This window comes from Nocardia rhamnosiphila NBRC 108938 (genome assembly GCF_000720425.1).
GTDB lineage: Bacteria > Actinomycetota > Actinomycetes > Mycobacteriales > Mycobacteriaceae > Nocardia > Nocardia rhamnosiphila.
Genome location: NZ_JOAJ01000004.1, coordinates 112,393 through 168,188, shown reverse-complemented (window position 1 = coordinate 168,188; position 55,796 = coordinate 112,393). Strand labels below are relative to the sequence as shown.

Sequence of the window (55,796 nt, the reverse complement as noted above, 5' to 3'; positions counted from 1 at the left end):
TCGCCACCGCTGCCGGATTGCGCCGCCTGGTTGCGCAATTCCTCTTCCTCCTCCGGGGTCAGCGACGGCGGGGGCATCACCAGCGCGCCGAGCAGGGCGCCACCGGCGACGCCGGCGAGGATCGTGCCGAGTCTGCCGCCGAAGGACGAGCGGTTGACCGTCAGCACGTTGTCGCTCCACAGGGTCCGGCCGTAACCGGATTCGCGTCCGTAGCGGACCGAACCGTCGCGCAGTGTGCGCTTGACGATCCTTCGGCCCAACGGCTCGTCGACCCCGGAACCACCCCTATCGTCCTGCCAGGTGACCGTGGCGCCCGGGCCGCGGCGCCGCCACTCCTGCCTCCCGTCGGCGTAGCGCCGATGGACGGTGTCGTCGGCGAGCAGCTCATCGGTATAGGCGAGCTGCTGGTATCGGGACACAGTGGCCTCCTCTCGTGCGGCCGGTGCTCAGGCGGCGGGCCAGGTCAGGAACCCGCTGCGGCGGGCGTGCCGCAGCTGGGCCAACGGCGGTGGCGGGGTGCGTACTCCGCGGACCAGACGATGCACCGAGCGCAGCAGTACGGCGGGAGGGACCGCCTCGAGTTCGACGACCCGGCCGCGACGCAGCCAGGCTTGTTCCCGCTCGTCCAGGAAACCGGGGCCCGGCTCGTCGCCCGGGCGATCCTCGGCGAGCAGCCGGGCCGGCGATGCTACGCCGGTCACTTCCGGCGGTGTGATCACCTCCGGACCTCGCCGCACCGATTTGCGGCCATCGAATACCGGGCCCGGCGCATCCGGCGCCGAGTGTGCCTTCGGTGGTCGTCCCGGATCGACGGCGGGGCCGTCGATGTGAAAGAGATGCAGTCCCATGGCCTGCCGGGGCCGCAGGCCCAACGGCACCACGCGCAGATCCGGGGGAATCCCGGTGAGTTCGGCCGGCCGGGCGGGAAACGCGACGCCTGTGGCGCTCGCTTCGTGCAGTACGTAGACCTCAGCCCCGCCGCGGTCGAGCATCGCCGTCACACCGGGGTGTAGCGGCAGTTCGGCCGCGCCGAGCACCGGTGTCGCCGATTCCATCGGGAGACCGTTGGCGCGCAGCATATGCGCGACGGTGTGCGATTCGCAGATCAGCAGGCGCGGTAGGCCGTAGTCGAACAGGTCGGGTTCGGGAGTGTGCGCTCCCGGGGGCGCGGTCCGGGGCGGTGCCGGTGTGAGCAGGCCGGGAATCTCGGCGTGCCGGGCGAGGGTGGCTTGAAAGGTGGCGAAGGACAGCGGTGCCGGGACGGTGAACGCGATCCGGCGCGGCAGCCGGGGGGCCGGGGCGAGCAGCCGGCAGAGTTCGTAGTAGAGCTGGCGTTCGGTGAACCGGATCCCGCCCGGCGCGGCGGCCCGGGACGCCGCGACCGGTAGCAGCCGATCGAATACCCGCTGTGTCCACCGGGCCGGTGTCAACTGCTCGGCCACGTCAGGAAACCCATCTCGCGGGCGCGCTGCCGGTCCGGGTCGGCGGCCTCCTGGACTCGTTCGATACCGCGCACCACCACGCCGAGCAGCGCCGCGGGCGGCAGCGCCCCGACCGGTGACCACCAGCCGTCGGCCAGCCAGTCGCGCTCGGCCGCGGACCCGGCGGCCCATTCCGGTACGGGTGGCGCCGCCGGGTCCGGCAGCTCCCGTAATCGCACCGCCGAGCGGGCCGTGAGCGCCGATTTCGCGGACAGTCCGATCAGGATTGCCCGGGAGCCCAACGCGTCCCGGGCGCGCGCTCCGAATACGACGCCGCGCAGACCGGCGTCGTGCAGGACGAGGACCGGCACCTCCGGTGGCAGCCGGCCCACTCGATCCGCCAGTGCCAGCTCCCATACCTCGGCGGCCTTGTTCGCGGCGAGGCAGGCGAGTACCGAACGATCTGCGCACAGTAGGGCCGCCCGCGGTTGCCGCACCGCGGGCAGCGGAATGTCCTCGGCCACCATTCCGGACGGTGGCCCGCCGTAGATCTGCGTCCAGCGGTCGAACACCCCGGTGCGGAATTCTCGCGGTGTCACCGGTATCCGCACCGTCGTCCGCTGCCGGAACCACGGTTTGGCCAAGACCAGCAGCAGCGGGACAACGACCAGCAAGAGCAGCCCCGTGCCGATGCCCGGTAACACCGGAACGAAACCGCTGACCACACAGATGAACCCCACCACCACGATGATCCCGCACGTCCAGCCGAGCGCCGCGTGGTAACCGCGGTCCACACTCGGCACATCCCGGCGTGTGGCCGCGTACCACAGCTGGGTGGGGGTGTAGCGCAGATTGCCTTCATCGCTCAGTTTTTCGGCCAGGCGACGCATCCGCAGGTCGTGCATCCGCGCCGGGCTCTCCTTCGGCTCCAGCGCGAACTCACGCCGGCACGCCGGACACCGCCGTCCGGTGCGCTCGCGGCGCAGCAGACTTTTCGCGCAGTGCGGGCAGATCACCTGTCCAATGGTCGTCGATCGGCCGGGATCGCGCGAGTGGTATGCGCTTTCGCATCCGGATGACCTCGGTGTTCGGTGCCGCCGGTGCGCCGAATTCACCGACCGTCAACTCGGCGGTTCGACGATGGTCGCCGAGCCCGGCCGCACGCCGGCGGATCGATCCTCGTCGTTCGAAGCCGGCACATCCGGCTTCACCCCACCCAGGGGGCGCGGGAGGCAAGGGAAACACCGGGACACGGTGGCAGGCCGGCCGGATCGCCGATCCGATCGTGGGGCCATGGGTACTTCCGGTTCTAGGCTGTATCCCGAATCCGAGAGGCAGGAGACCGAGGTGACCCCCACGACGCCGACCGAGACGACCGTGGCCGAGGTGCTGGCCGAACTGGCAGACCTCGAGGACCCGAAGACCCGCGCGGTGAACGAGAAGCACGGTGACGATCACGGCGTGAACCTCACCCGGCTGCGCGCGGTCGCGAAACGGCTGAAAACCCGGCACGAACTCGCGCGCGGACTGTGGGAGACCGGCGATACCTCGGCGCGCCTGCTGGCGCTGTTGATCTGCCGCCCGAAAGCGTTCGGACGCGACGAGCTGGACGCCATGCTGCGCGACGCGCGGACGCCCAAGGTGCACGACTGGCTGGTGAGCTATGTGGTGAAGAAGAGCCCGCATACCGAAGAACTGCGCCTGGCCTGGTTCGACGATCCGGACCCGGTGGTGGCGAGCGCCGGGTGGGGGTTGACCGCCGAACGGGTGGCGAAGAAGCCCGAGGGGCTCGATCTGTCCGGGTTGCTCGACACGATCGAAGCGGAGATGAAGGACGCCCCGGACCGCCTGCAATGGGCGATGAACACCTGCCTGGCCCAGATCGGCATCGAGCACCCCGGGTATCGCGACCGGGCGATCGATATTGGTAAACGCCTGCGGGTGCTCGAGGACTACCCGACCTCCCCGGGCTGCACCTCCCCGTTCGCACCCATCTGGATCGCCGAGATGGTGCGTCGGCAGCAGGAAGAACCGGGTGTCCGTTAGCTCTCGGCCATCTGGACCAGAGTTTTGCCGTGGGGTAGCCGGATCACGTTGTGCACGAGAAACGCTGTATCGCCGAGGAACGGTGTCGGCCCACCGTTGCTCGACGGGCCGAAATCTACTGCGGATCCTCACCGACACGACGGACGGGCTCGGCCATCCGGATCGGACGGCCGAGCCCGTGTCCGAGACCACGAAGTCCCGGCCCGCGCGGCCGGGACGCCGCAACTCAGCTCAGGCGCTCGATGATCATCGCCATACCCTGCCCGCCACCGACGCACATGGTCTCCAGGCCGAACTGCTTGTCGTGGGTCTGGAGGTTGTTGAGGAGGGTGGCGGTGATGCGGGCGCCGGTCATCCCGAACGGGTGGCCCAGCGCGATGGCGCCGCCGGACACGTTCAGTTTGTCCAGGTCCATGCCGAGTTCCCGGGCCGAACCGAGCACCTGCACCGCGAAGGCCTCGTTGATCTCGTAGAGGTCGATATCGCCGATGGTCTTGCCGGCCAGCTTCAGCGCCTTGCGCACCGCTTCGATCGGGCCCAGACCCATGATCTCGGGGGAGAGGCCGGAGACCCCGGTGGACACGATCCGGGCCAGCGGGGTCAGGCCCAGTTCCTTGGCCTTGGTATCGCTCATGACGACCAGGGCGGCGGCGCCGTCGTTGAGCGGGCAGGCGTTACCCGCGGTGACCGTGCCGTCCGGGCGGAAGACCGGCTTGAGCTGGGAGATCTTCTCGTAGGTGGTGCCGGCGCGGGGGCCGTCGTCGGTGGAGACGACGGTGCCGTCGGGCAGGGTCACCGGGGTGATCTCGCGTTCGAAGAAACCGGCCTTGATGGCCTCTTCGGCGCGGTTCTGCGACCGCACGCCCCAGTGGTCCTGGTCTTCCCGGGAGATCCCGGTGAACGAGGCGACGTTCTCCGCGGTCTGGCCCATGGCGATGTAGATATCGGGGATGTTGTCGTCCTCGCGCGGGTCGCGCCAGCTCACGCCGCCCTGCGCGGTGGTGGCGGTGCGTTCCTCGGCGGTGGCGAATTGCGGGTTGTGGGTGTCGGGCCAGCCGTCGGCGGTGCCCTTCGGGAAGCGGGAGACGGTTTCCACGCCGGCGGAGATGAACGCGTGGCCCTCGCCGGCCTTGATGGCGTGGAACGCCATCCGGGTGGTCTGCAGCGAGGAGGAACAGTAGCGGTTCACGGTGGTGCCGGGCATGTAGTCGTAACCCAGCTGGGTGGCGACGACCTTGGCCATGTTGAACCCGGATTCGCCGGCGGGCTGGCCGCAGCCGAGCATCAGATCGTCGATATCGGCGGGTGACAGGGCGGGGACCTTGTCCAGTGCGGCGCGCACCATCTGCGCGGCCAGGTCGTCGGGCCGCATGCTCACCAGCGACCCCTTGTTGGCCCGGCCGATGGGGGAGCGAGCAACGGAAACGATGACGGCCTCTGGCATGAGGACTCCTTTGTCGGGGAGTGTGCACGGCCGGGCCGAACACTACTCGCGGGTACGATCCCTTCGAATCTACGTCGCGCCCGGCTACTAGGAAATATCCGCCGTGGCCATATCCCGTTCAGCGAGCGCTCTCATCAATTCGGGCAGCAGATGGGTGGCCGCCAGCGCGTAACCATCGGCGGAGGGGTGGAAACCGTCGGCGGAGAACAACTGCTCCGGGGCGGCCCGGAAATCCTTGCTCAGCAGGTCACCCATGGCGACGGCGCGGCCGCCCGCCGCCCGGGTGGCCGCCGTCTGGGCCCGTGCCAGCCGGACGCTCCACCGGTGCACCACCGAGCGCAGCGGTTCCGGGATGGCGGTAACGCTGCCCAGGTCCGGGCAGGTGCCGACCACGACGACGCTGCCCGCCCCGTGCAACCTGCCGACCGCCGCGCCGAGGCGTTCGGCGGACCGGCCGATCGAATGTTTCTTGGTGACATCGTTCGCGCCGACCAGCACCACCGCCGCGTCCGGCGGCGGGCCCGCCACGAACATGGCGTCCACCTGCCCGGCCAGCCCCTTGGAGGTGGCACCGGAGATCGCCTTGGTACTCAACCGGATGCGCTGCCCGGTGGTATCGGCCAGACCGTGCGCGATGCGGACCCCGGGCACTTCGGCGGCGCTGTGGCAGCCCAGACCTGCGGCGGTGGAGTCACCGAAGATCATGAGGTGCAGGTCGGCGTGTTTACCGGTGCGCCAGAGTTCGTATCCCAGCGGGGAGTAGATACCGTCGGCTTCCGGGGGTTTGGAGGTGTCGCGGCCGATCATGCCGCGGGCCGTGCCCGCCTGGGTGGTGAGCAGCCGATAGGCCGCCCAGGACGCGGTACCGGCCCCGGAGCCGACCAGAACCGTGGCGGCGCCGGCCACCGCGGCCGTCCGCCATCCGATCCGAGTTTCGCCCATGTGCCGGGAGTTTACGAGCGGTGATGATCTCGTGCGACCGTGCGCCGGGACCGGTCGCGCACGGGTAGACATCAGGCCGGGACGACGAAACTGCCGTACGCCGGGATACTCGCGTGGTTCGTGGTCACCACGACCTCCACCCGGCCGGGGCCGGTGTCCTGGAACAGCGAGTACTGGATACTGCCGTAGATGCCGGTCACCACATTGTTGATGTAGGTGCCGGTGGCCCCGGTGTCGAGGTTGCGCCAGGCCACCGTGGTCAGTACCTCACACAGTGGCGCCAGCGGGTAGTCGCCCGGCCCGATGCCGGCGACCGGGTTGGCCCGGACGTTCAGTACCGCGCGGCCCGGCCACTGCGGACTGGTATCGGCCCAGGTGCGGATGCTCGTCCCGCACAGTCCGCCGTAGGTCAGTGTCGGGACATCGGCGAACGCGATGGTGGCGGCGCCGGCCGTGGCCCCGGACGCGGCGACCAGCGCGAAGGCGGACCCGGCCAGGAGCACGGTGACACGTGCGAGCTTCGGCAGCCTCATAGGTCCCAGATCCTAAAGGCTCGGCAGCCAGGGCGTCGGATTTGCGCGGTGGGGTGGCGGACCACACGGAGCCCTCCGGCAACGTCTCTGCAACGATGGGGGTATGCGCATTGCGGATCATGTCGTGGACCTCATCGGCAACACCCCGCTGGTCCGGTTGAACTCGGTGGTGCCCTCGGGCGCCGGGCTGGTGGCCGCCAAGATCGAGTATCTGAACCCCGGCGGCAGCTCCAAGGACCGGATCGCGGTGAAGATGATCGAGGCCGCGGAGAAGTCCGGGAAGCTGGCTCCCGGCGGGACCATCGTCGAACCGACCTCGGGCAATACCGGTGTCGGCCTGGCTCTGGTGGCCCAGCAGCGTGGCTACCACTGTGTCTTCGTCTGCCCGGACAAGGTGAGCGAGGACAAGCGCAATGTGCTGCGTGCCTACGGGGCCGAAGTGGTGGTCTGCCCGACCGCGGTGCCGCCGGAGCACCCCGACAGCTACTACAGTGTCTCCGACCGCCTGGTCGAGGAGATCGAGGGCGCCTGGAAGCCGAACCAGTACTCCAATCCCGGCGGTCCGGACAGCCACTACGAGACCACCGGGCCGGAGATCTGGCGCGATACCGAGGGCACGGTGACCCATTTCGTCGCCGGTGTCGGCACCGGCGGCACCATCACCGGCGTGGGCCGCTACCTCAAGGAAGTATCGGGCGGCAAGGTGAAGGTGATCGGCGCCGATCCGGAGGGATCGGTGTATTCCGGCGGTACCGGGCGCCCGTATCTGGTCGAAGGGGTCGGCGAGGATTTCTGGCCCTCGGCCTACGACCCGGCGATCCCGGACGAGATCATCGCCGTCTCCGACGCGGATTCCTTCGATATGACCCGGCGCCTGGCCCGGGAGGAGGGGCTGCTGGTCGGCGGTTCGTGCGGGATGGCCGTGGTGGCGGCGCTCGAGGTGGCCCGGCGCGACCCGGATGCCGTCGTGGTGGTGCTGCTTCCGGACGGCGGGCGCGGCTATCTGTCCAAGATCTTCAACGACCGGTGGATGAGCTCCTACGGCTTCCTGCGCACCCCGCTCGACGGGTCGACCGCGGAAACGCTGGTCGGCGATGTGCTGCGCGGTAAGTCCGGCGAACTGCCGGATCTGGTGCACACCCATCCCTCGGAGACCCTGCGCGACGCCATCGAGATCCTCCGGGAATACGGCGTGTCGCAGATGCCGGTGGTCGGCGCGGAACCGCCGGTGATGGCCGGTGAGGTGGCCGGCAGTGTCTCCGAACGGGATCTGCTCTCGGCGGTGTTCACCGGTCGCGCGAACCTCACCGATTCGGTGGCCCAGCATATGAGCCCGTCGTTCCCGCTGATCGGGTCGGGCGAGCCGATCTCCGCGGCCACCAAAGCGCTGTCGGATACCGATGCGCTGATGGTGGTCGAGGACGGGAAACCGGTCGGCGTGATCACCCGGCACGATCTGCTGGCATTCGTCAGCACGGATCGCGTGGCGCATTAGCAATTATTCCGCAATCGCAGGTTCAACCTGCTCTACCGGGGTATAACGTGGTGTAGTGCCGTTCGTGGCAAACGCTGCGTCCGATCGGAGAGCGAAGGGAAGGGCTTGTGCAAACCTCAAGTTTGGCAATCGATTTCCAGCAGGGTTTCTCTGATGCGTGGAGTTCGATCGCGACATTCGTACCCAAGCTCATCGGCTTCCTGGTCATCCTGGTCGTCGGCTGGATCATCGCCAAGGTGGTCGAGAAGATCGTCGACAAAGTGCTCGAGCGGGTGGGTTTCGATCGGCTCGTCGAGCGGGGCGGAATCCAGCGGATGCTCGAGCGGAGTAAGTACGATGCGTCGGATCTTCTCGGAAGGCTGGCCTTCTACGCGATCCTGCTGATCGCCTTGCAGATGGGTTTCGGGGTCTTCGGGCCCAACCCGGTCAGCAACCTGATCAACGGGATCGTCGCCTGGCTGCCCCGCGCGGCGGTGGCCATCCTGATCGTGGTGGTCGCGGGCGCCATCGCGCACGCGGTGAGCGATCTGGTGCGCAACGCGCTCGGCGGGCTGAGTTACGGCCCGATGATCGGCCGGATCGCGGCGGTGTTCATCTGGGGTATCGGTATCGTCGCCGCCCTGAATCAGATCGGTGTGGCGACCACGGTCACCACACCGGTGCTGATCGCGGTTCTCGCCACCCTGGGCGGCATCCTGGTCGTCGGTGTCGGCGGTGGTCTGGTGCGGCCGATGCAGCAGCGCTGGGAGGGCTGGCTGAGCGGGCTCGAAGAGGAGATGCCGTCCGTGCGCGGTCATGCCGAGGCGTATCAGCGCGGCCGGGAAGACGCCTCGCGGGAGCGGGAGCGGATGGGTGCCGAGCAGGCGGGACGCGGTGCCACGGCCGCCGGACGTGACCCGGAGCAGTGGGACGAGCCGCAGCCGGCCCACGGTGGCGGTTTCCGGCGGGAACCGGACGAGCCCGGTGGTGGTTACGGGCAGCAGATGTCCGGTGGCGAGTACCGGCAGTACGGCAACCCCTATCGCGGCGGGCAGGCGCCTTACGGCGGCGCGCAGACGCCTTACGGTGGCGGCGGTCAGCAGCCCTATGGTGGTGGTTACGACGAGGGTGGTCGGCCGCCCTACGACGGCGGTGAACCGCGCCACCTGCGCTGAGCGCCGCTTTCCCGACTCTCGTCCGCCGTGCACCGGAGCTCCGGTGCACGGCGGAAGTCGTTCATCGGGCCGAGTACCCGGCCTGCAGGCAGGCGCCGGCCAGCCGCAGGTGCAGCCATTCGGCGGTGGCCCAGTCGGCGGGTTCGGTGACCGGTGCGGTCCGATCCTCCAGTAGTCCCCGCATGTATCCGGCCAGCAGGACGGCCGGGGGTATCCGCCCGGCCGTATCGATCCCGAGGTCCAGAATGTCGCGGACGGCGGCAGCGTGCTGATCCAGCTGTGCGGACAGCCCCGGCAGTGCGGCGGCAGCCGCGAAGGCCGGCGCCCCGTGGGTCCGGTGGATACCCTCCAGATAGCGGCGGGCGGAGATCTCGAACACACGGGGACCCAGGGCGAACATAACCCAATGGTAACAACGCGCCGTCATTTATCGAATTGTGATCTGCCGCGCATTTCTGCAGGTGATAGGCCCCGGGGCGACTCAGGCCCGGCGCCGGACCGGCTGGGCCCCGGCCACCAGATCGGTCCATTCGTCGGCCAGTAGCGCCAGCCGGTACCAGGCCGCGTGCACTCGGTCGTCGGAGACACGTTCGGCGTGGTGCAGCAGATGGTTGGCGTGTACGTGGGCGGCCGCCATGCGGTCGATCGTGGCGCCGAAGGAATCGTCGCGCTGTCGCCGGACCTGCCGTCCGGGCGGCTCGGTGCCGATCCAGTGATCGATCAGCGCGACGAGTTCTGCTCGGCGGCAGTCTATTCCGGCAGTCGCCAGCGGGTCGCCGTGCCGGCGGCGATGCAGATCCGCGAGGCCGGTCGCCCAGGTGAGCAGGGGCTCACCGGTTTCGCGACCCTCGGCCTCGGTGAACGCGGCCACCAGCTCGCGTTGATCGGGTAATCGACAGGCGGTGGCGCGTTCGCGTGAATTCCGCGCGGCTTTCACGCCGGGGGCGGATCTGGCCGGGGTGGACGGTCGACGATTGCCCGGGCCGGGCGATTGCGAGTTCATGGCGCACCTCCCTGTACGGCACCCGGGCGTTTTCGGATCCGCGCCGGGCGCAAATATCAGAGTGCGCCGCCGGACCGGCTCATGGGTGACACCGAGATGGCTCGCCGATGACGGTTGGTAACAATGTCCTCCGCGCCTGCGGGATACATTGTGAGGCAATGTATTCGCCGGAAACGGAACGTTGCTGCGCGCGAAATGACAAGTGGCGCCTACCCACTCGTAACGTCAGCGGAACGCCGACGCATCGGTGAGCGCCTTGCCGAGCACCAGCTGGTGGACCTCCGCGGTGCCCTCGTAGGTGAGGACCGATTCGAGGTTGTTCGCGTGCCGCAGCACCGGGTAGTCGAGGGTGATGCCGTTGGCGCCCAATACGGTGCGGCACTCCCGGGCAATCGCGAGGGCCTCGCGGGTGCTGTTCAGTTTCCCCGCGCTCACCTGCTCCGGGGTCAGTTCGCCGCGATCCTTCAGGCGCCCCAGGTGCAGTGCCAGCAGCTGGCCCTTACCCAATTCCAATGCCATATCCGCCAATTTCGCCTGGGTGAGTTGGTAGGCGGCCAGCGGTTTATCGAAAACCTCGCGAGTGCGCGAATATTCGATGGTCGCACTCAAACAGTCGCGGGCGGCCCCGAGCGCGCCGAAGATTATTCCGAACCGTGCCTCACCCAGGCACGCCAGCGGGCCCGACAGACCGGACGCCCCCGGTAGTATCGCGTCGGCCGGCAGCCGTACCTCGTCGAGATCGAGTTCGGATGTGACCGAGGCACGTAGTGAGAGCTTCCCCTTCATTTCCCGGGCCGTGAACCCGGGCGTACCCGCGGGCACCAGGAAACCGTGCACGATATCCTTTCCGCCGGTCTCCGCCCGAGCCCACACCACGGCGATATCGGCCACCGACCCGTTGGTGATCCACATCTTCGATCCGTTGAGCACCCAGTCGCCGCCGTCGCGGCGCGCCCGCGTGCGCATTCCACCGGGGTTGGATCCGAAATCCGGTTCGGTCAGACCGAAACAGCCGATCGTGTGCCCGGCCGCCATATCCGGTAACCACTGTTGTTTCTGTTCCTCGGAGCCGTATTTGTGCAGGGCGGTCATCGCCAGCGATCCCTGGACCGACACCAGCGACCTGAGCCCGGAGTCGGCCGCTTCCAATTCCTGGCAGGCCAGCCCGTACGCGGTGGCAGGCAGGCCGGCGCAGCCGTAACCCTCCAGGTGCATCCCGAGTACGCCCAGCTTCCCGAGTTCCGGCGCGATATCGCGCACCGGGAATTCCCCGGCCTCGAACCACTCCGCGATATGCGGCCGGATATGCCGGTCGGTGAAGGCCGCGACCGTATCGCGGATTTCCCGTTCCTCCCCGGTCAGCAGTGAATCTGTGGCGAACAGTTCGGCGACGGTCCTCATGGCCTCAGGGTAATCGCCGACGGCTGTCGTGCGGACGGCTCGGACCAGGGCGCGAGCCTGCTCACACGTCGGCCGCCCGGCGTGCGGCTGTGCGGCGTAGGACCTTTATGGTGGGGGTATGAGCGAACTGGGATTCACCACCAGGGCTGTGCACGCCGGTTACGATCCCGACCCCCGGACCGGCGCGGTGAACGTGCCCATCTATGCCAGTTCCACCTTCGCCCAGGACGGGGTGGGTGGACTGCGGGACGGCTATGAATACGCGCGCACCGGCAACCCCACCCGGACGGTGCTGGAGGCCAATCTGGCGTCCCTCGAAGTCGGCCGCTACGGCCGGGCATTCGCCTCGGGGATGGCGGCCACCGACTGTGCGCTGCGGGCGATGTTGCGCCCCGGCGACCATATCGTCATCCCCGACGACGCCTACGGCGGCACCTTCCGGTTGATCGACAAGGTGTTCACCGAATGGGGAATCGAGCATTCCCCGGCCGCGATCACCGATATCGACGCGATGCGCGCCGCGATCCGCCCGAACACAAAACTCATCTGGGTGGAATCGCCCACCAATCCGCTGCTCAATATCGGCGATATCCCGGCACTTGCCGATATCGCGCACACTTCCGGCGCCAAATTGGTCGTCGACAACACGTTCGCCACCCCGTACCTGCAGCAGCCGCTGCTGCTCGGCGCCGATGTCGTGGTGCATTCGACGACGAAGTATCTGGGCGGGCACTCCGATGTCATCGGCGGCGCGCTCGTCACCGACGACGCCCAGCTCGACTCGGCCTTCGCCTTCCTGCAGAACGGCGCCGGCGCGGTACCGGGCCCCTTCGACGCCTACCTCACGATGCGCGGTACCAAGACGCTCGCCCTGCGGATGGACCGGCACTGCGACAACGCCGAGACCCTGGCCGAATTCCTGTCCCGGAATCCCGCGATCAGCCATGTGATCTACCCGGGGCTGCCCGAGCACCCCGGCCACGCCGTCGCCGACAAGCAGATGCGGCGGTTCGGCGGAATGATCTCGGTGCGGCTGGCCGGTGGCCCCGATGCCGCCCGCGATCTGTGCTCGCGGACGAAGGTGTTCACACTCGCCGAATCGCTGGGGGGAATCGAGTCGCTGATCGAGCATCCGGCGGCCATGACCCATGCCTCTACAGCAGGGTCGCTTTTGGAAGTGCCCGATGATCTGGTAAGGCTGTCAGTGGGAATCGAGGACATCAGCGATCTGCTGGCCGACCTCGAGCAAGCTCTGAGCTGAACCCGCCGGGGCACCACCGAGTATTCGGGAGACACGCAGGACATGAACGAGCGGCCGTATCCGGGAAAACGGATGCGGCCGCTCGCGTCGTCATGCGGTCCGGTGCCGGCGGAGTGCGCCGCGCCCGGACCGGTGGTCTCAGCTGTGGTACGGCTCGGCGCTGACCAGCGTCACCTTCATGAGGTTGCCGTTCGGCAGGGTGTATTCGCGGGTCTCACCGACCTTCGCATCGATAAGCGCCTTACCGAGCGGGGAACTGGGCGAGTAGGTCTCCAGGTCGGGATTGCCCAGGCCCTCTTCGCGGGTCGCGATGAGGAAGGTCTCGGTATCGGACTCGTCACCGTCGTAGTAGACCTTCACCACGGACCCGGGCAGCGCGACACCGGACTTGGTGGGCGCCACGCCGACCTTGGCATTGTTCAGCAGTTCCTGCAGCTGCCGGATCCGGGCCTCCTGCTGGCCCTGTTCCTCGCGCGCCGCGTGGTAGCCGCCGTTCTCCTTGAGGTCGCCTTCTTCGCGGCGCTCGTTGATCTCGGCGGCGATGACCGGACGATTGGCGATGAGCGCGTCGAGTTCGCTCTTGAGCCTGTCGTGCGACTCCGGGGTCAGCCAGGTCACTTGGGTCTCAGTCATCTCGATCACTCCCTAGTAGTTGTCCCCGGCAGGCCGGGATTCCTGATCACTGCGGCACGGCCCACCCGCAGGCAGGCATGCTTCAGCAGACGGCTATCGCGATCTGCGGGAAGTTCAAAACCCCGACAGTCCGACTCCGGGACCCTCCCCGGCATCGACCGCTCCGGCCGCCAATGCAGCAAACACGGCTCCGAGCCCCGGAACCGTGTGTGAAGCCATTTTAGCATGATTCACAAAGATGCAGGTCGGGCCAGTTTTTACCAGCGGGTCAACTTTGCTCGGCCTACTTCCACGACCCTTGCGATACCCAGGCGGGCCGGGTCCTAACCCGTGCTCACTCGGTTTTCAGGTAGCCGGGCACCTTGTCGGTGCAGGTGTAGATCGCCGCGGAAGCCGGGCGTTCGGAGGCCTCCACGACCGTGGAGAGCCGCACCGTCTTCTCGCCCGCCGTGGGCTGCACCAGCACCTCACGCCGGCCCACCTCGGTGAGGTCGCGGGACATGGCCCGCACCAGGCACACCACCGGTTTCGACGGGTCGGCCCGGGTGAGCCGGATCTGCACCTCCACCGAGGAATCGTCGAGCACGGTGTAGCCGAGTTCCTCCGATTCGATGTCCTTCGGACCGAACTTCGCCCAGCCCAGATAGGCGACCCCGACCCCGGCGAGCAGCACCACGGCCGTGAGTACCACGCCGATCAGGCGGCGATCCGGCCGCGCGGTGCGCCGGCCGTAGCGGTCGGCGTTGCGGTCCCGCGCGGAATCGGCGGCGTCCGGAGAAGCCGCCGCGGCAGAGCCGGGGGAGTCCGGGCGGCCGGGTTCCGGCGTGGGATCGGTCATGATTTCGTGCTCCCGGGGGGTAGGTCGGAACAGAATCGGTCCAGATGGAACTATAGGTAACGAAGTCCGAACACCCGCGACCGAGAGCGACGGTGAACGAGAAGTGAGTGGCCTTCGCCTCATGGCGGTGCACGCCCACCCCGACGACGAATCCAGCAAAGGCGGTGCGACCACCGCACGCTACGCCGACGAGGGACATGATGTCCTCGTCGTCACGCTGACCGGCGGGGAACGCGGCAGCATCCTCAACCCGGCCATGGACACACCCGGGGTGCTGGAGCGAATGGACGAGATCCGGCGCGAGGAGATGGCGGCCGCGGCCGCCGCGCTGGGCGTCCGGCAGACCTGGCTGGGTTTCATCGACTCGGGACTGCCCGAGGGCGACCCGCTGCCGCCGCTGCCGGAGGGTTCCTTCGCGCTGGTCCCGCTCGAAGAGGCCACCGAGGCGCTCGTCCGGGTGGTCCGCGAGTTCAAACCGCACGTCATGACCACCTACGACGAAATGGGTGGCTACCCGCACCCGGACCATATCCGGTGCCATGAGGTATCGGTGGCCGCGTTCGAGGCCGCCGGCGATCCGGAGAAGTTCCCCGACGCGGGCGAGCCGTGGACTCCGCTGAAGCTGTACTACGACCACGGCTTCACGATCAGGCGGATGGAGGTGTTCGCCGAAGAGTACGAGAAGCTGGGCGAACCGTTCCCCCTGCAGGAGTGGCTGGACCGGTCCCGCAAATACGCGGTGGAACGCGGCGACATCATGGCCCGGGTCACCACCCAGGTCGAATGCGGTAAGTACTTCCCGCGCCGCGACGACGCACTGCGTGCCCACGCCACCCAGGTCGATCCGAACGGCGCGTTCTTCGCCATTCCGCTGGAGATGCAGCAGCGGCTGTGGCCGACCGAGGAGTTCGAACTGGCGCGTACCCGGGTCAGCACCGATATCCCGGAGACCGACCTGTTCGCCGGTATCACCGACGAGTACCGCTGATGTGGGCCGCTGCTCTCCCGGTATCGGCGACCGTGCTGCTGGCACAGACGCCCGGTACGCCGACCGGCCCGGAATTCGGTAAGGCGTCCCCGCTCGGGCTGGCGATCGTGCTGATCCTGCTGGCAGGGACGTTCCTGCTGGTCCGTTCGATGAACAAACATCTGAAGAACCTGCCGGAGACCTTCGAACCCGAACATCCGGAACCCGATCAGGAAGCCGACGAGGGCACCGAGCCGGGCGTGCCGCGGCGGCCCGAGTCCGCATCGAACGGCGGCGCCGAGGACCGCGACCGTCCGATGTGACGTACTGCGACCGTGAGTGGTCGCGCGGGCTACCAGTCGACGAGGCCCAGCCGGTGCAGGTGCTCGAAAACGAGCAGTGAACCGGGCGCGACCTCGGGCATGGCAGCGTACTCCGCACCGGTGAAGTAGCGGAATTCGGCGATCTCACCGAGCGGGCTGGGTTCGGCGGTGACCTCGGCGAGGAAACAGGTCATATGCAGCCGTGTCCCGGCGGTGTGCCCGTAGGCGTCGGCCTCGAAGACGCCTAGTTCGCTCACCTCGGTGACGCCGACGCCGAGTTCCTCCCGGACCTCCCGGTGCAATGCCTGCAGCGGGCTCTCCCCCGAATCGATTTTCCCGCCGGCCATGTAGAAGACGGTCTTCCCGGTCGAACGGGTCTGGATCAGGCGACGGTCGCGGATATGGGCCAGGGCGGCGGTTCTGATCACGGCTCCACCGTAGAAGTGGGTGCGGACGCGGGGCTCGGCAGGGCGGCGGCAGGCGTGAGAGGGTGGAAGTGTGAATCGTCTGGGACGCGCGACCTCACCGTACCTGCGTCAGCACGCGGACAATCCCGTGCACTGGCGGGAGTGGGACGCCGACGCGCTGGCCGAAGCCGCCGCGCGTGATGTGCCGATCCTGCTGTCCATCGGGTACGCGTCCTGTCACTGGTGTCATGTGATGGCCTACGAATCGTTCGCCGACGAGGCCACCGCCGCGCAGATGAACGCCGAATTCGTGTGTATCAAAGTGGATCGGGAGGAACGCCCGGATCTGGACGCGGTGTACATGAACGCCACGGTCGCGATGACCGGTCAGGGCGGCTGGCCGATGACCTGCTTCCTCACCCCGGCGGGAGAACCGTTCTACTGCGGGACCTATTACCCGAAGGTGCCGCGCGGCGGGATGCCGTCGTTCACCCAGTTGCTCACCGCGATCACCGATACGTGGCGTAACCGCCGCGCCGATGTGGACACGGCGTCCGAGCAGGTGGCCGCGGCTTTGCGCGAGCAGGCGGGCGGGATCCCGAAATCCGAGCTCACCGTCACCACCGAACTGCTCGACCACGCCGTGGCCGCGGTGCTCCGCGATTTCGACGAAGCCCACGGCGGCTTCGGCGGCGCGCCGAAGTTCCCACCCTCCGCGCTGCTGGAGGGTCTGCTGCGCAGCTGGGAACGCACCGGCGACCCGGCGGTGCGGGCAGTGGTGGACCGCACCGCGGCGGCCATGGCCCGCGGCGGCATCTACGACCAGCTACGCGGTGGTTTCGCCCGCTATTCGGTGGACGCGGCCTGGGTGGTCCCGCATTTCGAGAAAATGCTCTACGACAATGCGCAATTGCTGCGGTTCTACGCGCATCTGGCGCGCCGGACTCCCGCGGATCCGCTGCCGCGCCGGATCACCGAAGAGATCGTGCAGTTCCTGCTGGACGATCTGTCCACCGCGCACGGTCTGGCCTCCGCCCTGGACGCCGACACCCACGTCGAAGCGGGCAAACCCGGTGTGGAGGGCGCGACCTACGTCTGGAATCCCGCCGAGCTCGTCGGCGAACTCGGGCCCATCGACGGCGCCTGGGCCGCGGAGGTTTTCGGGGTCACCACCGCCGGGAACTTCGAGCAGGGCTGTTCGGTGCTCACCCGAGGCGCCGATCCGGAGGACAGCGAGCGGCTCGAACGCGCCCGTACCGCGTTGCGCGCCGCCCGGCAGCGCCGCCCCCAGCCCGAACGCGACGACAAGGCGGTGACCGCCTGGAACTGCATGGCGATCACCGCGCTCTGCGAAGCCGCCCGCGCCCTCGACCGGCGCGACTGGTTCGACGCCGCCTACGACCTCGCGCGGGTGCTCTTGGACCTGCACGTGGTGGACGGCCGGGTGCTGCGCGCCTCGCTCGGTGGGGTCGCCGGTAGCGCGCCCGGCGTACTCGAGGACTACGCCTGGCTGGCCACCGCCCTGCTGGCGCTGCACCAGTATTCGGGTTCGGCCGGCTGGCTGCCGGATATCCATCGCGTCCTGGACGCCGCGATCGCGCATTTCGCCGACCCGGACGAGCCCGGTAGCTGGTTCGACACCGCGGACGACGCCGAAACTCTGATCGCCCGCCCGCGCGACCCCATCGACGGCGCCACCCCCGCGGGGGCGTCCGTGCTGGCCGAAGCGCTGCTGACCGCCTCCGCTGTCGTCGAGCCCGACCGCGGCGCACGCTACCGGGAACTGGCCGAACATACGCTCGCCCGCGGCGCGATGGTGCTGGCGAAAGCGCCGCGCTCGGCCGGCCAGTGGCTGACGGTGGCCGAGGCCGCGCTCCAGGGCCCGTTACAGATCGCCATCTCCACGACCGGCTACCAGCCGGTGGGCGATGCCGAACTGCTGGAGGTCGCGCGGGCCTACGCGCCCGGCGGTGCGGTCGTCGTCCGGGCGGAGGTGGACACCGTCCCACTGCTCACCGACCGGCCCTCGATCGACGGCACCGCGGCGGCCTATGTGTGCCGCGGATCGGTCTGCGACCTGCCGGTGACGACACCGGACGCCTTGCGCGCCGCCCTCACTGGGTCCGCGGCCTCCGCCCCGCGGTAGGAGACCCCGACGCCGCCTACCGGCGGCCGCGCGGAGGCGGCGATACCGGGCTCAGTCGACGGCGGTCCCCTCGAGCTCGACCAGTTGGCCGGGAATCGCCAGCCGGGTGACTCCGAGCATCGTGGTGGCCGGTGCCACGCCGGATGCACCCAGCCGCGAGACGAGTACGCCGTAGTGCTGGAACAGCAGGTCGACATCGGTGGTGTAGACGTTGAGCCTGACGAGGTTCACCAGGGACATACCGGCCTCGCCGAGCACTGCCGCCAAGTTGTCGAGGCTCAACGCCAGCTGGGCTGCCATATCACCGGCATGCTGCGGTCTACCGTCGCCGTTCATCGCGGTCTGCCCCGAGCAGTACAGGGTCCGGGTGTGACCGGAGACGAGTTCGCCCTGGTTGAAACCCATCTCCGTCGACCAAGCCACCGGGTTGACCGCTGTTCGTTTCACTGCCACATCTCGTTTCACTGCCACGTCGAGCTCCGTTCGATTCGGTGAAGTACGTACGCCCATCGGCGCGGTAGCCGCGGTCCGGGACGCCGTGGTGGCAAGCATGCCGACCAATCACGACATCCTGTGTCGTGTATTCGGGTTACAGTTCCCGGATGCGCGCGGACCGGTTGGTGTCACTGGTGCTGCTGCTGCGTCAGCGCGGCCGGCTGACCGCGACGGAGCTGGCCGGCGAGCTGGAGGTGTCCACCCGCACCGTGCTACGTGATATCGAGGCGCTGTCCGCGGCCGGTGTCCCGGTCTACGCCGAACGCGGTCGGCACGGCGGTTTCGCGTTGTTACCCGGGTTCCGGACCGAACTCACCGGGCTCAACCACGACGAGGCGCTCGCCCTGCTGGTCGCCGGATCGCGGCGCGGCGCGCAGGCATTCGGTCTCGGCTCGGCGCTCGCCTCGGCCATGCTCAAGGTGGTCGACGCGCTACCCGAAAGCCATCGGAACACCGCCGCCGACGTGGCGCAGCGACTGCTCATCGACCCGGAGATCGATCTGCTGGCGCGCCGGTCGGTCGCCGAGGAGGTGCCCGGCAACATATCGGCCGAGATCCGGCGTGCGGTGCTCGCCGGACATAAGCTGCGCATCCACTATGCGGCTGTCGACCGGACCCCGGCGTGGCGCACAGTGGACCCGATCGGCCTGGTCACCGTGCGCGACCAGAGCTATCTGCTGGCCACGAGATCCGGCGCGGAACGCACCTACCGGTTATCGCGGGTCTCGGCGGCAGAAGTACTTCCCGAACCGGCCGAGCGCTCGGACCGGGTCGATCTGAGCCGTGCCTGGCGGGAACGCAGTACCCGATTCCGCAACGGCGGTGACCGGATCGCCATCCTGGTACGGGTGAACCCGGCGCGGCGGGACGAGCTGGTGCGCACCGCGCTGACCGTCGGCACCGAGGAAGCCGACGCGGACGGCTGGTTGCGGCTGGAGGTGACCTTCCAGGATGCGCGGCACGCCGAATGGGCGCTGTGGCAGCTCACCACGGACGCGGAAGTACTGGCCCCGCCGTCGATGCGTACGTGCCTGCGCGACCGCGCCGCCGCCATCGCCATTCGCTACGGAGCGCCCTAGCCCAGCGCTCAGGGCGGCGCCTCGTGTTCGCGGTCGGTCCAGGACGGGGTCGGTGCGTCGATACCGCGCAACGCGACAGCTCCGTACTTCACCCACTCCGCGCGCTCGCCCGCCGCGGCGGCATCGACCACACTCTGGGAGACCAGGATGCGCCGCGGTACCTCCTTGGCGCGGCTGGTGAGCCGGGCCGCCGCGTTCACCGCGTCCCCGATCACCGTGTACTCCCGGCGGGTGTCGGTCCCGACGTCCCCGGCGAACACCCGGCCCCGGGCCACGCCGATACCGATATCGAGTTCGCCCGCCGCCAGGACCTCGTCGCGGATCCGGCGCGCGGCGCGCAGGGCCGGAGTCGCGTTGTCGGCCAGCGCGATCGGGGCACCGAAGATACACAGCGCCGCGTCACCTTCGAACTTGTTCACCAGCCCGTCGTTGTCCTCGGTCGCGGCGACCACGGTGGCCATGAGCCGGTTCAGTTTGGCCACGAACTCCTGCGGCGGGAGGCCGGTGGAGATCGCCACCGATCCGGTGACGTCCACGAACAGCGCCGAAACCTCCCGCACGTCACCGGTGAGATCGATACCCCCGGCGAGTGCCCGCTCGGCCACCTCCTCGCCGACGTGCCGGCCGAACACGTCCCGCATGCGCAACCGCTCGCGCAGGTTCGCCGACATCTCGTTCACCGAATGTTCCAACCGGCCGATCTCACTGGCGCTGCCCACCGACACCCGTACATCCAGATCGCCCCGGGTGATCCGGTCCACCGCTATCCGCAGCGTCCGCAGGGGCGAGGCCACGGCCCGGGTCAGCGCCCAGGTGGCCAGCACCCCGACGACCAGGCTGATCGCGGCGAGATAGATACCGGTCCGGATCCGGTGTTCCATGGAGGTGGCCGGATCGGCGAGCACCACGATCAGCGCGCTGAGCGGCATGGCGCCCGAGACCGCCCAGGCCAGCGCCACCCGGACGAACACCGACGAACTCCAGTGCATGGTCGCGCCGAGTACTCCGGCCACGATCGGCACCACCGGCCGGATGACCCGGTCCACGATCAGGTAGGTCAGGCCGGCCGATTCGAGTCCGCCGACGGTGAACATCGCGAGCAGGACGGTGAGGTCCTTCTCGGTGGTCAGGCCGGCCAGCAGGATCGCCGACAGCGCCACCCCGGGCGCCCACATCACCAGCGAGCGCAGAGTGATGGCGAGCGGCAGGTGCAGGATCCGCCGCGCTTCCTCGGGGGTTGGCTTGCGGGAACTGTCCAGCCAGGCGAAATAGCTCATCCGGTCGCGGACGGCCAGTGCGATTCCCAAGAGCGACGCGACGATGGGGTAGACGGTGACCAGCATCAGCCCGCTCAGCTGATCGGCGCCGACGCGACCGGGAAAGCCGATGAGCACCAGCTGGGTCACGATGACCGCGAGACCGCTGAGGTGGGCGGCGATGACGACCGACGCCAGTCCCCAGCGGGCGAGGACGGTCCACTGCATCAGCCGGGTGACCATCCCGGCCCGGGGCCGGGATCCGACACTGTAGGCCATCGGCGGGTTACCCGCGGTGGCCGCTGGAGCGCGGGCGGCCGGAATCGAAGGACACGACTCAGCAGCCTAATCGACGTACCTGGTCAGCGGTCCGGGAACGAGCTCGCTCAACCGAGCAGCACCAGCCAGACCGCCGCGTAGTGGCAGAGCGCGGCCACCACGGTGGCGGCGTGGAAGAACTCGTGGTGGCCGAAGGTGCTCGGCCACGGGTTGGGCCAGCGGGTGGCGTAGAGGACCGCGCCGATGCTGTAGGCCAGTCCACCGGCGACCAGCAGCAGTACCGCCGGCAGGCCGACCGAACGATAGAGTTCGCCGCCCACCGGCACCACCGCCCAGCCGAGCAGCAGGTACAACGGCACCCCCACCCACCGTGGCGCGAGTGGCCACAGCAGCTTCAGGGCGACGCCGGCCAGCGCGCCCGTCCACACCACGGCGAGCAGGATCTGCCCGGTCGGCTCGGGTAGGCCGAGCAGCGCGAACGGGGTGTAGGTGCCCGCGATGAACAGGAAGATCATCGAGTGGTCCGCGCGTTTCATCCGCGTCCGGGCCTGGACCGTCTGCCAGGTGATGCGGTGATAGACGGCGCTGATCCCGAACAGAGCGCAGATGGTGAGTCCGTAGATCAGGGTCGCCACGACCGCTGTCGCCGAGACGGTGGCCGCCGTCGCGACCAGCGCGATCACGGCCACCGCGGCGATGCCGGTGGCCCAGGTGTGGATCCAGCCGCGCATCCGTGGTTTGACCAGCGCGACCAGTGAGTCGGCGGGGTTGGGGAGCGGATCGTCGCTGTTCGGGCCGGTCCGTGGGTCGACCGCGGCACCGGCGAGGGGGCCGGTGGGATCGAGGTCGCCGGGATTCGGGGGACCGCCGGGGGACGGGTCGGACACGTTGCCTCCTGGCTCGAGTATGCGCTGCTCGCCTTCCGGCGGCAGCGCGACGGCCCGCCGCCGGTGCGGACCGCGGATGCCTCCGCGGCCCGCTCGCGGGGCGATACTTGACTCGTGGGTAACCTACGGCGGCGTAGGTTTCTCTCGTGGCTACTGTACCGGTTCACCCGCCGACAGGGGCTGTCTCCGCCGCGGCCGTGATCGCCATCGCATTCCGCCACAACTACGGACCCCGACCGGAAGAGGCGTACTGTTGGTCGTCGTGGAATTTCCGAGTCGGCTGCGGGGCTTTCCCTATCGCATCTACGAGGCCCGTCTGGCCAAGCAGCTTGCGGACAAACAGCATCCGCGCCATGTAGCGGTGGTGTGCGACGGCAACCGCCGCTGGGCCCGGGAGAACGGGTTCACCGATATCACCCACGGACACCGGGTCGGCGCCCTCAAGGTCGCCGAACTGGTCAGCTGGTGCGAAGCCGAGGGAATCGAGCTCGTCACCGTCTACCTGCTCTCCACCGAAAACCTCAGCCGCGGCCAGGAAGAACTGGAAACCCTCTTCGAAGTCATCACCGACGTCGTCGAGGAACTCGCCGCCCCCGAACAGAACTGGCGGGTCCGCATCGTCGGCACCCTGGACGGCCTGCCCGAGTTGGTCGCCAAACGAATGCGCACCGCCACCGAACGCACCCGCGAACGCACCGGCACCCACGTCAACGTCGCCATCGGCTACGGCGGCCGGCAAGAAATCGCCGACGCCGTCCGCCAACTGGTCCGCCAGGAGATATCGGCCGGCGAAACCGGCGAAGACCTGGTCCAGTCCATTACGGTCAGCGCCATCGGCCAGCACCTCTACACCTCGGGCCAACCCGACCCCGACCTGGTGATCCGCACCTCCGGCGAACAGCGGCTCTCCGGCTTCCTGCTCTGGCAGAGCGCCTACTCCGAGATCTGGTTCACCGAGGTCTACTGGCCCGAGTTCCGCCGCGTCGACTTCCTCCGCGCCTTACGCGACTACGCCGCCCGCCACCGCCGCTACGGTGTTTGATTTGCGTGCCTGCGGCGCGCGGGGTTGAGGCCCCCTTGGTCTCGCCGTTTCGGCCTCGAGACTCGAGCCTTCGGCGCATGCGCTTTCGAGGCCGAAACGGCGAGACGGGCCTCAACCCTTTGAGGTGTCTCGTAAGACTCGACGCACTGGGTTGCGTCGACATTCGATGTCCAGGTTCTTTGCTCGCCCGTCGACGTTGCCGGCCTTGCGCTCGCCTGTGCGCATAATCCCGGCCGCTACCCTCACAACTTCCGCAAGCGCAACCGGTTGATCGTATGGTCGGAGTCCTTGCGCAGGACCAGGGTCGCGCGGGGGCGGGTGGGCAGGATGTTCTCCACCAGATTCGGGCGGTTGGTGGAGTTCCAGATGTCCTTCGCGGCGGCCGTCGCCTCGGCGTCGGTGAACCTCGCGTAGTGATGGAAGTGGGCTTTGGGATCGGCGAAACCGGTGGCCCGCAGGCTCAGGAACCTTCGGACATACCAGTTTTCGATATCTTCGATCCGCGCGTCCACATAGATGGAGAAATCGAACAGATCCGAGACCATGAGCCGTGGCCCGGTCTGCAGAACGTTCAACCCTTCGACGATGAGGATATCCGGCTGGCGTACGCAGTGGAATTCGCCGGGGACGATGTCGTAGGAGATATGTGAATAGACCGGTGCGCACACTTCTTCGGCACCCGATTTCACTTCGGTGACGAAGCGAAGCAGTTTGCGGCGGTCGTAGCTCTCCGGGAAGCCTTTACGGTGCATGAGCCCGCGCCGGGTGAGTTCCGCCGTGGGGTAGAGGAATCCGTCGGTGGTCACCAGGTCGACGCGGGGATGGTGGTCCCAGCGGGCCAGCAGTGCCTGCAGTACGCGGGCCGTGGTGGATTTGCCGACCGCCACGCTGCCGGCCACACCGATCACGAAGGGGACCTGCTTGTCCGGATGTGATTCCCCGAGGAAGGTGGCGGTGGCCGCGAACAAGCGCTGTCTCGCCGCGACCTGCAGGTGGATCAACCGGGCCAGCGGCAGGTAGACCTCGGCGACTTCTTCCAGGTCGATCTGTTCACCCAGACCCCGCAGTCCGATCAGTTCCTCTTCGGTGAGCACCAGCGGAGTCGATTTGCGCAGTTCCCGCCACCGTTTCCGGTCGAATTCCACATACGGACTCGGCTCGCTCGCCTTGGCCATCTACTCAGCGCTCCACTCTGCCGGACACTCGTGCTCGCGGTGCCTTGCGCGTGGGATTCCGCCGCTGCGGCTGTCGCGACCCCGGCAGGTCCGGCGCTCTGGCTGTGCCCTCATGGCTGAATTCTGCCCCTCGGCGGGGAGCGGGGGGATCGGGGGGTCCATTAGGGTCCTCCCGTTAGGGTCGAGGCCATGGAAGCCCATCCCCTGGTGATCGAATACCTGCGGCTCGGTCTGGCATTCGACCGGATCGAAGAGGGGTTCGTCGACGCCTACACGGCCGACCCGCGGCTGCGGCAGGAGGTCGAGAACGCGCCGAAGCCCGAACCCCGGGACCTGGCCCGGACGGCCGCGCGCTTACGTGCGGAACTGCCGAACGCCGGTCTCACCGCGGAGCGGACCGAGTTCATCGATGTGCATCTGCGGGCGCTGGAATGCTCGGGCCGCAAGTTCGCCGGGGACGATATCGGTTTCGTCGATGAGGTCCGTGCCTATTTCGACGTCGAGATCGCGCCCGGTGACCCCGCCGACTACCAGGAGGCGCACCGCAGGATCGACGAGGTTCTGGCCGGATCGGGTCCGCTGACGGAGCGGATGGCGGCCCATCGCAAAGCCGATGAGATCCCGCCGGACAAGCTCGAGGCCTGCGTCGCGGCGTTCTCCGGCGCACTGCGCGAACTGGTCCGCGCCCGATACCCGCTGCCCGACCACGAACACGTCACCTACGAGGTGGTCGGTGACAAGCCGTGGTCCGGTTTCAACTATTACCTCGGCAACTACCGTTCGACGGTCGCCATCAATTCCGACCTGCGCCAGCATATGGCGAATCTGCCCCGGCTCATCTCGCACGAGTCCTACCCCGGGCACCACACCGAGCACTGCCGCAAAGAGGCCGGCCTGGTGGCCGCCGGGCAGGCCGAGCAGACGATCTTCCTGGTCAACACCCCGCAGTGCCTGATGGCCGAAGGGTTGGCGGATCTCGCGTTGCGCTCGATCGTCGGGCCCGGATGGGGCCGGTGGGCCCAGGAGATCTACGCCGACCTCGGACTGCGGTTCGACGGCGAACGTGCCGAGCGGCTCGCCGAGGCCTCCGGCCAACTCCTCGGGGTCCGGCAGGATGCCGCGCTCATGCTGCACGACCAGGGCAAGGACGCCGACGACGTGGCCGCCTTCCTGGAGCGCTGGTCGCTCACCACCCCCGATCGCGCCCGCCAGTCGCTGCGCTTCCTGTCCTCACCGCTATGGCGCGCGTACGTCAGCACCTACGTGGAGGGCTACCGGCTGCTGGGCGGCTGGCTCGACCGTGCCACCGATGAGGACGACCGTGTCGACCGCTTCCGCCGTCTCCTGGACGAACCCCTCATCCCTTCGGCCCTCCGCGCGGCCTGAGCGGGGCGCCACGTTCACGGCGTCTTTGCGAGCACCGGCGGGTGTCGTGGGTTACCGACGCCGATTGCGGGCACCTCGGAGGTACACCTCCCATCGTTTCCGGTGGCCCGCGGCCGGGGTCGGTGCCCGGCCCGGCTCCGGAGCGACACGGGGAAGGAGCGCAGCGACGCCGACGGTGGCGTGGAGAACCGGGATCACGCGGCTCCGACCCCGCCTCGCCGAGGACGGGGCAATTGAAGGTCGGCCGGGGCTGACTCATACACTGGCGTGGTGACGCAGACGACCGCCTCTGTCAATACCCAGTCTCTCGGTGAGCTCGATCCCGAACTCGCCACCGCGATGGCGGGTGAGCTCGCCCGCGAACGCGACACCCTGGAAATGATCGCGTCGGAGAACTTCGTGCCGCGCGCGGTGTTGCAGGCGCAGGGCAGTGTGCTCACCAACAAGTACGCCGAGGGTTATCCCGGTCGTCGCTACTACGGCGGCTGCGAACACGTCGACGTGGTCGAGAACCTCGCCCGCGAGCGCGCCAAGGCGCTGTTCGGCGCAGATTTCGCGAATGTGCAGCCGCATTCCGGCGCGCAGGCCAACGCCGCGGTGCTGATGTCGCTGCTCGATCCGGGCGACCGCCTGCTCGGCCTGGACCTGGCCCACGGCGGCCACCTCACCCACGGCATGCGGCTGAACTTCTCCGGCAAGCTGTACGACGTCCACTCCTACGGAGTCTCCAAGGAAGACCACCGCGTGGATATGGACAATGTGCGGGCGATCGCGCGGGAGGCGCGGCCGAAGGTGATCGTCGCCGGATGGTCGGCGTATCCGCGGCACCAGGATTTCGCGGCGTTCCGGGAGATCGCCGACGAGGTCGGCGCCTACCTGTGGGTCGATATGGCGCATTTCGCCGGGCTGGTCGCCGCCGGTCTGCACCCCTCCCCGGTCCCGCACGCCGATGTGGTTTCCTCCACCGTCCACAAAACCCTCGGCGGCCCCCGCTCGGGCCTCATCCTGGCGAAACAGGACTACGCCAAGAAGCTCAACAGTTCGGTGTTCCCCGGGCAGCAGGGCGGCCCGTTGATGCACGTCATCGCCGCGAAGGCGGTGGCGTTCAAAATCGCCGGCACCCCCGAGTTCGCCGAACGCCAGCAGCGCACCCTGACCGGCGCCAAGATCCTCGCCGAACGCCTCACCGGCGCCGACGTCGCGGGTAAGGGCATCAGCGTCCTCACCGGCGGCACCGACGTCCATTTGGTCCTGGTCGATCTGCGCAACTCCGATCTCGACGGCCAGCAGGGCGAAGACCTGCTGCACGAGGTCGGGATCACGGTCAACCGTAATGCCGTCCCCTTCGACCCGCGCCCCCCGATGGTCACCTCCGGCCTGCGTATCGGCACCGCCGCGCTGGCCACCCGCGGTTTCGGCGATACGGAGTTCACCGAGGTCGCCGATATCATCGCCACCGCCCTCGCGGGTGGTGCCGACCTGGACGCGCTGCGCGGGCGGGTCAAGAAACTCGCCAACGATTTCCCGCTCTACCAGGGCCTGGAGGACTGGAACCTGTTGTGATTTCCGATGCTGTGTTTTCGGCGCGGCCGCGCCGAAAACACAGCACCCTGGCTCCTGCCGGGGCGGCATCCTAGGCTCGAACAATGGATACCGAGCTGAATCAGGACGCGGTCACCACGGTCCGCGAGTTCTTCACCGCGATGGAGATCGGTGCGCTCGACGAGGCGCTGGAACTGGTGCACCCCGATATCGTCTGGAAGAACACCTCGCTGCCGGATGTGCGCGGGGCACGGCGGGTCGGGAAGTTGCTACGGGGCCTGGACCGGGAGCAGTTCGGGTTCTCGGCGCAGATGCACCATATCGCCGCGGACGGATCGGTGGTGCTCACCGATCGCACCGATGTGCTGCGGTTCGGGCCGGTGCGCATCTCGTTCTGGGTGATGGGGACCTTCGAACTGCGCGACGGCCGAATCGTGCTGTGGCACGACCATTTCAGCTGGGAGAACTTTCTGCGCGGCACCGCGATCGGGGTCGTAAAGGCGCTTTTCGGCCGCTGACCTGCCGGGTCGCGATCGCGCGGACGCCGTCCGAGAGCGCCGTGGCGCGCTCTCGGACAGCTGCGTCGTGCGCCGGGCCTACGCGTTGGGCCCGTATTCCTCCAGCATCTCGGTGACCAGTGCGGCGATCGGCGACCGCTCACTGCGGGTCAGGGTGATATGCGCGAACAAGGGGTGACCCTTGAGCTTTTCGACCACCGCGGCGACGCCGTCGTGCCGGCCGACCCGCAGGTTGTCGCGCTGGGCCACATCGTGGGTCAGGACCACCCGGGAACCGCTGCCGAGCCGGCTCAGCACGGTCAACAGGACATTGCGTTCCAACGACTGGGCTTCGTCCACGATCACGAACGAATCGTGCAGCGACCGGCCTCGAATATGGGTCAGCGGGAGAACTTCCAGCATATCCCGGCCGAGTACCTCCTCCATGACCTCGCGGCTGGCCAGCCCGTCCAAGGTGTCGAAGACGGCCTGCGCCCAGGGGCCCATCTTCTCGTTCTCGGTGCCCGGCAGATAACCGAGTTCCTGACCGCCCACCGCGTACAGCGGCCGGAAGACCACGACCTTGCGCTGGGTTCGCTTCTCCAGCACCGCTTCCAGGCCGGCGGTGAGGGCCAGCGCGGATTTACCGGTGCCGGCGCGGCCGCCCAGCGAGACGATGCCGACACTCTCGTCGAGCAGCAGGTCCAATGCCACCCGCTGTTCCGCGGAGCGGCCGTGCAGCCCGAACGCTTCCCGTTCCCGCACCAGCTGCACCCGCTTGTCCGGTGTCACCCGGCCGAGTGCGCTGGAATTGTTGCCCAGGAGCCGGATCCCGGTGTGGCAGGGCAGTTCGCGTGCCTCGTCGAGATCGACGACCGATTCGCTGTAGAGCCGGTCGACGATTTCGGAGGCGGTGTCGATCTCGACCATGCCCGTCCAACCGGAGGTCACCACATCCTGTGCGTGATATCCCTCCGCCCGTAGACCTACCGCACTTGCCTTCACCCGCATCGGGATGTCCTTGGACACCAGCACCACCTGACGGCCTTCGGCCGCGAAGTTCAGCGCGCAGGCCAGGATGCGGGAATCGTTGCTCTCGGTGCGGAAACCGACCGGCAACACCGACGGATCGGTGTGGTTCAGCTCCACCTGCAACGTGCCGCCCTCGGTGCCGATCGGCAGCGGTTCGTCGAGCCGGCCGTGGGCCACGCGCATATCGTCGAGCATGCGCAGGGCCTCGCGGGCGAACCAGCCGAGTTCGTGATGGTGTCGTTTACCTTCGAGTTCGCTGATCACGACCAGCGGCAATACCACATGATGCTCACCGAACCGGGTCACTGCCCAGGGATCCGACAGCAGCACCGAGGTGTCGATGACGAAGGTTTTCAAACCTTTCTCAATGAAGCGAGAATTCGCCGAAGGGGCGGATACGGAGCGATTATCAGTCACGGTAGGCTCCTATGGTCTGCGCGGCACCCACACAGACAGTCTCGCTGGGCCGGTAGGTCCGGATGGCTGCTGACGTGGTGCGTCAGTGGCCACGAGGACCGGGTGCCGGCCCCCTCGTACTGAGTTTCTCAGTCACGGTCAGGACCTCCCGAGCGAACCGCAACGTGCGACCCGCCACTCCGAAGCTACCTCCTCACCACCCCTGTGCGCTCGGAGAAATGCGGGAGGCTTTGGTGAATTCGCTGTGAACTGGCCCCGGTTCGGCCGGTTTCGCGCAGGTCAGCATGGGTATCGACGGCCTGCGATCGATTCGGATCAGGTATCGGTGGAATTCACGCTGTCCCGGTACCGGGGCGGCGTGTTCGCTCCGGGTTCGCCTTCGTGTCGCCCGGCGCGGGTCACCTCACTCGCGCAACTGCTCCACGAGTACCGGAACATGGCTGTGACCCGGCTCTTTGACCGCGGTGACCAAAGTCACCGGCGGGCTGCTGCCGGCGCGCTCCTGTAACCGGTGGAGTACCTCGCGGGCCGCCGGTTCGGCGAGCTCGGCCCGGTAGCGGTCGGCGAATTCGGTGCGCCGGCCGTCGGGGTCCTCGTGGAACCACCGGCGCAACTCGGTCGAGGGGGTGATCTCCTTGGCCCATTCGTCGATCCGGGCGACGGCCTTGGCGAGGCCGCGCGGCCACAGGCGGTCGACGAGCACCCGGTATCCGTCGTCGGCCGCGGGGGCCTCGTAGACGCGTTTGACCTGGAAGCCGGGCGGTGGGGTGAGGGTTTCGTCGGTCATCGGGTCATCGCAGCACGGTATCGGCCCGGCGTGGGTACGCCACGCGGCGTCGGCCCGGCGACCCTCCCGGAAACCGGGCCCGGAACCCGGCGCCGGGATTAGAGTCGGCGATATGACCCAGTACGAGGAGTTGGACAAGCTCTCGTCGAAGGAACTGCACGACCGCGCGGTGAGGCTCGCGGTGCGGCACGGTGATATCCGCTTCCTCTGGGAACTGCTGACCCGGATCCCGGCGGCGGAGGCCACGGCGGGCCGGGCCGGAGAGAGCGAAGCCGATATCAAATGGGTGGTGCCCATGCTCGACGACTATGTTCACGCAGGTGACGGCGAACTCGCCGAGGCGCTGCGCGGGTTCTATCTGGAGTACTTGAAGGAGCATTCCTGACCGTTTGCGCAGCGATGTGCACCGCGGACCCGCCGCGGTGCCGGATCGCTACGGCCGCGGCTCACCGGCCGCGGTACTCGCCGAAGAACTCGGTGATCTCGGCGGCCATGAGATCCGCCGCGACGTGGTGCAGGTAGTGGGTGTGCACGTCGTGTGTACGCCACGACACGATATGGTGATCGCGCTCGGCGAACCGCCGGATCCCGTGGAAATCGCCGGTAGAGCCGCACAGCGCCAGCGGCACCGTCGACGGTGCGGTGGGGGCGGGGGCCTTGTCCTTCTCGAAGTAGTGCCGGATCGCCGAACCCGCCGTGCCGGTGAACCAGTGGACGGCGATATTGGCGATCACGAACTCGTCGTCCAGGTCCGGGCCCAGGAGCTGTCCGTTCCAGCCGAGCAGGCCCGACGGTGAGTCCGCGAGGGCGTGCGCGAGGGTCTGCGGCTGCTGTGACTGCAGCACATTGAAACCCATCTTGTTCGCCACGAACCAGTTCAGTGTCTCCAGCGACCGCTGCTCGTCGGCATCCAGGTCCGCCAGCTCGGCGGGGTCCCCCGACGGGAACGAATACACCTGGGCCACATGCAATCCCACGACACGGTCCGGTGCGAAACGACCCAGTTCGACCGAGATCGACGATCCGCCGTCGTTGCCCACCGCACCGAAACGCTCGTAGCCGAGCCGGCTCATCAGCTCGGCCCAGGCGCGGGCGATCCGCTGGTCGTTCCAGCCCTTCTCGGTGGTGGGTCCGGAGAACCCGTAACCGGGGACCGAGGGGACGACGAGATCGAAACCCGCGGCGGTCAGCGGCTCGATCAGGCGCAGGAATTCGATGAAGGTGCCGGGCCAGCCGTGGGTGAGGACCAGCGGGAACCCGGTGCCCTGCTGTGCGCGGACGTGCAGGAAGTGGATCCGTTGACCGTCGATCTCGGTCACGAAGTGGGGGTGGGCGTTGAGCTGCTCCTCCAGCTTCCGCCAATCGAGCCGGAGCCAGTGCTCCGCCAGGGCGCGGACCCGGTCGACGCTCACGCCGTACTCGTCGCCGGAGCCCGGAATCTGATCGGCCCAGCGGCTGCGCTGCAGCCGGTTGCGCAGCTCGTCGATATCGGCTTGGGCGACCTCGATGCGGAAGGGCTGGATGGCGGCCATGTCGGATCCTTTGTTTGGAACGGAATGATTTGTTCTATTTAAAGATAGCAGAACGGACCATTCCGTTTCAAGTGATGTGTTCTGTGCTTGCCGAAATCAGCGGAAACACCTGCTCATAAGCCTCTGGGCGGCCGTCGAGCACAGGCCGCCCGCAACGACAGCCTCGTCCTGGAAGCCGCCCAGGAGGTATTCCTTGCCGGACCGAAGGCGCCGATCGCCGCGTTGGCCGAACGGGCGGGCGAGGTGATCCACGCGGACTATGCGAACACGGAGTTGGTGCGGCGGGCGCAGGCGACGGGCCGGCTGCGAGAGGGGAACGCCGCAGGGTAACGGCCTGGTACTGGAAGCAGCGCGGCGGTTTCGACACCCGACCGGCAGCGCACCGCGCAACAATCAGCCGGCCGCCGGAGTCGTGCGCCAACTGCACCGCCGGGTGCTCGCAGTCCTGATCGCCGGGTTGGCGTCCGAGGGGGAGCTACGGGCCCGCCACCGCGGCCGGGTGAGTTCGCCTGGGGCCGGCAACGCGCCGGAACCCACCCGGCGCGGCCGCCGGAAGCGGATCAGCCGGCGTAGGCCTCCCGCATGACCTGCATGTCGATCTTCTTCATCTGATACATGGCCGCGAGAGCGCGGTCGACCGCCACCGGATCGTCACCGGAGAGCAGTTCGTTGGCCTCGCTGGGCCAGATCTGCCACGGCACCCCGTACTTGTCGTTGAGCCAGCCGCGCTGCACCTCCTCGCCGCCGTCGGCGAGCAGCGCCTCCCACAACCGGTCCACCTCGGCCTGATCGTCACAGTTCACCAGCAGCGACATGGCGTGGGTGTAGTGGTAGTCGCCGCCGCCGTTGATCGCGGTGAACTGCTGGCCGGCGAGCTGGAAATCGACCAGCATCACCGTCCCCGCTTCCCGCATACCCGATTCCGTATAGCGCTGCACCCCGGTGATCTTCCCGTCCGGGAACAGGGAACAGTAGAACTCCGCGGCCTCCTCGGCCTGAGTGTCGTACCAGAGATTGGTGACGATCTTCTGCATGACGATCCTCCTCGGCTGACGGCTGGTATGCACTGACGACGGATCCCGGAGCCGGAATTGATCGGCCCCGGCCGGATTCGATCGATGATCCGATACCGGGGCTGCGCATGCCGCCCGACCCGCCGGGCCCGTTCGGCGGTAGGCCGACGCTGCGGCCGCCGGGCCCGCTCGGTATGAGCCGAGGCCGGGCGGGCCGGGCGGCGATCAGTCGGCGATATCCGCGCCCGTAGGCGGGGGCGGCGCGGCTTCGAGCCGGAGGAACTCCTCGTCGGTGAGCAGCCGGGACCGGATCAGGAACCGCACGCCCTCCGGGGCCTCCAGGGAGAATCCGCTCCCGCGCCCGGGCACCACGTCCACCGTCAGATGGGTGTGCTTCCAATACTGGTACTGGTCCGCGCTCATCCAGAACGGGGTGTCCACATCCACCTGCCCCAGCAGCACATCCTGCGCCCCGACCCGGAACTCGCCGCGCGGGTAACACATGGGGGCGCTGCCGTCGCAGCACCCGCCGGACTGGTGGAACATCACCGGACCGTGCCGTTCGATCAGCTCGTGCAGCAGATCGGCGGCGATCTCGGTGAGTTCCACCCGGTTCGGGTCCGGCATCAGAAGAACCCGAGCTTCTGCGGTGAATAGCTGACCAGCAGGTTCTTGGTCTGCTGGTAGTGGTCCAGCATCTGCGCGTGATTCTCCCGGCCGATACCCGACTTCTTGTAGCCGCCGAACGCCGCATGCGCCGGATAGGCGTGATAGCAGTTCGTCCACACACGGCCGGCCTTGATACCGCGACCCAGCCGGTAGGCGGTATTGCCGTCCCGGGTCCAGACGCCCGCGCCGAGACCGTAGAGGGTGTCGTTCGCGATCTTCAGGGCCTCCTCGGTGGAATCGAAAGTGGTGACCGAGACGACCGGGCCGAAGATCTCCTCCTGGAAGATACGCATATCGTTGCTGCCCTTGAAGATGGTCGGCTCCACGTAGAAGCCGTTCGGGTAGCCCTCGACCGAACGGGAACCGCCGCCGGTGAGCACCTCGGCGCCTTCTTTCCTGCCGATATCGATGTAGGAGAGGATCTTCTCGAGCTGGTCGTTACTGGCCTGCGCGCCGATCATGGTCGCGTCGTCGAGCGGATCGCCGCTCACGATCGCCTTGGTGCGCTCCACGCAGCGGGCCATGAACTCGTCGTAGATCGACGAATGGACCAGCGCCCGCGACGGGCAGGTGCAGACCTCGCCCTGGTTCAGCGCGAACATCACGAAACCCTCGACAGCCTTGTCCAGGAAATCGTCATCGGCCGCCATGACATCAGGCAGGAAAATGTTCGGGCTCTTCCCGCCCAGTTCCAGGGTGACCGGGATGATGTTCTCGCTCGCGTACTGCATGATCAACCGGCCCGTGGTGGTCTCCCCGGTGAACGCCACCTTCGCCACCCGCGGACTCGACGCCAGCGGCTTACCGGTCTCCACCCCGAAACCGTTCACCACGTTCAACACACCCGGCGGCAACAGGTCGCCGATCAGCTCGATCACCTTCATGATCGACGCCGGCGTCTGCTCGGCCGGTTTCAGCACCACCGCGTTACCGGCCGCCAGAGCCGGCGCCAATTTCCAGGTGGCCATGAGAATAGGGAAATTCCACGGAATGATCTGACCCACCACGCCCAGCGGCTCATGGAAGTGATAGGCGATGGTATCGGCGTCGATTTCGCTGATCCCGCCCTCCTGGGCGCGGATGGCCCCGGCGAAATACCGGAAATGATCCACGGCCAGCGGCAGGTCCGCCGCCTTCGTCTCCCGGACCGGTTTTCCGTTCTCCCAGGTCTCCGCGACCGCCAGCGCCTCCAGATTCTCCTCGATCCGATCCGCGATCTTGTTGAGGATATTCGCGCGCTCGGTGGTGGAAGTGGCCCCCCACCCGTCGGCGGCCGCATGCGCGGCATCCAGTGCCAGCTCCACATCGGGAGCGGTGGAACGCGCCACCTCGCAGAAGGTTTCGCCATCGACCGGAGACGGATTGTCGAAGTATTTACCTTCGACGGGCGCGGTCCACTCACCCCCGATGAAATTGTCGTATCGGCGGGCATAGCTGACGATGCTGCCGTCGGCACCGGGCTTGGCGTAGGTCATGAGGTACTCCTCGAAGTGGATTCATGCGGTGCGCGGAGGCCGAAGCGAAGGCGGAGGTATCGCATCATGACGAACTCCTCGGTCGACTCGGGCGCTGAACGCACGCCGGGTAGAGCGTGATATACCTCACTATGCCGCGTACCGGACGGTAGTACGCCGTGTTCGCCACGAAACGTGGCATCGATTCCGGTGGGTCCCGGATCGACGCTGGTCGAGATGGTGAAAGTCGGAAAACCGACGTTGACGGCGGGGATGCGTACCCGGAATCGCGCGCGCCGGGCGTGATGTCCTGGTGACCGAGTATCCGGGATATAGCGCCGACCGATCGGCAACAGTCGGCAGGCCGGGGTACTCCGTCCTGCGGCAGCAGTGGTGGCGCGGGAAGCGACGCTGCGTGTGCAGATAGGCAAGACGCTGTCCATCCGGCAAGGCTCTGTGGGCGCGCACGATCGTCGGCCGAGGTTACCCGCGGCAATCGGCCTGATGAATCGTGGACGTCACAACTGTTGTAACCGGCCTGGGTCCGAGCCGAGATCGAGAACCACGACCACGACCTGCCATGCCGGGGACATCGTCCTCCGGCGCGCTGAGGACCACCTTCCGGGTGGCACTGCGATGACCCAGGTCATCTGTGAACGGCGGCCTGGGTGTCGAACGGGCGAGGGAACGAAACGGACTGTCGCGAGGCGATTTCGCGGTTCCCGGGTCCGGGTGGAACCGGAGTGGGGGCGGGCGCGTCCAGTATGGTTAGTGAAGTTTACGGAAGGGTGGGCCGAGCGGGATGGACGTGGGGCAGGGGACCGCGAACACGCTGTATCAGCAGGCTGTGGCGGGGACATTCCGGATGGAGCGGGGGGCCGCGGAACGGTGTGCGGCGGTGTACACGCGGTTGGTCGACACGTGTGTGGACCAACAAGCATCTGCGATACAGCGCATCTATCGCCTGGAAGGCTTCGGTGGATTCGACTCGGCCGCGCAACTCCAGAAGGGCTTCGAAAACAAGCACGTTCTCACGATCCAAGCGTTATCTGATCTGAAAGAGGCCGCGTACCGGATGGCTGCGGCCTTTCTCCAGGCAGGTGGTGCGTTCGAAGATGCCGATGAGATGAACAGGCGTGCAATCGATGCGGCCGCGGAGGTCCAGGCGTGATGAAAGTATCCAAATTGGTGACTGCTGCTGCAGTTGGTGCCCTGTTGGCATTGAGCGCTGGATGCGCGCAGCATCCCGATGCCCCGGCCGAGCCGGTACCTACGTCAGCTGAATTGCCGAAGGGTCCGGAAGGCGTAGCCTCTCGTCCGACCCTCACAGCTCCGCATCTGCAGCCGCCCTCGCAAGAGGGTCGGTACGCCAGTGGGGAACGTGCGGAGGTGGTATTCGACCCGTGCACGTGGATCGGCGACGACGCGGTCGCGCGCGCCGGTCTGGATCCGGCCAGCCGACGGCGAGGTCAGGATCTGATCACCGAGTACACATTCTTGACCTGCGATTTCGACGGCCTGCACTGGGACTTGCAGATCGATTCGGGGAACGCGAGCTGGCAGGAGGATCTGGACAAGAACGGAGAGATCAGCGAGCCGCTGGAAGTCAACGGTCGTGAAGCGATGTGGGTTCGCGACCCGCATTTGGTGAAGACCTGCGATATACACGTACGGACCAAGGTCGGATTTGTAATCTTCAATGCGACAAGAACTTTCGAAGGCTCAGAGGCAGGCTTGGAACGGTGTGACGGAGTTCTGCACATCGCGGAAACCCTCGAACCGTCGATCGGGGCGGAGAATTAACCATGAGCGGGGAGCAGCAACCCTCTCCATTGGGGATCTTCGGTCCGGCACTCGGGATTGATCCCTCCTCGGTCCAGGATCGACTTGCTGGACAACAGAGTCAATCCGGTGCGGAGCACTTCGGAGCACAGGTCTCCCATGGCGATAGAGATCCCTCCTACATCACCGCAATGGAGCAATTCGAAGGGATATCCCACGAAGAGATCTATGCGAAGGTAGGAGAAATGGCCCCTGGCCTCATGCATGCCTTCGCCGATATATATGACGCGGCGGCTATTGCCCTCAGCGGTGGCTTGCTGGGAGCCCATCTGGCCATTCAGCGCGAACTCTCTGACGGCCTGAACGGTCAGTTCGCCGACGCTGCGGTCCAGGCCGCTCGGAAGTTCTACGATCAGGCAACCGATGTACAGGAAGTGATCCGCTCAGTGGGTTTACGGGTCAAAGCCGTTGCCTACGGGGCCGAAGTAGTCAAAAAATCGGTCCCACCTCCTCCTTCTCAGGCTCCGGTAACAAACCCCGCGATTACCACGTCCGTGGTCGACCCGGCCCAGATCGCGCAGACGGTTGTCGGCGCAACGGACCCCGCTGCTGCCGCGGCACTCGATCGCTACAAGGAAGAGCAACGGCTGGTCGCGGTGGAGGCCATGAATATGGCGTACAAGCCGACCTACCAGCCCGCGGGCGACGGCGTGCCGACCTTCGTGCCGGTCCAGGGGCCGGGTGACGGACCGGGGCCGTCTGTTCCGGGTGGGACGTCCACCACCGGGCCCGACGGCACCACAACGACCTCCGCCACTCCCGGTGGTGAAACTCCGGGCTCCGAAGCGCCCGGAGAGAACGAGGCCGAGGGGGAAGGCACCGAAACCGCCGGTACGGAGGAGGATTCGCAGACCACCACCGCCGGCACGGACGGGAACCCGACCACCCAGCAGCCGAACACGACGACAACCGGCACCCCGACCGGCGATCCGCAGCGCACCACCCCGTCGACCACCACCACCGGTTCGCCCTCTGTATCCACCGGGAATCCGGCCGGGATGCCCGGCGGTACTCCGCAGGCGCAGACTCCGGGCAAGACGGTCACCGGAACTCCCGGTGGGCCCAATACCTCCACCGGGTCGCCGAGTGCGGCTTCCACGGCCGCTGGTAGCAGCCGGGGAATGTCCGGGATGCCGGGCATGATGTCCTCGGGTGCGGGCAAGCGTGGTGAGGACGACGACGAGCACAAGACTCCCGACTACCTGATCCAGGATCGTGAAGAGGAGTTGTTCGGTCCTCGGATCAGCGCCTTGGGCGGGGTTCTCGGGGCGGACGCCCCTGCCGCGCAGCCGGCCGATGATCGCGGTGACCGGCGGTGAAGTGGGAGTTCACCCCGGACGAATTCATGCACGTCTGGAAGGAGACCGGTAAGGACCGGTATCCGTATCCCTTGGAGGTGCGGTCGTCGGTGCGCTGGGAGGACGAGTTCCAGCGGTTGGCGGCCGGTATCGCGTCCTCGTACCCGCGCGGTGGCGATCCCGACCTCACCGCCGCGTTGCGCGTCGCCGCCGATCCCGAGTACACGCTCACTCTCTCGGGTAGCCGCCGGCACCGGATCCGCGCATACGGGGCGTTCGCTGGGCAGGTGGCCGTCACCGTCGTGCAATTCCCCGGCACCACTACCGATTTCGACGGCAAGTTCGTGCTGCAGATCGGCTCGTCCTCGCTCGTCTCCAGAATCTTTCTACAGATACTCGGGGAACAGCCCACAGGAAGCCGGGCACCGCTGGTGGAGAGTATCGATCGGCTCCGCGACACCTATGAGGTGTGGAACGGCGGCAAACCCCAGCCAGCCGACCGGATGCGCCGACTGCTGAAGGCGCCGCGCGCGGGGTCCGGGTTCCTGGAGGCGCGCCACCGGTTGCGTGAGGCGGACCCGCCGCCACCTCGCTACCTGAGCTGGTTCGATGTCGCCGACGACGGGCGCTACATCTATCGGCACCGCTACCAGGATTTCCATATCGACCCGATCTCGCACGCGGAGTTGAGCCGCGAGATCGACCGGCTCGCCTCCACCGGACACGACTGAGCGGTGGTGAGCTCTCCCGGCTATCGGAGAATCTCGATCGAGGGATAGCTGCTTCGGGGGAGTGCAGGTATCGAGCAGGCGTTTCGGCTCCTCGCGGGTGCCGGGGCAGGATTCATCGAGGGCGATTCCGGTGACCCAGACCTCACGCGTGGCACGCCGACATCGCCGGGCCGCGGCATAGGGTCGGGAATATGAGCGAGGAGAAGCAGTACCGCATCGAGCACGACACCATGGGCGAGGTCCGGGTTCCGGTGGACGCGCTGTGGCGTGCCCAGACTCAGCGGGCGGTGGAGAACTTCCCGATCAGTGGGCGGGGGCTGGAGCGGGCGCAGATCCGGGCGCTCGGGCTGTTGAAGGGGGCCTGCGCGGTCGTCAACCGGGATCTGGGGTTGCTCGATGAGGAGCGGGCCGCGGCGATCGTCGCGGCCGCCACCGAGATCGCGGCGGGCCGCCACGACGACCAGTTCCCGATCGATGTGTTCCAAACCGGGTCGGGGACCAGTTCCAATATGAACGCCAACGAGGTGATCGCCTCGATCGCGGCCACGGGCGGGGTCACCGTGCACCCGAACGATCACGTGAACATGTCCCAGTCGTCGAACGACACTTTCCCGACCGCGACCCATCTGGCCGCCACCGAGGCCGTGATAAAAGATCTGCTGCCCGCCCTGGAGCATCTGCGGCTGGCGCTGCTGGACAAGGCGACCGAATGGCGCACGGTGGTGAAATCGGGGCGCACCCACCTGATGGACGCGGTCCCGGTGACGCTGGGCCAGGAGTTCGGCGGCTACACCCGGCAGGTCGCGGCGGGTATGGAGCGGCTGCTGGCGACGCTGCCGCGGCTGGGTGAACTGCCGATCGGCGGTACCGCGGTCGGGACCGGGTTGAACGCGCCCACCGGGTTCGGGGCGAAGGTGGTGGCGGAGCTGGTGCGGGCCACCGGGATCGACGCGCTGACCGAGGCCGAGGATCATTTCGAGGCGCAGGCGGCGCGGGACGGGCTGGTGGAGGTCTCCGGGGCGCTGCGCACGGTCGCGGTGAGCCTGACCAAGATCGCCAACGATATTCGCTGGATGGGTTCGGGTCCGCTCACCGGGCTGGGTGAGCTGCAACTGCCCGACCTGCAGCCGGGTAGTTCGATCATGCCGGGAAAGGTGAATCCGGTACTGCCGGAGGCGGTCACCCAGGTGGCGGCGCAGGTGATCGGAAACGATGCCGCGGTCGCTTTCGCGGGTGCGGGCGGCCATTTCGAGCTGAATGTCTACATCCCGGTGATGGCGCGTAATGTGCTCGAATCCATCCGGCTGCTGGCGGCGGTGTCCCGGCTGTTCGCCGACCGGTGTGTGCACGGGCTGACCGCCGACGCCGAACGGCTGCGTACCCTGGCCGAATCCTCGCCTTCCATTGTGACTCCGCTGAATTCGGCGATCGGTTACGAGGAGGCGGCGGCGGTGGCCAAACAGGCGTTGCGGGAGCAGAAGACGATCCGTCAGACGGTGATCGATCGCGGACTGATCGGAGAGGCGCTGAGTGAGGAGGAACTCGACCGGCGCCTGGATGTGCTGTCCATGACGAATATCGACAACGACTGATGCCGCGCCGCCGTGGGGGCCAGAGGTGATGCGGCATTCGCTGCGACGCGACCGTCGATCAACGGTCGCGTCGCACCATGGGTGGACTCAGGACCGGAACCGGGCCAGCTCTTCGCGGGCCGCCGCTCCGGATTCGCCGAGGTCGGTGCGGCCGAACACGTCCCAGCGCCGCAGCAGCGGCGCGAAGATCAGCTCGTCCTGTTTCTCCGGGTCGTAGATACCGGCGTCGGCCAGCGCCTCGTCGCTGCTGCGCCCGTCGGGCAGGGTGACCGAGGGGACCCGGAACGCGGCGACCTGGTCGGCGACGGCGCGCATGGTCTGGTCGGGGGTTTCGTCGAAACCGGCGGCGACGAGGTCGGCGAATACCGCGGCCTGCCTCTCGTCGTCCTTGGCGATCTGTTCGCTGATCGCGGTGATCAGCGGGTTCTCCCCGAGCGCGGCGGTATTGCGATGACGCACGGCGGCGGCGGTCTCCTCGAACGCGCAGGCGGCCAGTACGTCCAGCAGATGCAGCGGCTCGCGCCGGAAACCGTCGGTCATCTGGCCCATGCGCAGCCGTTCCAGCTCCACCGGGTCACAGGCGCGGGTGACCATCAGGTAGTTGCGGATCACAATGGAGTGCCGGGCCTCCTCGGCGGTCCAGCGGCCCACCCAGCGCCACCACGCGCCGGTGCGTAGGTATTTGCCGATCTCTCGGTGGTACGAGGGCAGATTGTCGGCGATCAGCACGCTCACGGTGAGTGCCAGCCGGGCGGTATCGCTGAGCTCGGACTGCGTGGGGTCCCAGTCCTCGCCGCCGAGGAAGGCGAAGTTGCGGCCGTCGTCCCACGGGACGAAGTCGTGCGGCTGCCATTCATCGGCGATCTCGGTATGGCGCCGCATGGTCAGTTCCACCTCTACCGCGAGCGATTCCAGCAGGTCGCGGTCGGTCAACAGTTTCTGCACGCACACACGGTAGCGGGTCGGACCGGGTACAGGGTGAGCGCCGGGGTCGGGTTGGGGAATATCGGCGAACCGGCCGGTCCGAGTGGGGTGCGCGCACAATCGGGCCCGTTTCCCGGAAGTGAACGGAGATTCCGGACCGGGTGGTGTGCGGGCTCCGGACAGCGCTCGGGGCGCCCACCCAGTGGGCGCCCCGAGCGCCGGATCTCACTTCTCGGTGACCGTGGTGGAACGGTCCGAGGAGTTCCAGGTGATGGTGCCGCCCTCGAACTCGCTCTTCTTGCCCTCCGGAGTGGTTTCCTCGTCGGAGGTGGGAAAGCCGAGTTGGCCGTCGGCGCCGCCGTTGGCCTCCCATGCCTCGCGGATATCGCCCCAGACGATATGGGCGCCGGTCTCCTCACTGAAGAAGACGGTGCCCCCGGAGAAGTTCTGGTAGCGACCGCCGTCACCGGCGACCTGCTCCTCGCCTTCGGGCATACCGAGCGTGCCGGTCGGACCACCGGCCTCGGTGTACTTCTGATAGATGCTGCCCTTCACGGTGACTTCTTTGCCATCCGGGGTCTGCACGGTGGTTTCGCCGGCGTTGGCATTGGGGTCCTCATCGGGAGTGGCCGAGCCCTCGGCGCCTGTCGTCTCGGTGGCCGAGCCCTCCGCACCCGGAGAGGCGGACGGGGCGCCGGTGCCGCTGTTGCCGCCCGGCATCACCGCCGAGGTCAGGGAGCCGACGGTATCCGACACCGAGTTGTCGTCGTCACCGCAGCCGGCGACGAGCAGTCCCGCGGCGGCGAGTGCCATGGTGAATCCGGCCGAACGTCGAGCGAAGTGGTGCATGTCCATCCTCTCGCGACAGGCCGATGTGATGGACGGGCGGGTCGTGGTGGTTCATCACTCCGGCTGTGGGTTCGGCAACGCAGCGGTTACCGGACACGAATATCCGTGACGTTGCCAGTTCGGTGGCCACGCGGATATTACCCGCAAAAACCGGGGATATAGTCCGGATGCCGGAAAGTTGCTGGCCACGGTAGGTGTGTGCCCGGCGCGCCGGGGGCCCGTGCGGTCCGGCGGAATGCCCGGACCGCACGCGCGCCGATCAGGGCAGCGGTGGGGCGGCGTGCTCGTCGCCGTGGAAATCGACCGACGAGTACTCGCGCAGTTTCGTGAGCCGGTGGTAGGCGTCGATCATGCGGACCGTGCCCGATTTCGACCGCATCACGATGGACTGGGTGGACGCGCCGCCGCCGTAGTAGCGAACCCCGCGCAGCAGATCTCCGTCGGTGACGCCGGTGGCGCAGAAGAAGACGTTGTCCCCGGCCACCAGATCTTCGGTGACCAGGACCCGATCCAGGTCGTGTCCGGCGTCGAGCGCCTTCTGCCGCTCGTCGTCGTCCTTGGGTGCGAGCCTGCCCTGCAAGGCGCCGCCCATACAGCGCATCGCGGCGGCCGCGATGATGCCCTCGGGGGTGCCGCCGATACCGACCAGGATGTCGGTCCCGGAATCGGGCCGCGCGGCGGCGATGGCGCCGGCCACGTCACCGTCGGAGATCAAGCGGATCCGGGCGCCGGCGTCGCGGACCTCCTGGATCAGGTCGCCGTGGCGGGGGCGGTCCAGGATGCACACGGTGATATCGGAGACCGAGGCGTGCTTGGCCTTGGCGACCTTGCGGATGTTCTCCCCGATGGGCGCCGAGATATCGATCACGTCGGCCGCGTCGGGGCCGACGGCGATCTTCTGCATGTAGAACACCGCCGACGGGTCGAACATGGCGCCACGTTCGGCGACCGCCAGCACCGAGATGGCGCCGGGCGACCCCTTCGACATCAGGGTGGTGCCGTCGATCGGGTCGACCGCGAAATCGACCTCCGGACCGGTGCCGTCGCCCACATTCTCGCCGTTGTACAGCATGGGCGCCTCATCCTTCTCGCCCTCGCCGATCACCACGACGCCGCTCATGGATACCGAGCTGACCAGCTGCCGCATGGCATCCACGGCCGCCCCGTCGCCGCCTTCTTTATCGCCCTTGCCCACCCAGCGTCCCGCTGCCATGGCGCCGGCTTCGGTGACGCGGACGAGTTCGAGCGCGAGGTTACGGTCGGGCGCCTCGCGGCGGCTCGAAGCGGGCGAAGATGCCGTCATAGCGGGTGCCTCCTAGGTTGTGTAACTTGCCGTAATTGTCGCATCGCCGGATTGCGTGCCGGTGATCACCTGGTACGGCAGTACCGGGGGCGGCGCGGGGTCCCGCCGCTACCACGATGGATACTGGGAGCGTGCCGAACAAGAAGCCACGCATCATGAACGACTACCGGGATCTGTTCTGGTCGTTGATCCCGTTGGTGCTGATCGCCGTGGTGTTCGCCGGATTGACCAGTCAGTGCAGTCTTTCCACTACCGGCCCCACCCAGGGCACGATACCCAGTTTCGATGCCGCCGCGGCCCTGCGCTCGGATGCGCAGAACCTGTCGTTCCCGATCCGGGAACCGGCCCTCCCGCAGAACTGGCAGCCGAACTCCGGAAGCCGCGACACCATCACCGAACGCGGCGGCGGCACGGTCAGCACCATCGGTTATGTCACCGGTGCGGGCACCTATATGGAACTCGACCAGAGCGACGCCACCGAAGAGGTGCTGGCCGGACATATCGCGGGCAGCCGATATGCCACCGGTACCCGGGATATCGCCGGGCAGAAATGGGTGGTCTACCAGGAGCCCGGCGCCGAACCCGCGTGGATCGCCGATCTGGGGGACAGCCGGGTGCTGATCCGTGGCGCCGGTAATGGCGAGGCCTTCGAGACCCTGGCCGCCGCGGTGGTGGCCGCCCGGCCGCTCCCGGCGGCGTAACCGGTCAGCGGGGGGTGGGCGCGGGTCATTCCGCGTCGTCGGATTCGGCCAGCGCCTTCTCGATCCGCTGCCGCGCCCCGGCCAGATGTTCTTCGCACCGGTTGGCGAGCGCCTCACCGCGTTCCCAGAGCGCCAGGGCGTCGTCGAGGTCCATACCGCCCTGCTCCAGCATCTTCACCACGCCGGCCAGCTCGTCGCGGGCGCGTTCGTAGCCGAGGCCGGCGATATCGGCCAGGTCGTCGGTGCCGGTGTCGGACACGGTCAGGTCCTCTCGGAGTCGTCGGAGCGGGTGGGGGCGCCGCGTTCGCCGAGCCGCTCGGTGCCGAGGGCGGCGGCGGAGATCGCGCCGTCACCGACCCGGATACGCAGCTGACTACCCGCGGGTGAATCGTCGATCGCGCGCACCACATGGCGTTCGGGTCCGGTGACCCGCTGCACGACAGCGTAGCCGCGGGCCAGGGTGGCGGCCGGGCCGACCGCGGTCAGCTGGCGCCGCAGATGATCGGTGGTCACCGCTTCGGCGCGGACCAGGCCCTCGGCGCAGCGGCGGGTCGCGGTGCGCAGGCGTTCGATCTCGTCGTGCCGGTGGCCGAGATCGCGCAGCGGATCGGCCAGCACCGGGCGTGACCGCAGTTGCCGCAGCGCCGCCGACTCCCGTTCGACCCAGCCGCGCAGTGCCGCCGCGGACCGGGCGCGCAGTTCCCGGACGAGCGCGGTCTCGGCGGCGGCGTCGGGCACGATACGTTTGGCCGCATCGGTCGGGGTGGCCGCGCGCAGATCCGCGACCAGGTCGGAGACCGGGGAATCGGGTTCGTGGCCGATAGCGCTGACGATGGGGGTGGTCGCCGCGACAATGGCCCGGCACAGTGTCTCGTCGGAGAACGGCAGCAGATCCTCCACGCTGCCGCCGCCGCGGGCGAGCACGATCACCTCGACCGCCGGGTTGCGATCCAGCGCTGCCAGCGCGTCGAGGATCTGCGGGACCGCGGACGGGCCCTGCACGGCGGTGTTGCGGACCTCGAACCGCACCGCGGGCCAGCGATCCCGCGCCACGCTCAGCACATCGTGTTCGGCGGCGCTGCCCCGGCCGGTGATCAACCCGATGGTGCCGGGCAGGAACGGGACCGGGCGTTTGAGCCGCGGATCGAACAGGCCCTCGGCATCCAGTAACGCCTTCAACCGTTCGATCCGTGCCAGCAGTTCGCCGACACCGACCGGACGGATCTCGGAGATGCGCAGCGACAGGGTGCCGCGGCCGGGGAAGAAGGAGAGTTTGCCGTAGACCACCACCCGGCTGCCCTCCTGCAGCGGGATGGGGGAGGCGCGCAGCAGGGCGGGGTCGCAGGTCACCGACAGCGACATATCGGCGGCCGGATCGCGCAGCACCAGAAAGGCGGTGCGGGTGCCGGGCCGCAGGTTGATCTGGGTGAGCTGGCCTTCCACCCAGATACTGCCGAGCCGGTCGATCCACTGGGCGACCTTCATCGACACCGAGCGCACCGGCCACGGCTGCTCGGCGGAATTGGCGGGGGCGGGTGCCTGCCCGGGCCGGCCGGAACCGCTCCGGCCGACCGCGGGCGCGGGATCGGCCTCGGTCACTGGGCTCGCACGGTGGCGATCCGGTTGGTCAGCATGGTCACGTACGCGGCGCGATCGAGGGTGCGCTGTTCGTAGTCGAGCAGGGCGACCAGATCGGCGACCGTGAGCGTGCGCAGCCGTCCGCGCAGCTGGGCGAGGGTCATGTTCGGGTAGTCGTAGCGGGCACCGACCTCGGGGAGGACGGCTTCGGCCGCCGGCTCGGGTTCGGCGACGGGCTCGGGATCGGCCGTGGCGGCGGATTCCGGCCCGTCCACCGCGGCCGCGCCGGCCGCCGCGATATCGTCGGCCGCGTCACCGGCGGCGCCGAAGGTGGCCCCGGCGTCGAAGGTGTGTGCCGCGGGCACGGGGTTGCCGTTCTGGATCGCGCGCAGGCCGTCCAGCGTCTCCTGCAGGGCCAGTTCCACCTCGGCCGGATCGGCGTCGAAGCGGTCGAAACCGCTGTTGCGCCGGCGCGGGGTGGCGCTCGTCTCGCGCACCGGCGGGTCGTCGTCCTCGTCGAAGGTGGCCCATTCGGGCTGTTCCTCGGGACGGTTGATGATCCGGTCGAAAACCGAATCGCCCTTGATCGCGAGACTGGTGACGAACTGCTGGACGTGCATCCCCGTCTGCAGTAATTGGCTCACCGCGGTGAGCGGTAGTTTCGCCGCGGCCGAGGGCAGCCGTCGCGTCTCCTCGAGAACATAGACGGCGGCTCCGGCGGCGACGCGGGCCAGGAACGGTGGTCGAAACATGGTAATAGCCTGCCCGATATAGCGGGGTCCGCAAAAGAGGGTGCGCGTACCCGGCAAGCCGCGGCGGGATCGGCAGGTTTCCGGGCGTTCGGCGGGCGGCGCCTCCGCGGGCGCAGCGTGGAAATTCGTCTCCGCGCCGGTCGGGATCGGCGGGTGAACCTGCACACCTCTCCCGGACGTGGTGCCGCCGGGGGTGGCCGCCCAGGGCCGCCGGTGAGCGGGGTGAACGGGCCGAACAGGTGGTCGGGGCGTGGCCGCGGCGCCGGGGTGCACGGCCGCAGCGGTCACGGAGGTACGCACGTACTCTATGGGGCATGTCCTCGGCAATACCGTTGAATGTCGGAATCGCTCGCTCGGCCGGCGCCGCGACCGCCGCCCCCGAAGGAAAACGAGTGCTGCTCGCCGAACCGCGCGGGTACTGCGCGGGTGTGGACCGTGCCGTCGAAACCGTGGAAAAGGCGCTGGAAAAGAACGGCGCGCCGATTTATGTCCGCAAGGAGATCGTGCACAACCGCCACGTGGTGGAAACGCTGCGCGAGCGCGGCGTGATCTTCGTCGACACCACCGACGAAGTCCCCGAGGGGGAGTTGGTGGTGTTCTCCGCGCACGGTGTCTCGCCCGCAGTGCACGCGACCGCCGCCGAGCGCAACCTGCGCACCATCGACGCGACCTGTCCGCTGGTCACCAAGGTCCATCAGGAGGCCAAACGCTTCGCCCGCGACGACTACGACATCCTGCTGATCGGCCACGAGGGCCACGAGGAGGTCGAGGGAACCGCCGGCGAGGCCCCCGAGCACGTACAACTGGTCGACGGTCCGGACGCGGTCGAGAAGGTGACCGTGCGCGACGAGTCCAAGGTGATCTGGCTGTCGCAGACCACGCTGAGCGTGGACGAGACCATGGAGACGGTGTCGCGGCTGCGGGAGAAGTTCCCGGCGCTGCAGGATCCGCCCAGTGACGATATCTGCTACGCCACGCAGAACCGGCAGGTCGCGGTGAAGGCGATGGCACCGGAATGTGATCTGGTGATCGTCGTGGGCTCGCGCAACTCGTCGAACTCGGTACGCCTGGTGGAGGTGGCTCTCGGCGCCGGGGCCCGCGCGTCGTATCTGGTGGACTACGCGCGGGAGGTGGACCCGGCGTGGCTCGAAGGGGTCACCACGGTCGGGATCACCTCCGGCGCGTCGGTCCCCGAGACCCTGGTGCGCGGGGTGCTGGACATGCTCGCCGAACACGGGTTCGGCGAGGTCCAGCCGGTGACCACGGCGAACGAGACCCTCGTGTTCGCGCTGCCGCGGGAACTGCGGGCCGCTCGGCGCTGACCCGCGCTCACCTCCGGCGACGGCCCGCGCTCAGCGGCGTTCGGGTCGCCGCCGTTCCGGGATCGGTTCGCGGACCCGGGCGGTCTGCGGCGCCCGGGCCGGTTCGCCGCGGCGGGCGTTCGCGCGCACCGGCTCGTCGGGTACCGGAGCCGCCGGGCGGGCGGGCCGGTGCTGGCGCATCTCGCGGGTGCGGGGTGCGGCGGCGCCCCGCGCGGCCGGCTCGGCGGGCGGACGGCCCCGGCCGCCGCGGCGTGGGGGTTCGTCGAACGATTCGTGGGTGTAATCGGGTTCGGGGTTCTCGGGCCGTTTCGGCCGCGCTTTCGCCTTGGTCCTGCCGTTGGCCTTGGACCGTGCCGCCAGGGTTTCGGCGCGCGAGGGCTTGCTCCCGCGGGCCGTCTTGCCCTCGCCCACGGAACGCTTCGCCTGGCCGCGGCTCGGCCGCTTCGCGGTCTCGCGGCGGGGCCGGTTTTCCGCCCGTTCCTTGGTCTCGCCGCGGGTAGCGCGCCGTTCGTTACGGCCCCAGCTCGTGCCGCGCCGGGCGGCGGCGGTCTCGTGGGCCGCGTTTTCCGAGCGGAACTGCGCGATCCGGATCCCGGCGATGATCAGCACCAGGACGGTGGCCAGCATCATCGGCGGGAAACGGTGCACCAGTGGGATCGCCAGGTTCAGCAGGATGTCCTTGAGGGAGGCGGTGCTGGTCCCGGTGAGCTGGCGGTATGCGATCGGCACGGCCACGAACAGCAATAGCGGCGGTAACACCATCGTGGTGAACAGGCCGCGGAACCGCACCGCCGCCACCGCCGCCAGACATCCGAGGATGTAGAACGCGCTGAAGGTGCCGGTGAGGTCCGTGACGTCGCCGAGGGCATCGATGAGGAAACCCAGGAAGGTGCAGGCCGCAGCGATGAGAACCGCGGCATAGGCCGGGACACCCGGCACCGTCGGCAATAACGAACGTTGCGGCGCGGGCACCCGGGAATTCACTCGTTGGGAAGCAGCCACGTACTGAACACTATCGTCCGGAAGGGTCGACTGTGTTACGGCACGGCGGGTCCGGTTCCACGATTGTGCGGAAACGGTGGTCGGCGGCGGTATTCATACCGTCAAGGGATATGGGTGGCGCGCAACACGATGGCGCAATGGAGACACTGTCCGCGGAGGTCACGCGTCCGCCGGGCCAGGGGCGGTAGAGGTCTCGGCGTGTTGCCGGTGTGGCGTCCCGGGTATCGGTACCGGCATTGAAGCTGTCGGTGCGGTGCCCTAAATTCGCCGTCATGCGAATCCTGCATACGTCGGACTGGCATATCGGTCGCACCTTTCACGGCGTGGACCTGCTGGCCGACCAGTCGCGGGTACTCGAAGCGATCGCCGAGCTCGTCGCCGCCGAAGAGGTGGACACCGTCGTGCTTCCCGGCGATGTCTACGATCGCTCCATCCCCAGCGCGGACGCGATCGCGGTCTGCAACAGGGGGTTCGAGGCCATCCGCGCGGCCGGCGCGCGCATCGTGGCCACCTCCGGTAACCACGATTCGCCGACGCGGCTCGGGGCGGGCGCGAGTTTCGCGGCGGCCGGCGGGCTGTATCTGCGCACCACGGTGGCCGATTCGGCCCGACCGGTGCTGCTGTCCGATGAGCACGGTGCGGTCGCCTTCTACGGCATCCCCTATCTGGAACCGGAGATATGCCGGGGCGAGCTCGGCGTACCGCAGGCGCGGTCGCATGCCGAGGTGCTCGCGGCGGTACTGGAACGGATCCGGGGGGATATCGCCCAGCGGCCGGACACGCGGACGGTGCTGCTGGCGCACGCCTTCGTGGTGGGTGGCGCGGCGACGGGCTCGGAGCGGTCGATCTCGGTGGGTGGAGTCGAGACGGTGCCACTGGGGATGTTCACCGAGCCGGGGTTCGACTACGTCGCGCTCGGCCATCTGCATTCGCCGCAGACCCTCGCCGAAACGGTGCGCTATTCGGGTTCGCCGCTGCCGTATTCGTTCGGGGAGAGCACCCACCGCAAACAGGCGTGGCTGGTGGACCTCGGTGATACCGGTCCGGCTCGGGTGCGAGGGCTCGAATTACCGGAGGTCCGCGGGCTGAGTCACCTCACCGGGACACTGGAGGAGCTGCTGGCCGACCCCGCGTGGGAAACGGCCGAACAGCACTACGTCTCGGTCTCGCTCACCGACTATGCCCGGCCGGTGGATGCCATGCGCCGGTTGCGCGAGCGTTTTCCGTACGCGGTGCACGTGGAATGGGAACGACCCCAGGGCGACCCGGCCCTGCGGTACCGGGAGCGGGTGCGGGGCCGCGACGACACCGATATCGCCCGCACCTTCCTCACCGATGTGCGCGGCGAGCCGAGCACCTCCGAAATGGACTGGCTGACCCGCGCCATGGCGGCGGCCGTCCGGGAGACGGAGGTGGTCCGCGACGATATCGGTGCGTCCCCGGCGGCCGATACGGAACTCACCGCATGAGACTGCACCGGCTGGAGATGACGGCCTTCGGTCCTTTCGCCGAGACGGCGTCCATCGATTTCGACGAACTGGGCGCGGACGGGCTCTTCCTTCTGCACGGGCAGACCGGCGCCGGGAAGACCACGGTGCTCGACGCCATCGCCTATGCCCTGTACGGGCGGGTGCCGGGGGCTCGGGGGGACAAACGGCTGCACTCCGATCACGCGCCCGCGCATATCCGCCCGGAGGTGGTGCTCGAGGCCACGCTGGGCGGCCGGCGACTCCGGCTCACCCGGCAGCCGGAATTCGAGCGGCCGAAGCTGCGCGGTAGCGGGACCCGGCTGGAGAACGCCAAGGCCACGCTGGCCTGGCTGGACGGACAGGGCACCAACCTGTCGCGGATCAACGAGATCGGCGACGAGATCGTGCGGCTGCTGGGGATGAGCGCCGATCAGTTCTTCCAGGTGGTGCTGCTGCCGCAGGGGGATTTCGCGAAGTTCCTGCGCGCCGAGAACGAGGATCGCGAGCGACTGCTCGAGAAACTGTTCGATACCGGGCGTTTCGGGTCGGCCGAGCAGTGGCTCACCGCCCAGCGCAAATCGTCGGGGGAGCAGATCGGCGCCCAGCAGCGCAATGTGGAAGACCTGATCACCCGGGTCGCGGTGACGGCCGGGATCGACCGCACCGAGCGGATCGACATTCTGGACGCGGTCGAGTGGTCGCAGGACCTGCTGGCGGGGGCGCGCGGCGAGGTGGAGAAAGCACAGCACGAACTCGATGAGCGGCGCGCGGAGTCGGCGCTCGCCGACGAACAGGCCGAACGGGAGCGGCGGGCGGCCGAGCAGCGGCGTCGGCTGGAACTGGCCCGGCAGCAGCTCGAGCAGTACGCCGCCGACGCCCGGGCACGGGCCGCGGATCGTGGCGAACTGGATCGTGCGCGCCGCGCCGAACCGGTGGCCGCGGCGCTGGCCGAGGCCGAGGCCGCGGTCCGCGCGGCGCGTAGCCGTGAAGACGAGTCCGTGGCCGCCGCCGAACACCTGGCCCGGCTGGCGGCGGAACCCGACAGTGCGGATATCCCGGGTATCCGCCTGGTGTCGGTCCCGTCCGCCGGGCGAGCCGGGGACGGGGTCGACGAGTTGCCCCCGGAGGACGCCGCGCCGGAGAGTTCCCCGGCGGAAGACGAGTTCGCGCTGTTCGACATGGCTCCCGGCGGGTCTCGGCAGAGCCCTGCCGAGACCGGTGCGGACGAGTCGGACCGGTTGGACGACCGAGCCGGCTACGACGAAGACCTCGGCCTCGATACCGCGATCCGCGGCTGGAGTGCGCTGCTGGGAAAACTCGGCGAGATCCACGCCGACGCGGTCACGGCCGACACATTGCGCGGGGAACTGGCCGAACTGCACGCCGCGGCGGCCGAACTCGGCGAGCGCTCGGCTGCACTCACCGAACGCCGGGCCCGGCTACCCGAGATCATCGCCGGCGCGCAGGCGCGGGCGCGCGAAGCCGACGAGGCGAAAGCGACGCTGCCCGGTCTGCGAACCGAACTCCGGCGCTTGCAGGAGTCCGCGACCGCGGCCGTGGAACTGGCCCGGGCGCGCACCACGCTCGACCGGGCCCGGGTGGATCTCGATACCGTGCGCGCCCGGCACCTGGAGGCCCGTGAGCACGTGTTGGACCTGCGGGAGCGCCGGCTGGCCGGAATGGCGGCGGAGCTGGCCGGGCGCCTGGTCGACGGGCAGGCGTGCGCGGTGTGCGGTTCGGCCGAGCATCCCCGGCCGGCGCGGCAGGCGGCCGGGGCGGTATCGAAAGAGGACGAGGCGGCGGCGGCCGCCGCCGAACGTACCGCCGAGGTGGCACGCGAACGCGCGCAGTCGGCGCTGGCCGAGGTGGAGCGGGAGATCGAGGCACTGCTGGCCCGCGGCGGCGATACCGGCCGCGTGCAACTCGCGGCCGCCCTGCGTGCGGCCACCGAGAAGTGCGGGGACGCGGAGGAACTGGCCGAATCGGCCGATGCGTGTGCCGCCGAACTGACCCGCCTGCGGAGCGATGAGAGCGGGTTGCACGATGCCCTGCGCGATACCGAGACCCGGGCGGGAGCCGTCGCGGCGCGGATCGAGTCCGCGCGGACCCGGCTCGCCGAAATCGAGGAGAAGCTGCGCGCCGCCGCCGGACGGGACCGGACCATCGGTCGTCGCCGGGAGCGCCTGCACGCGCTGATCGCCGCCGCGGGCAACCGGCGTGACACCTACGCCGCGGTCCGCGCGGCGTGGGAACGGGTGGCCACCTGTGTGCTGCGGGTCGAACGGCTGGCCGGATCGGCGGGCCTGGTCCCGCCCACGAGCGCCGTCGGCACCGCGCCGGATTCCGTGGCCGGTGGTCCGGGCGACGCGGGCCGGGACCCCGGAGCCGGCTCGGGGGAGATGCTGGCGACGCTGCGGATCTATTCACCGCTGGTCGGTGCCGCGACCCGGACCTCGCAGCGGCAGGACGCGCTGAGCGCTGCTCTGGCCGCGGCGGACGAGATCCGCGCGGCCGCTCGGGCCGTATTGGACGAACCCGAGATCCGGGCCGCCGCCACCACCGCGCCCGGTGATCCGGAAGCGCTCGAGGCCGCGGTGCGGGCCGCCCGGACCGCGCTGGACGCGGCCGTCGCGGCCCATTCCGCCGCCGTGCACCGGGCCACTCGGCTGGAAACCCTGTGCGGGCAGTTGTGGGCGGCAGTGGATCTGATCGCCCCTGCGCAGCGGTCCCACCAGGAACTGGCCGAACTGGCGGAGGTGGTCGCGGGCCGCGGCGCGAACAACCGGCGGATGTCGCTGCGCTCCTATGTGCTCGCGGCCCGGCTCGAGGAGGTCGCGGTGGCCGGGTCGGCCCGGCTGCGCCGGATGTCGGGCGGCCGATACGAATTCGTGCACACCGACCGGGCCGGGACGCACGGCCGGCGCGGCGGTCTAGGGCTGGATATCCGGGACGACTACACCGGCGCCGTCCGGCCCGCTCGCACACTCTCCGGTGGGGAAACCTTCATGGCTTCACTGGCGCTCGCGCTGGGTCTGGCCGATACCGTCGCGGCCGAAGCGGGCGGGATCATCCTCGACACCCTGTTCATCGACGAAGGCTTCGGCAGCCTGGACGCCGATACCCTCGACGCGGTGATGGGCGTCCTCGACGAACTCCGCGCCGGAGGCCGGGTCGTGGGGCTGGTCAGTCACGTCGACGAGATGCGTCAGCGCATACCCAGCCGCCTGCACGTGGTGCGCGGCCGCAACGGTTCCCGGTTGCACGCCACCATCGCCTGACCCCGCGGATTCAGCCCTCGAGATCGAGCAGCCGCCGCTTGATGTCCAGACCCCAGCGGAACCCGCCGAGTGTGCCGTCGGTGCGCACGATCCGATGGCAGGGCACGAACAGTGCGGCCGCATTGCGGGCGCAGGCGCTCGCCGCGGCGCGGGTGGCCGCCGGCCGGCCGGAGCGGGCGGCGAACGCGGTGTAGGTGATCGGCTGCCCCGCGGGCACTGTGCGCAGTACCTCCCACGCGTGCTGCAGGAATTCGCCGGAGCGCTGACGCACCGGGACGGAATCGATCGCGGCCGTGTCGCCGCGGTGGTAGGCCGTGACGGCGTCGGTCACCGCACCCAGTTCACGGCGGGCGCGCAGTTCCGCCGGGCGCAGGCCGGGGTGGACCAGTGTGCGGAGGTCTTCGGGCGCGGCGGTCCACCCGGATGCCAGGACCGCGCCGTCGGCGGCCACGATCGTGGTGAACGGGCCGAGCGGGGTGTCGACGGTGGCGACGTCGGCGGTGCCGGTCGCGGTGGTGGCAGCGGCGGGCAGGGTGGCGGTGGACATCAGTCGGTACTCACTTTCGCGTCGGTTTCGGTACTGGGCGCGGCGGGCTCCCGGGATTCGGCCCGGGTGCGCAGTTCGGCGCGCCACAGGTGCATGCAGAGATAGGAACGCCAGGGCGACCAGCGGGTCGTATCGGTCAGGTCGATATCGCGGCGGACGGCGCCGCGGCGGATGACGAGATCGGTGTGCAGCATGATGTCGGGGTCGGCGAGTAGCCGCATGGTGACGTAGTCGGCGGTCCACGGGCCGACACCGTCGAGCGCGAGCAGATCGCGGCGCAGGTCGGCGGCCGTACGGCCCTGGTGCAGGACCAGGTCGCCGGAAGCGATCGCCGCCGCGGCGGCGGTGATGGAACGGATCCGCTGGGCGGGGCCGGTCAGTACTTCGGCGCCGCGTTCGGCGATCACCTCCGGTGCCGGGAACAACCGGCCGACCGGCCCGTCCACCGGGTCGCCGAGGGCGGCGACCAGCCGAGCCGTATGCGTATTGGCCGCCGCCACCGAGATCTGCTGACCGATCATGGTGCGCAGCAGCAGTTCCGGTCCGTCCACACATCCCGGTACCCGGATCCCGGGAGCGAAATGAGCGTTCGGTTCGTGCGGTGCGCCGGTGCTCTCGTGGGCCCGGGCGAGTGCCTCGTCGATGGCCACCGGGTCGGCGTCGAGGTCGAGCAGATGCCGGACCCGGGCCACCGTGGGCGCGAGGTCGCGCATATCGCGCAGCGTCAGTTCCGCCTGGACGTGCCCGGGCAGTACCGCGAGCCGGACTCCGGCGTAACCGTGCGGTGTGCGGATGGTGCGCAGGTAGTGGTTCTCCCCGCCCGATGTGGTCTGCCAGAGTTCCAGACCTGGTGCCACATGGGCGGACAGGAACCAGTTCAGCCAGTCGCGGTCCAGCGGCGCCCGGTAGGGCAGGCGCAGCGACAGGGTGCCGTTGGCGGCCGGGCCGGTACGGTTGCGGCTGCGCTGCGCTTCGGTGCGCATGGTGCTCGGACTGACCGCGAAGACCTCGCGCACGGTGTCGTTGAACTGCCGGATACTGGCGAAACCGGCGGCGAAGGCGATATCCGACATGGGCATGGCGGTGGTCTGGATCAGCAGTCGCGCGGTATGTGCCCGGTGGGCGCGCGCCAGCGCCAGCGGGCCCGCACCGAGTTCGGTGGTGAGCACCCGGGTGAGCTGACGTTGCGAATAGCCGAGCGCCGAGGCGAGCGCGGGGACCCCGCCGCGTTCCACCACACCGTCCCCGATGAGCCGCATGGCCCGGGCGGCCAGGTCCGCGCGGGTGTTCCACAGGGGCGACCCAGGCGCGGCGTCGGGCAGGCAGCGGCGGCAGGCGCGGTAGCCCGCCTGCTGGGCCGCGGCCGCGGTCGGCAGGAAGGTGACATTGGTGCGCTTCGGGGTGATCGCCGGGCAGGACGGCCGGCAATAGATTCCGGTGGTGCGCACGGCGGTGTAGAACTGCCCGTCGAAGCGGGAGTCGCGGGCCGACACCGCGCGATAGCAGCGTTCGAAGTCCAGGGCCGTGATGCTCACCCCACACACGATGTCAGCTCGGGAAGCCTCGGGCTAGCGGAAAACAGACATCGGTGCCGAGTGTCGCCCAGGGAGGCCGCCGGGTGCTGTGCGACGGCCGCGAAAACTACGGCGGTGCGGGGCGGGCCGCGAAGTCCCACGCGGTGCGGGGGTCCTTGCTCAGCAGCAGCGCGCGCCCGGGTTGCGTTCCGCGTCGGCGTACCGCTCCCGCCAGTAGTCCCGCTCACTCATCACCGGGCGACCGGGATGCACCCTGCGCATATGCGCGAGGTAGCGCTGGTAGTCCTGCCCGCCGACGACGGAGTCCAGGTACCGGAACACCGCCCGCACTCCGCGGGCGAGCGCCCGTGCTCCGCGGGCCGGCGGCGCGGGCACCCCGCGCAGACCGGACCGCTCGGCACCCACGGCCCCGGCGCGCATACCCGGCACCGCCGCGAGCCGCCCGGTCAACTCCGCACCTCCGCGTGTGCCGCCCCCGGCACCGCGACATCGCCTTTCGCGATCCGCTCGTCCCACT

At 68.6% G+C, this 55,796-nt stretch carries 56 protein-coding genes (2 of these 56 only partly in view); 23 read left to right on the top strand and 33 right to left on the bottom strand.

Annotated features, from left to right (window positions below; translation table 11 throughout):
* The 3 genes in view from IG75_RS0116650 to IG75_RS0116640 are tightly spaced (at most 27 nt apart) and all read right to left on the bottom strand, a layout consistent with a single transcriptional unit that may run on beyond the window.
* A protein-coding gene (locus IG75_RS0116650) for a hypothetical protein (protein WP_030522196.1) crosses the window boundary here: on the bottom strand, positions 1 to 419 show its 5' portion. Its footprint begins 64 nt before the window's first position; 419 of the gene's 483 nt are visible here — the first part of the coding sequence; it begins with the start codon at positions 417 to 419; its stop codon lies beyond the left edge, outside the window.
* A 27-nt stretch (positions 420 to 446) separates the two neighbouring features.
* Positions 447 to 1,442, bottom strand: coding sequence for a hypothetical protein (locus IG75_RS39870; RefSeq protein WP_063834152.1), 996 nt, complete (start codon positions 1,440 to 1,442; stop codon positions 447 to 449).
* Entirely contained in the window at positions 1,427 to 2,437 is a 1,011-nt protein-coding gene (locus IG75_RS0116640) for a hypothetical protein (RefSeq protein ID WP_030522194.1), read from the bottom strand. Before IG75_RS0116640 ends, IG75_RS39870 begins: the two co-directional genes overlap by 16 nt.
* A gap of 331 nt (positions 2,438 to 2,768) precedes the next feature.
* On the opposite strand from IG75_RS0116640, the gene IG75_RS0116630 reads away from it, so the two are divergent.
* Positions 2,769 to 3,467: a DNA alkylation repair protein gene (locus IG75_RS0116630; protein ID WP_030522193.1), complete on the top strand. Its 699-nt coding sequence runs from the start codon at positions 2,769 to 2,771 to the stop codon at positions 3,465 to 3,467.
* 226 nt (positions 3,468 to 3,693) lie between these two features.
* Here IG75_RS0116630 and IG75_RS0116625 read toward each other — a convergent pair whose 3' ends face one another.
* The 3 genes from IG75_RS0116625 to IG75_RS0116615 form a co-directional block, all read right to left on the bottom strand.
* Positions 3,694 to 4,911, bottom strand: a complete 1,218-nt coding sequence (locus tag IG75_RS0116625; RefSeq protein ID WP_030522192.1) for an acetyl-CoA C-acetyltransferase — start codon at positions 4,909 to 4,911, stop codon at positions 3,694 to 3,696.
* An 87-nt stretch (positions 4,912 to 4,998) separates the two neighbouring features.
* Entirely contained in the window at positions 4,999 to 5,853 is an 855-nt protein-coding gene (locus IG75_RS0116620; RefSeq protein ID WP_030522191.1) for an SGNH/GDSL hydrolase family protein, read from the bottom strand.
* Positions 5,854 to 5,924: 71 nt separating this feature from the next.
* Positions 5,925 to 6,386, bottom strand: a complete 462-nt coding sequence (locus tag IG75_RS0116615; protein WP_030522190.1) for a hypothetical protein — start codon at positions 6,384 to 6,386, stop codon at positions 5,925 to 5,927.
* A gap of 103 nt (positions 6,387 to 6,489) precedes the next feature.
* On the opposite strand from IG75_RS0116615, the gene IG75_RS0116610 reads away from it, so the two are divergent.
* Both IG75_RS0116610 and IG75_RS36320 read left to right on the top strand, forming a co-directional pair.
* Positions 6,490 to 7,881, top strand: a complete 1,392-nt coding sequence (locus IG75_RS0116610; RefSeq protein ID WP_030522189.1) for a cystathionine beta-synthase — start codon at positions 6,490 to 6,492, stop codon at positions 7,879 to 7,881.
* Positions 7,882 to 7,988: 107 nt separating this feature from the next.
* Positions 7,989 to 9,035, top strand: a complete 1,047-nt coding sequence (locus IG75_RS36320; RefSeq protein WP_051714663.1) for a mechanosensitive ion channel family protein — start codon at positions 7,989 to 7,991, stop codon at positions 9,033 to 9,035.
* 61 nt (positions 9,036 to 9,096) lie between these two features.
* Here IG75_RS36320 and IG75_RS0116600 read toward each other — a convergent pair whose 3' ends face one another.
* From IG75_RS0116600 to IG75_RS0116590, 3 genes are all read right to left on the bottom strand, one after another.
* Entirely contained in the window at positions 9,097 to 9,435 is a 339-nt protein-coding gene (locus IG75_RS0116600) for a DUF6401 family natural product biosynthesis protein (RefSeq protein ID WP_030522187.1), read from the bottom strand.
* Positions 9,436 to 9,516: 81 nt separating this feature from the next.
* The gene (locus IG75_RS36315; protein ID WP_245713345.1) at positions 9,517 to 10,038 is read right to left on the bottom strand and encodes a DUF4254 domain-containing protein; all 522 of its coding nucleotides are present in this window, start codon (positions 10,036 to 10,038) and stop codon (positions 9,517 to 9,519) included.
* A gap of 225 nt (positions 10,039 to 10,263) precedes the next feature.
* Positions 10,264 to 11,439 carry an acyl-CoA dehydrogenase family protein gene (locus tag IG75_RS0116590; protein WP_030522185.1) on the bottom strand — a complete coding sequence of 392 codons (1,176 nt, stop codon included), beginning with the start codon at positions 11,437 to 11,439 and terminating at the stop codon, positions 10,264 to 10,266.
* 118 nt (positions 11,440 to 11,557) lie between these two features.
* On the opposite strand from IG75_RS0116590, the gene IG75_RS0116585 reads away from it, so the two are divergent.
* Positions 11,558 to 12,700 carry a cystathionine gamma-synthase gene (locus tag IG75_RS0116585; RefSeq protein ID WP_030522184.1) on the top strand — a complete coding sequence of 381 codons (1,143 nt, stop codon included), beginning with the start codon at positions 11,558 to 11,560 and terminating at the stop codon, positions 12,698 to 12,700.
* A gap of 138 nt (positions 12,701 to 12,838) precedes the next feature.
* On the opposite strand, the gene greA is transcribed toward IG75_RS0116585, so the two are convergent.
* Both greA and IG75_RS0116575 read right to left on the bottom strand, forming a co-directional pair.
* Entirely contained in the window at positions 12,839 to 13,333 is a 495-nt protein-coding gene (gene greA / locus IG75_RS0116580) for a transcription elongation factor GreA (protein WP_030522183.1), read from the bottom strand.
* A gap of 334 nt (positions 13,334 to 13,667) precedes the next feature.
* On the bottom strand, positions 13,668 to 14,171 hold the full coding sequence (locus IG75_RS0116575) for a DUF4307 domain-containing protein (protein WP_030522182.1): 504 nt from the start codon (positions 14,169 to 14,171) through the stop codon (positions 13,668 to 13,670).
* Positions 14,172 to 14,292: 121 nt separating this feature from the next.
* Here IG75_RS0116575 and mca point away from each other — a divergent pair, with 121 nt between their 5' ends.
* Together mca and IG75_RS0116565 are read left to right on the top strand one after the other, a co-directional pair.
* Entirely contained in the window at positions 14,293 to 15,159 is an 867-nt protein-coding gene (mca, locus tag IG75_RS0116570) for a mycothiol conjugate amidase Mca (protein WP_030522181.1), read from the top strand.
* The gene (locus IG75_RS0116565; RefSeq protein ID WP_051714662.1) at positions 15,159 to 15,461 is read left to right on the top strand and encodes a hypothetical protein; all 303 of its coding nucleotides are present in this window, start codon (positions 15,159 to 15,161) and stop codon (positions 15,459 to 15,461) included. Before mca ends, IG75_RS0116565 begins: the two co-directional genes overlap by 1 nt.
* A 29-nt stretch (positions 15,462 to 15,490) precedes the next feature.
* On the opposite strand, the gene IG75_RS0116560 is transcribed toward IG75_RS0116565, so the two are convergent.
* The gene (locus tag IG75_RS0116560; RefSeq protein WP_030522179.1) at positions 15,491 to 15,889 is read right to left on the bottom strand and encodes an NUDIX hydrolase; all 399 of its coding nucleotides are present in this window, start codon (positions 15,887 to 15,889) and stop codon (positions 15,491 to 15,493) included.
* 70 nt (positions 15,890 to 15,959) lie between these two features.
* On the opposite strand from IG75_RS0116560, the gene IG75_RS0116555 reads away from it, so the two are divergent.
* Entirely contained in the window at positions 15,960 to 18,014 is a 2,055-nt protein-coding gene (locus tag IG75_RS0116555) for a thioredoxin domain-containing protein (protein WP_030522178.1), read from the top strand.
* Between the two features lie 51 nt (positions 18,015 to 18,065).
* Here the strand turns inward: IG75_RS0116555 and IG75_RS0116550 are convergent, their stop codons facing one another.
* Positions 18,066 to 18,461, bottom strand: a complete 396-nt coding sequence (locus IG75_RS0116550) for a RidA family protein (RefSeq protein WP_030522177.1) — start codon at positions 18,459 to 18,461, stop codon at positions 18,066 to 18,068.
* Positions 18,462 to 18,616: 155 nt separating this feature from the next.
* Between IG75_RS0116550 and IG75_RS0116545 the strand changes: the two genes are divergently transcribed.
* Complete coding sequence (locus tag IG75_RS0116545) at positions 18,617 to 19,588, top strand: helix-turn-helix transcriptional regulator (protein ID WP_030522176.1); 972 nt, start codon at positions 18,617 to 18,619, stop codon at positions 19,586 to 19,588.
* Between the two features lie 8 nt (positions 19,589 to 19,596).
* On the opposite strand, the gene IG75_RS0116540 is transcribed toward IG75_RS0116545, so the two are convergent.
* Both IG75_RS0116540 and trhA read right to left on the bottom strand, forming a co-directional pair.
* Positions 19,597 to 21,123, bottom strand: coding sequence for an adenylate/guanylate cyclase domain-containing protein (locus IG75_RS0116540; RefSeq protein ID WP_245713344.1), 1,527 nt, complete (start codon positions 21,121 to 21,123; stop codon positions 19,597 to 19,599).
* Positions 21,124 to 21,230: 107 nt separating this feature from the next.
* On the bottom strand, positions 21,231 to 21,878 hold the full coding sequence (gene trhA, locus IG75_RS0116535; RefSeq protein WP_030522174.1) for a PAQR family membrane homeostasis protein TrhA: 648 nt from the start codon (positions 21,876 to 21,878) through the stop codon (positions 21,231 to 21,233).
* A 385-nt stretch (positions 21,879 to 22,263) separates the two neighbouring features.
* Between trhA and IG75_RS0116530 the strand changes: the two genes are divergently transcribed.
* Positions 22,264 to 23,052 carry an isoprenyl transferase gene (locus IG75_RS0116530; RefSeq protein ID WP_030522173.1) on the top strand — a complete coding sequence of 263 codons (789 nt, stop codon included), beginning with the start codon at positions 22,264 to 22,266 and terminating at the stop codon, positions 23,050 to 23,052.
* Between the two features lie 242 nt (positions 23,053 to 23,294).
* Here the strand turns inward: IG75_RS0116530 and coaA are convergent, their stop codons facing one another.
* The gene (gene coaA, locus IG75_RS0116525) at positions 23,295 to 24,227 is read right to left on the bottom strand and encodes a type I pantothenate kinase (RefSeq protein WP_030522172.1); all 933 of its coding nucleotides are present in this window, start codon (positions 24,225 to 24,227) and stop codon (positions 23,295 to 23,297) included.
* Between the two features lie 189 nt (positions 24,228 to 24,416).
* Here coaA and IG75_RS0116520 point away from each other — a divergent pair, with 189 nt between their 5' ends.
* The 3 genes from IG75_RS0116520 (at position 24,417) to IG75_RS0116510 (ending at position 27,673) form a co-directional block, all read left to right on the top strand.
* Entirely contained in the window at positions 24,417 to 25,613 is a 1,197-nt protein-coding gene (locus tag IG75_RS0116520; protein ID WP_030522171.1) for a hypothetical protein, read from the top strand.
* A 270-nt stretch (positions 25,614 to 25,883) separates the two neighbouring features.
* Positions 25,884 to 27,176 (top strand): serine hydroxymethyltransferase, encoded by a 1,293-nt coding sequence (gene glyA / locus IG75_RS0116515; protein ID WP_030522170.1) that lies wholly within the window; start codon positions 25,884 to 25,886, stop codon positions 27,174 to 27,176.
* A gap of 83 nt (positions 27,177 to 27,259) precedes the next feature.
* Entirely contained in the window at positions 27,260 to 27,673 is a 414-nt protein-coding gene (locus tag IG75_RS0116510; RefSeq protein ID WP_030522169.1) for a limonene-1,2-epoxide hydrolase family protein, read from the top strand.
* Between the two features lie 78 nt (positions 27,674 to 27,751).
* Here IG75_RS0116510 and phoH2 read toward each other — a convergent pair whose 3' ends face one another.
* Together phoH2 and IG75_RS0116500 are read right to left on the bottom strand one after the other, a co-directional pair.
* Positions 27,752 to 29,101 carry an RNA 5'-3' helicase PhoH2 gene (gene phoH2, locus IG75_RS0116505; RefSeq protein ID WP_030522168.1) on the bottom strand — a complete coding sequence of 450 codons (1,350 nt, stop codon included), beginning with the start codon at positions 29,099 to 29,101 and terminating at the stop codon, positions 27,752 to 27,754.
* 403 nt (positions 29,102 to 29,504) lie between these two features.
* Complete coding sequence (locus tag IG75_RS0116500) at positions 29,505 to 29,888, bottom strand: DUF488 domain-containing protein (RefSeq protein WP_030522167.1); 384 nt, start codon at positions 29,886 to 29,888, stop codon at positions 29,505 to 29,507.
* A gap of 112 nt (positions 29,889 to 30,000) precedes the next feature.
* Between IG75_RS0116500 and IG75_RS0116495 the strand changes: the two genes are divergently transcribed.
* Positions 30,001 to 30,273 (top strand): hypothetical protein, encoded by a 273-nt coding sequence (locus IG75_RS0116495; protein WP_030522166.1) that lies wholly within the window; start codon positions 30,001 to 30,003, stop codon positions 30,271 to 30,273.
* Positions 30,274 to 30,334: 61 nt separating this feature from the next.
* Here the strand turns inward: IG75_RS0116495 and IG75_RS0116490 are convergent, their stop codons facing one another.
* Positions 30,335 to 31,420 (bottom strand): epoxide hydrolase family protein, encoded by a 1,086-nt coding sequence (locus IG75_RS0116490; protein ID WP_030522165.1) that lies wholly within the window; start codon positions 31,418 to 31,420, stop codon positions 30,335 to 30,337.
* 87 nt (positions 31,421 to 31,507) lie between these two features.
* On the opposite strand from IG75_RS0116490, the gene IG75_RS40250 reads away from it, so the two are divergent.
* Positions 31,508 to 31,750, top strand: a complete 243-nt coding sequence (locus IG75_RS40250; protein WP_245713342.1) for a hypothetical protein — start codon at positions 31,508 to 31,510, stop codon at positions 31,748 to 31,750.
* Positions 31,751 to 31,980: 230 nt separating this feature from the next.
* Here the strand turns inward: IG75_RS40250 and IG75_RS0116480 are convergent, their stop codons facing one another.
* The 3 genes from IG75_RS0116480 to adh all read right to left on the bottom strand — a co-directional run bounded on the left by IG75_RS0116480 (position 31,981) and on the right by adh (position 34,577).
* Positions 31,981 to 32,454: a VOC family protein gene (locus IG75_RS0116480; protein WP_030522164.1), complete on the bottom strand. Its 474-nt coding sequence runs from the start codon at positions 32,452 to 32,454 to the stop codon at positions 31,981 to 31,983.
* 204 nt (positions 32,455 to 32,658) lie between these two features.
* Entirely contained in the window at positions 32,659 to 33,060 is a 402-nt protein-coding gene (locus IG75_RS0116475; RefSeq protein ID WP_030522163.1) for a DUF779 domain-containing protein, read from the bottom strand.
* Positions 33,060 to 34,577, bottom strand: coding sequence for an aldehyde dehydrogenase (gene adh, locus IG75_RS0116470; protein WP_030522162.1), 1,518 nt, complete (start codon positions 34,575 to 34,577; stop codon positions 33,060 to 33,062). The genes IG75_RS0116475 and adh overlap by 1 nt, the downstream gene beginning before the upstream one ends.
* Positions 34,578 to 35,358: 781 nt before the next feature.
* Between adh and IG75_RS0116465 the strand changes: the two genes are divergently transcribed.
* The 5 genes from IG75_RS0116465 (at position 35,359) to IG75_RS0116440 (ending at position 40,019) form a co-directional block, all read left to right on the top strand.
* Positions 35,359 to 35,727, top strand: coding sequence for a hypothetical protein (locus tag IG75_RS0116465; RefSeq protein ID WP_051714661.1), 369 nt, complete (start codon positions 35,359 to 35,361; stop codon positions 35,725 to 35,727).
* Positions 35,727 to 36,359: a DUF3558 domain-containing protein gene (locus tag IG75_RS0116460; protein ID WP_081876935.1), complete on the top strand. Its 633-nt coding sequence runs from the start codon at positions 35,727 to 35,729 to the stop codon at positions 36,357 to 36,359. The genes IG75_RS0116465 and IG75_RS0116460 overlap by 1 nt, the downstream gene beginning before the upstream one ends.
* Before the next feature lie 2 nt (positions 36,360 to 36,361).
* Positions 36,362 to 37,717 (top strand): hypothetical protein, encoded by a 1,356-nt coding sequence (locus tag IG75_RS39125; protein WP_156058945.1) that lies wholly within the window; start codon positions 36,362 to 36,364, stop codon positions 37,715 to 37,717.
* A complete protein-coding gene (locus IG75_RS37370) occupies positions 37,714 to 38,427 on the top strand; it encodes an ESX secretion-associated protein EspG (protein WP_030522157.1) in 714 nt (237 codons plus the stop codon). The genes IG75_RS39125 and IG75_RS37370 overlap by 4 nt, the downstream gene beginning before the upstream one ends.
* 191 nt (positions 38,428 to 38,618) lie before the next feature.
* Positions 38,619 to 40,019: a class II fumarate hydratase gene (locus IG75_RS0116440; protein WP_030522156.1), complete on the top strand. Its 1,401-nt coding sequence runs from the start codon at positions 38,619 to 38,621 to the stop codon at positions 40,017 to 40,019.
* 87 nt (positions 40,020 to 40,106) lie between these two features.
* Here IG75_RS0116440 and IG75_RS0116435 read toward each other — a convergent pair whose 3' ends face one another.
* From IG75_RS0116435 to glpX, 3 genes are all read right to left on the bottom strand, one after another.
* Positions 40,107 to 40,964, bottom strand: coding sequence for an acyl-ACP desaturase (locus IG75_RS0116435; protein ID WP_156058943.1), 858 nt, complete (start codon positions 40,962 to 40,964; stop codon positions 40,107 to 40,109).
* A 204-nt stretch (positions 40,965 to 41,168) separates the two neighbouring features.
* Positions 41,169 to 41,792: an LGFP repeat-containing protein gene (locus IG75_RS0116430; protein WP_036514325.1), complete on the bottom strand. Its 624-nt coding sequence runs from the start codon at positions 41,790 to 41,792 to the stop codon at positions 41,169 to 41,171.
* A 259-nt stretch (positions 41,793 to 42,051) separates the two neighbouring features.
* A complete protein-coding gene (glpX, locus tag IG75_RS0116425) occupies positions 42,052 to 43,095 on the bottom strand; it encodes a class II fructose-bisphosphatase (RefSeq protein ID WP_030522153.1) in 1,044 nt (347 codons plus the stop codon).
* 131 nt (positions 43,096 to 43,226) lie between these two features.
* Between glpX and IG75_RS0116420 the strand changes: the two genes are divergently transcribed.
* Positions 43,227 to 43,796: a DUF4245 domain-containing protein gene (locus IG75_RS0116420; protein ID WP_036514236.1), complete on the top strand. Its 570-nt coding sequence runs from the start codon at positions 43,227 to 43,229 to the stop codon at positions 43,794 to 43,796.
* Between the two features lie 25 nt (positions 43,797 to 43,821).
* Here IG75_RS0116420 and IG75_RS0116415 read toward each other — a convergent pair whose 3' ends face one another.
* Genes IG75_RS0116415 through IG75_RS0116405 form a run of 3 tightly spaced genes read right to left on the bottom strand, consistent with a single transcriptional unit; the run spans position 43,822 to position 46,126 of the window.
* Complete coding sequence (locus IG75_RS0116415) at positions 43,822 to 44,055, bottom strand: exodeoxyribonuclease VII small subunit (RefSeq protein ID WP_030522151.1); 234 nt, start codon at positions 44,053 to 44,055, stop codon at positions 43,822 to 43,824.
* Between the two features lie 2 nt (positions 44,056 to 44,057).
* Complete coding sequence (gene xseA / locus IG75_RS0116410) at positions 44,058 to 45,395, bottom strand: exodeoxyribonuclease VII large subunit (RefSeq protein WP_030522150.1); 1,338 nt, start codon at positions 45,393 to 45,395, stop codon at positions 44,058 to 44,060.
* Entirely contained in the window at positions 45,392 to 46,126 is a 735-nt protein-coding gene (locus tag IG75_RS0116405) for a lipid droplet-associated protein (protein ID WP_030522149.1), read from the bottom strand. The genes xseA and IG75_RS0116405 overlap by 4 nt, the downstream gene beginning before the upstream one ends.
* 314 nt (positions 46,127 to 46,440) lie before the next feature.
* Between IG75_RS0116405 and IG75_RS0116400 the strand changes: the two genes are divergently transcribed.
* Entirely contained in the window at positions 46,441 to 47,448 is a 1,008-nt protein-coding gene (locus tag IG75_RS0116400) for a 4-hydroxy-3-methylbut-2-enyl diphosphate reductase (RefSeq protein WP_030522148.1), read from the top strand.
* Positions 47,449 to 47,478: 30 nt separating this feature from the next.
* Here the strand turns inward: IG75_RS0116400 and IG75_RS0116395 are convergent, their stop codons facing one another.
* Positions 47,479 to 48,450: a DUF6542 domain-containing protein gene (locus IG75_RS0116395; RefSeq protein ID WP_081876934.1), complete on the bottom strand. Its 972-nt coding sequence runs from the start codon at positions 48,448 to 48,450 to the stop codon at positions 47,479 to 47,481.
* A 272-nt stretch (positions 48,451 to 48,722) separates the two neighbouring features.
* Here IG75_RS0116395 and IG75_RS0116390 point away from each other — a divergent pair, with 272 nt between their 5' ends.
* Positions 48,723 to 49,919, top strand: coding sequence for a metallophosphoesterase family protein (locus IG75_RS0116390; protein ID WP_030522146.1), 1,197 nt, complete (start codon positions 48,723 to 48,725; stop codon positions 49,917 to 49,919).
* Positions 49,916 to 53,197 carry an AAA family ATPase gene (locus IG75_RS0116385; protein ID WP_030522145.1) on the top strand — a complete coding sequence of 1,094 codons (3,282 nt, stop codon included), beginning with the start codon at positions 49,916 to 49,918 and terminating at the stop codon, positions 53,195 to 53,197. The genes IG75_RS0116390 and IG75_RS0116385 overlap by 4 nt, the downstream gene beginning before the upstream one ends.
* Before the next feature lie 10 nt (positions 53,198 to 53,207).
* On the opposite strand, the gene IG75_RS0116380 is transcribed toward IG75_RS0116385, so the two are convergent.
* From IG75_RS0116380 to IG75_RS0116365, 4 genes are all read right to left on the bottom strand, one after another.
* A complete protein-coding gene (locus IG75_RS0116380; protein ID WP_030522144.1) occupies positions 53,208 to 53,744 on the bottom strand; it encodes a methylated-DNA--[protein]-cysteine S-methyltransferase in 537 nt (178 codons plus the stop codon).
* Positions 53,744 to 55,279 carry an Ada metal-binding domain-containing protein gene (locus tag IG75_RS0116375; protein WP_036514232.1) on the bottom strand — a complete coding sequence of 512 codons (1,536 nt, stop codon included), beginning with the start codon at positions 55,277 to 55,279 and terminating at the stop codon, positions 53,744 to 53,746. The genes IG75_RS0116380 and IG75_RS0116375 overlap by 1 nt, the downstream gene beginning before the upstream one ends.
* A 159-nt stretch (positions 55,280 to 55,438) precedes the next feature.
* Positions 55,439 to 55,729, bottom strand: coding sequence for a YbdD/YjiX family protein (locus tag IG75_RS40765; RefSeq protein WP_036514229.1), 291 nt, complete (start codon positions 55,727 to 55,729; stop codon positions 55,439 to 55,441).
* On the bottom strand, positions 55,726 to 55,796 hold the 3' end of the coding sequence (locus IG75_RS0116365) for a carbon starvation CstA family protein (RefSeq protein ID WP_030522142.1). It continues 2,191 nt past the right edge of the window; the window shows 71 of its 2,262 coding nt (coding positions 2,192–2,262); its start codon lies off the right edge, out of view; it ends in the stop codon at positions 55,726 to 55,728. The genes IG75_RS40765 and IG75_RS0116365 overlap by 4 nt, the downstream gene beginning before the upstream one ends.

Excerpts from the sequence above, each read along its gene's own strand:
- IG75_RS0116625 (WP_030522192.1), bottom strand. The coding sequence starts at position 4,911 with ATGCCAGAGGCCGTCATCGTTTCCGTTGCTCGCTCCCCCATCGGCCGG.
- IG75_RS0116620 (WP_030522191.1), bottom strand. The coding sequence starts at position 5,853 with ATGGGCGAAACTCGGATCGGATGGCGGACGGCCGCGGTGGCCGGCGCC.
- IG75_RS0116615 (WP_030522190.1), bottom strand. The coding sequence starts at position 6,386 with ATGAGGCTGCCGAAGCTCGCACGTGTCACCGTGCTCCTGGCCGGGTCC.
- IG75_RS0116610 (WP_030522189.1), top strand. The coding sequence starts at position 6,490 with ATGCGCATTGCGGATCATGTCGTGGACCTCATCGGCAACACCCCGCTG.
- IG75_RS0116600 (WP_030522187.1), bottom strand. The coding sequence starts at position 9,435 with ATGTTCGCCCTGGGTCCCCGTGTGTTCGAGATCTCCGCCCGCCGCTAT.
- IG75_RS36315 (WP_245713345.1), bottom strand. The coding sequence starts at position 10,038 with ATGAACTCGCAATCGCCCGGCCCGGGCAATCGTCGACCGTCCACCCCG.
- IG75_RS0116590 (WP_030522185.1), bottom strand. The coding sequence starts at position 11,439 with ATGAGGACCGTCGCCGAACTGTTCGCCACAGATTCACTGCTGACCGGG.
- IG75_RS0116585 (WP_030522184.1), top strand. The coding sequence starts at position 11,558 with ATGAGCGAACTGGGATTCACCACCAGGGCTGTGCACGCCGGTTACGAT.
- greA (WP_030522183.1), bottom strand. The coding sequence starts at position 13,333 with ATGACTGAGACCCAAGTGACCTGGCTGACCCCGGAGTCGCACGACAGG.
- IG75_RS0116575 (WP_030522182.1), bottom strand. The coding sequence starts at position 14,171 with ATGACCGATCCCACGCCGGAACCCGGCCGCCCGGACTCCCCCGGCTCT.
- mca (WP_030522181.1), top strand. The coding sequence starts at position 14,293 with ATGGCGGTGCACGCCCACCCCGACGACGAATCCAGCAAAGGCGGTGCG.
- IG75_RS0116565 (WP_051714662.1), top strand. The coding sequence starts at position 15,159 with ATGTGGGCCGCTGCTCTCCCGGTATCGGCGACCGTGCTGCTGGCACAG.
- IG75_RS0116545 (WP_030522176.1), top strand. The coding sequence starts at position 18,617 with ATGCGCGCGGACCGGTTGGTGTCACTGGTGCTGCTGCTGCGTCAGCGC.
- IG75_RS0116540 (WP_245713344.1), bottom strand. The coding sequence starts at position 21,123 with ATGGCCTACAGTGTCGGATCCCGGCCCCGGGCCGGGATGGTCACCCGG.
- coaA (WP_030522172.1), bottom strand. The coding sequence starts at position 24,227 with ATGGCCAAGGCGAGCGAGCCGAGTCCGTATGTGGAATTCGACCGGAAA.
- IG75_RS0116520 (WP_030522171.1), top strand. The coding sequence starts at position 24,417 with ATGGAAGCCCATCCCCTGGTGATCGAATACCTGCGGCTCGGTCTGGCA.
- IG75_RS0116510 (WP_030522169.1), top strand. The coding sequence starts at position 27,260 with ATGGATACCGAGCTGAATCAGGACGCGGTCACCACGGTCCGCGAGTTC.
- IG75_RS0116500 (WP_030522167.1), bottom strand. The coding sequence starts at position 29,888 with ATGACCGACGAAACCCTCACCCCACCGCCCGGCTTCCAGGTCAAACGC.
- IG75_RS0116495 (WP_030522166.1), top strand. The coding sequence starts at position 30,001 with ATGACCCAGTACGAGGAGTTGGACAAGCTCTCGTCGAAGGAACTGCAC.
- IG75_RS0116490 (WP_030522165.1), bottom strand. The coding sequence starts at position 31,420 with ATGGCCGCCATCCAGCCCTTCCGCATCGAGGTCGCCCAAGCCGATATC.
- IG75_RS0116480 (WP_030522164.1), bottom strand. The coding sequence starts at position 32,454 with ATGCAGAAGATCGTCACCAATCTCTGGTACGACACTCAGGCCGAGGAG.
- IG75_RS0116475 (WP_030522163.1), bottom strand. The coding sequence starts at position 33,060 with ATGCCGGACCCGAACCGGGTGGAACTCACCGAGATCGCCGCCGATCTG.
- adh (WP_030522162.1), bottom strand. The coding sequence starts at position 34,577 with ATGACCTACGCCAAGCCCGGTGCCGACGGCAGCATCGTCAGCTATGCC.
- IG75_RS0116465 (WP_051714661.1), top strand. The coding sequence starts at position 35,359 with ATGGACGTGGGGCAGGGGACCGCGAACACGCTGTATCAGCAGGCTGTG.
- IG75_RS0116460 (WP_081876935.1), top strand. The coding sequence starts at position 35,727 with ATGAAAGTATCCAAATTGGTGACTGCTGCTGCAGTTGGTGCCCTGTTG.
- IG75_RS39125 (WP_156058945.1), top strand. The coding sequence starts at position 36,362 with ATGAGCGGGGAGCAGCAACCCTCTCCATTGGGGATCTTCGGTCCGGCA.
- IG75_RS0116440 (WP_030522156.1), top strand. The coding sequence starts at position 38,619 with ATGAGCGAGGAGAAGCAGTACCGCATCGAGCACGACACCATGGGCGAG.
- IG75_RS0116430 (WP_036514325.1), bottom strand. The coding sequence starts at position 41,792 with ATGCACCACTTCGCTCGACGTTCGGCCGGATTCACCATGGCACTCGCC.
- glpX (WP_030522153.1), bottom strand. The coding sequence starts at position 43,095 with ATGACGGCATCTTCGCCCGCTTCGAGCCGCCGCGAGGCGCCCGACCGT.
- IG75_RS0116405 (WP_030522149.1), bottom strand. The coding sequence starts at position 46,126 with ATGTTTCGACCACCGTTCCTGGCCCGCGTCGCCGCCGGAGCCGCCGTC.
- IG75_RS0116400 (WP_030522148.1), top strand. The coding sequence starts at position 46,441 with ATGTCCTCGGCAATACCGTTGAATGTCGGAATCGCTCGCTCGGCCGGC.
- IG75_RS0116390 (WP_030522146.1), top strand. The coding sequence starts at position 48,723 with ATGCGAATCCTGCATACGTCGGACTGGCATATCGGTCGCACCTTTCAC.
- IG75_RS0116385 (WP_030522145.1), top strand. The coding sequence starts at position 49,916 with ATGAGACTGCACCGGCTGGAGATGACGGCCTTCGGTCCTTTCGCCGAG.
- IG75_RS0116380 (WP_030522144.1), bottom strand. The coding sequence starts at position 53,744 with ATGTCCACCGCCACCCTGCCCGCCGCTGCCACCACCGCGACCGGCACC.